Genomic DNA, 57,671 nt, shown 5'->3' with positions numbered 1-57,671 from the left:
GTGGCAATGCAGACGCTCGACCTCGAATAGCTTCTCCTTGAAGAGAGCAATCACCGTTTCCGCGCCGGCCGCATGGCCCCAGCGTTGACACGTGGCATCACGTGCCGATCCGAACACCAGAGCGCCATTTGGTGCAAGCATGCCCGACAGATTGCGGATGGCCGCGTGCATCTCGGCGACGTCCTTGAGGTAGTAGAGAACCTCGGCGACGACGATCAGATCGAACCGCTCAACAGTCGAGAACTGTTTAATGTCGCAGGTTCTCCACCTGATATGTGACCATCTCTTGGTCCGTTGCCGCGCCCGCTCAATCGCCTGTGGCATGACATCCACCACGGTGAGCTGTTGGCAGTGTGGCGCCAGCATTTCGGTGAATGCGCCGGCCGCACATCCGACCTCGAGTGCATGCGCAACATCGCCGTTGCAACGCGAGATCCGGAGCATTTGCGCATAGCGCTCCTGCTCGAACGAATTACTATCGAGACGCCATGGATCGTCGACAGCCAACTCGCGTTCCAGTAGCTGGTAGTTGTTGTTGTCCGGCGTCATGGAGCGTTCAACCTACTTGTAGGCACTCGATCGATCGTGACCACAAATCTCGGTCGCGGCCACGCTCGATGGAAGGTGCGAACGCTCGGACTTGCGAATTGCGCCGGAGCTCGCCCCGCTGCTTGCAGACCTTATTGCGGCGGTCGCGTGCGGGATGACAGCCTTCTTCTCTGCTTCGCTCGTCACGATGACCTTTCGCGACAGCCAGTCGCTATTGCTCAATGTACAAAGCGCATAAGCCTTCAGCGGCAGCAGGAGAAAGATGTTGATGGGTGTGTGGAGCGAGAAGCCGATAAAACGCAGATCGCGAGCACGGAATGCCGCCACGCTGCAACGGACCATCGTCATTGCCGCAATCGTCAGTACTGTCCACCAGGCCACCGACCCCGCGATGACAAACTGAGTGAATGCAGCCAGCGACGACAAGGCGAGAAGCAAGGGGCCTAGATTTTGTCCGACGACATCCAGCGTAAGATAGCCATCGAGCTCGGGCAGCAAACGCAATGCAAGGAACGTGTCCCGAAAGGTGCTGCGGGCCCAGCGAAGTTGCTGTCGCAGATATGGCCCGAGGCTGTCGGGCACCACGGTGGCCGCGATTGCGTCGGGAACATACTCGGTTCGAAATCCAGCCTTGAGCATCAGGATCGTCAGATGACGATCCTCGCCGAAATCGCTTGGCTTCCCACGGAAGAATTGCGTTTCGTATTGATCCAGCAGCATCGCGAGCGCCGAGCGACGATACATCGCACATGGGCCACAGCAACACATCACCGCGCCGAATCGAGCCTGGGCCGCTCGCTCCTCGTTGCAGGCCAGCCAGTATTCCATATCGATCAGCTTGGTCAGCCAGGTTTGGTTGCGATTGCTGGCTACCAACTGCCCCATGGCCGCGCCGACCTCGGGGTGCTGCATCTTCGATACAAGCTTCGTTACCACGTCGGCGGCAAGTATCGTATCCGAGTCAACGTTGAGCACCAGATCGCCGGAAGAACTGCGTATCGCTGCAATCTGCGCCTTGCGCTTTCCGACGTTCTTGGCGAGCAAAATAACGCGAAACCTCGAATCGTTCTCGTAGATTTTGTGTACAGGCGCCACAAGGTCGCGATTTGCGGATCCGTCGTCGACCACATGAACTTGCAGCATTCCAGCGTAATCCTGGCCTGCGAGCGACGCGAGGCATTCAGAGAGCGTATCTGGATCCTCGTTGAAACAGGGCACGATGACATCTACGCTGGGCAGAACCACCTCGGCTTGTCCTGGATCGTCCTGCAGCTGCGAGGTATTGACCGGCTGAGCGTAAAGCGCTTGCGCGCTCTTGTAGACGGTCGAGAGCAGCGCATAAGACGAAACGGCGACAGCGCTGGTTGTAGCGAGTAGATCCATGGGGTGCCAATTTTTTCAGTGAAGTTGAGGAAGCGGATGGATTTCGAACCCGCGCAGCTGCAGTGCCGGAATCAGATATGACAGCGCCCTCACCGTCTGATCACGCGACGTGGCATCCGTGCACGATATCGCCTCATCCGGAGGATATCCGTCGTGCAGGAGCACAATTGCGCCCGGGCGAACGGCCGCCAGCACCGAGTTCACGATGCGATCGACCCCGGGACGTGACCAATCTCTTGGATCGACCGACCAGTGCACAGCTGCGAGGCCTGCCTTGGCTGAGGTAGCAAGCACGTCTTGGGTCCATATGCCGTAGGGGGCCCGCACGTGCCTTGGCAACGCCTGCGGACATGCCGATCGAATGGCCCTGCTTGCGGTTAGCACCTCATCGTGTACCTCGGCCGGCTCGCATCTGGACAGATCCGGATGCGTCATCGTGTGGTTTGCAACCTCGTGCCCTTCGGCGATCATTCGCCGAATGAGTTCAGGCTGGTCGGCCGCATACATGCCGATCACGAAGAACGTCGCCGGCACCCGATGTTGGGTCAGCACATCGAGCACGTCCGGCGTGCAGAATGGGTTGGGCCCATCGTCGAAGGTCAAGTAGACCGAGCGACTTCCGCTGACGCCGCCGTAGTCGCACCGCGCAGCAGATTGGCGGATGAGTTCGTTCACAGCTCGGGCCCGTTGCGATCGATAATCGTTCCGGCCGGCCACTCGCCCATTGAGCGTCCAACCGGGAACACCACCACGAGCACATCTTCGACGCGGATCGGCGACAAATTGGGGTAGACATCTGGCTGGGTGGAACGGACACGAACCCCGGACAAGAGGGTTGCCGACCCCTGCCTTCCGACCAGCCTGGTAAGATGCTTCTCGAGCGCGGGCCGGACCGTGCCAAAACCGAACGGCACCCCAAGCTCCTGCAGCACAGGAAGCATCACCCGCATCGAGTGGCTGACTCCAAGCCCCTCAAGGTCCGGACGTACGGCATATAGTCCGAGTTCGGCCACGAGAAGGTCGACGCCATCTATCTTGATGAAGCGGCGTAATAGACCGACATGAGCCGCGACGCCGCGCGCGTCGTGACCGATTATCCGTATTTCGGGCCTTGCACCGGCCCAACTCCGATTGCCTTCGAATGGCTGCGCATTGAACGCGCCGGTCGGCCCGTAACTCCTACGGAAGAAGTCGGCAAGCTCGGCATGATCGGCGAGCTGCAACTCGTGTTCCCAGCGGCGGCTCCACTGGACTTGAGTGCGCGGGGAAGGCGATTCCGCAGTCCTGGATGCGGCAATATTCATGGCGGACTTCCCTGCGCCAGTGTGGGTGAGAGCGGAGATGGTCACTAGTCAACTCTCTATTTGCCGAGCCGGTGATCTGTCTGAACTTCGAAGGGATGCGACGTCCGCCCTCGGCTCTCCTCGCAGACCCCGCCGGAGCAGAGCGACTCGGAATGCCGCCTCATCACTGGCCATACGATCGCGCAGCTCACGCGCGTCGTTTCGGCCAGTCCGTCGTCGACATATGCCCGGACATCCCAATGAGGCGGCTGGATTGACCAGAGCCTATCTGCACGATGGAGAGGCTCCGCCGCGTCCAGGATCACGATCGGCGCTGCCGTATCGGAGGGCTGGCCATCGATGCGTGAGAGCTCATCGAGGGCGCGCCCGGCTGGCACCAGATCAACTTCGGTCTTATGCATCTTCGACACACCTTGAATTGCGATGGACAGGCGCGCCATTTGGCCAGTCGCCGGAAGTGTTTGGCATCCGCAATGTGCGCACGCCAATTGGTCGCGACACTAAGGTGAGGCTGAGCACGCCCTCAAGTGTACGCGGGTAAACCGCCGATATGGAAAGGGATGGAACACACATACGAAGGTTTAGCGGGACCTGCGTGGCGTCGCATCGTGTGCTCATCGCACAGGGAAACGGCGCAACTCGCATTCGGCAGCAACACCCACTGCTCGCACCGATTCGGTGGCCGCTCGCACGTCCAGGAGTTCGTCTTCGAGCTCGCGTGCGATCAGCAGCCATCGTGGTATGCCTAATTCATTTTCCAAACCCATGTTTGCTATCCAACATTCCGCAATTTGGTAAAATCGATTGTTTCGATAGGACACATCCACACGATGGATAGACTCACAACATGCGGTTCAAGGGACTTGATCTAAACCTTCTCGTTGCGCTCGATGCTCTGATGACCGAGCGCAACCTCACGGCGGCAGCGCGCAAAATTAACCTCAGCCAGCCCGCTATGAGCGCCGCAATCGCGCGGCTGCGCAGCTACTTTCGCGATGAATTGTTTACGATGAGAGGTCGCGAGCTCGTCCCGACGCCCGGCGCCGAGGGGCTTGCAGGCCCCGTTCGCGAGGCCCTGCTGCACATCCAACTCTCGATCATCTCTCGTGAAGCATTCGACCCGATTCAGTCGAGCCGACGCTTCAGGGTCATTCTCTCCGATTTCATGACCATTGTGTTTTTTCGGCGGATTGTCGATCGTATCGCGCAGGAGGCGCCCGCGGTGCGTTTCGAATTGCTGCCATTTTCCGATGAGCCTGGTGAGCTGCTCCGCCGCGGCGAGGTCGACTTCCTCATTCTGCCGGAATTGTTCATGTCGAGTGCGCATCCGAAGGCGACGCTATTCGAAGAGACCCTCGTGTGCGTGGGATGCCGCACGAACAAGCAGCTATCGCGGCCACTTACTTTCGAGAAATACAATTCTATGGGGCACGTTGCTGCCAAGTTCGGACGGGCGCTGAGGCCCAACCTCGAAGAATGGTTTTTGCTCGAGCACGGCTTGAAAAGACGGATCGAGGTCGTTGTGCAAGGCTTCAGCCTTATTCCGCCCATATTGCTGGATACGGGCCGTATAGGGACAATGCCGTTACGTCTTGCCAGACATTTCGAAAAACGAATGCCCTTGCGGATCGTGGAGCCACCGCTTCCCCTGCCTTCATTCACCGAGGCAGTGCAGTGGCCTGCATTCCACAATACCGATCCGGCCAGCATCTGGATGCGGCGAATCTTGCTGGAGGAGGCATCCAACATGGTATCTGGGCATTGGGAACCCACAGCGCGCAGGCGCAGCTAGCTTCACCACCAGCCGCCCCCCGCAGTTAAAACAATCATACCCGATCGTTCGGCGGGCTTGCCGGCTTTCTCATTTCAGCGTCATGTACAGCCATGCGGCAAAGTGCGCGCGCGCTGGCAATGGACATCCAGCTCGCGCACGTCATGATTCTCGCAAAATGTCGTCTAGTACGCGTGTACTGCCGGCACGATCCGGCACCGTCGCGGAAGGACCCGCTTCGTCGGGTACCATGATATTTGACGAGGCTAATTTAACTGCTTGAATCCGACACTGCGTCAGGTTGTAGTTTCGCCTCCTGACTAACGCTGCGCTGGTGGACGTCAATGGGTTGCATCGGGCGAACTCACGAATATACGCGATTGCCACTTCGGCTGGTCTGCCACTGATAACTCGACCAGGCCGAGTTGTCAGTGTGGCCCAGGATCGACGGAGCTCGATCAGGCTGCCGCCCGACGAGTCCAGAGGTAGGTCGGTGCCCCGGTCGCCCTGCCGGCCACTCTGCGATGATCCGCGAGCTTTCTTTGCGCGATCGCGCCAGACGAACGAAGTTGATTCGGGCGAACCAGTGCTGCCTCTTCAGATGCAGCCGTGGCCGCTCATTGTATGCACCGTAAAGACGATCGCGTCGGATAATTGGATATGCGCTTCAAAGGCCTGGATCTGAATCTTCTCGTTGCCCTCGATGCTCTTATGGCTGAGCGCAGCCTTACCGCAGCGGCACGCAAAATTAACCTCAGCCAGCCAGCCATGAGCGCAGCCGTGGCTCGGCTGCGCTCCTATTTCCGCGATGAGCTGTTTGCAATGAGGGGCCGGGAACTTGTCCCTACCGCACGCGCAGAAGAACTGGCGGCTCCCGTTCGCGAAGCTCTGATGCACATCCAACTCTCCATCATCGCCCGAGACGCGTTCGATCCGGCGCAATCGACCCGGCAATTCAGGATCGGCCTCTCTGACTTCATGACGGTCGTCTTCTTCCGACATGTCGTAGAGCGGGTCGCACGAGAGGCCCCTGCCGTCAGCTTCGAACTGGTGGCGCTCACCGATGAGCACGATGAGCTTCTTCGGCGCGGCGAGGTTGATTTCGTTATCCTGCCGGAACTATTCATGTCCAGCGCGCACCCACGGATAGCCCTGTTCGAGGAGAGGCTGGTGTGCGTTGGCTGCAGCACGAACGGCCTGCTGCAGCGACGGCTTACATTCGACCGATATATGTCAATGGGGCACGTTGCGGTTAAGGTCGGAGTTGCGCGCAAACCTCCCATCGAGGAGTGCTTTTTGCTCGATCGCGCCCTCAACCGACGCATCGACGTTTTCGTGCAGAGCTACGGTATGATCCCGCCCATGCTGGAGGGCACGAGCCGCATAGGGACCATGCCATTCAGGCTCGTTAAGCATTTCGAAAAGATGGCCCCCCTTCGGATTGCCGAGCTTCCGCAGTCATTCCCCACCTTCACCGAGGCGGTCCAATGGCCCGTCCTTCACAACAGCGATCCGGAGAGCATCTGGATGCGAGAGATATTGTTGCAGGAGGCGGCTCGCATGACATCTGTACCTGACGAGTGCTCCATGATCTCGGCCTCGGGACAAGCGGAAACCGACGGACGCTTGGCGAGAGCTGCCTCGCGGTTGTCGTAGGGACCTTTGCAGCCTACCGAGTTTACGCATGTTTCGGCAGCTGCGATTTGGACTTCTCTGCCGACATCCATTCTTTGCTCATGAAAGTCCCGCGGCTTCGCCGGCTGAGCCGCCATCACGACGCTGTCGTAGCCTGCACATGAGTATCGCAACCGACATGCGGGCGATGGATCAAGCCGCCCGTCGCATGTTTTCGAGAGGGACGCGCATCAGAGACGAAGCACCATACGCCTGACGCTCGCTCAAGCCAGGCGCAACACAACACTGTCTCGCCTCGCAGTTATATATAGATGACTGAGATCGGCTCGGAGTTCGCCGTCTACTCTCAAAGCTAGCAGCTCTCTTAACGCGCGCGGCCGATTTCGTTTTCGCCGAGCCGCAGAGCTCTCACACCGACCGGTTACGGAGGTGGCGAGATTCGCTCGTGCGATTCTGCAGAGCACCGCGCACCTGTGTTGCCCTGTCGCATCACCTTAAAGTGCATCGCATCTTCATCGCTCTGCGCCGCCGGTCTGACTTCTTTTGGCCCTACCGCGGCCAAACGTCTTGACGACGTGCGCTGCTCTGGCGCAATGACAACAAGGAGCTGAACGTTGGAACAGTGCAGCGGCGTATTCGATCCGGAAGAACTTTCCGTCTTGGGACACCTCTTTGACAGCGCAATCGCCGCGTTACCGCCATCGATGCGAACTTCTGAAAATCGCGCTGCGGTTGCCAGACTCATCTTGGAGCGTGCAGCGATCGGCGATTCTGGGCTGGCATGCCTGACGAACTTGTTGACCACCATTTCCCCTCAGGGTTGATCGCCGGCCATTCTAAGGATAGTCACCATCTCTTACGCTGGAATAGAAGACGATCCAGCTAGAGCTTTGAAATAGCTTGAATCACACGTGACGTCAGGTTGTAGGCTTTGAAATTGAACAACATGAGCAAAGCTACACCACGTAGGCGTCGATGGCGCATTGGCGAACTTGCAGAGGCGACCGGAGTGACGGTACGCACGCTGCATCATTATGAACATACGGGACTGCTAGCCGCATCAGAACGGACTGACGGCGGTCATCGGATGTACGATCGCGAAAGCGTTCAACGGGTTCATCAGATTCGAGCGCTACGTGAGCTTGGCTTCTCCCTTCATGAGATCCGCAAGGCTATGGAGGGCACGACTTCACTGATTGATCTGCTGCGCAAACATTTGGAGCGAATCGAACTTCAAGTCGCTCGAGCAACCCTGTTGCGAGATCGTTTACGTGACATGACGACGGACAGCGAAATCCAGGTCAGTGTAGACGAGCTGCCTGCCACCTTAGTCGCCATGTCGCGGGTTGAGACGCGTAGTCAAACCTCGCGATGCACCTGTAAGCTGGCCGCCGAGCGCGACGAGAGGTGGCGGCGGATTCGCGACGATCTGCGCGATTGCATGGATAGAGGCGAACACCCCTGCGGTGAGCGAGCAAAGGCTGTCGCAGTCGCGGCGCGGTTGCTAATCGGCGAAATCGCCGGGGCTGATTCACGCGTTTCCACGATCCTCAAGGTCCTTGCGCGGTTGAGCGCTCCGCGCAGTCTCGCGGGTTGGGATCCCAGTCTCATGCAGTATCTCGATCTCGCCCTTGCCGGCTTGGAAGATCAGCCGTACTGACGAGCCTGGCGCAGGCGCGCGCGCGGAATTGTCCCTCGGTCTTTGGCCTTCGGGATGAGAGCCGATGACGCCTCGTAGCATGAGTTCCAGGCGCGGCAGCCGAGTGCGCGGCTGAATCAGAAAACTCTTCGCGCCTGGCCCCAAGAGCCCCCATCGAGGCCATGGTCAGACGCATCCTCAAAAAGAGCTTGAACCGCACGTAACGTCACATTGTAGGCTCTGGTTGCGGTGTGGCCGAGCTGACGCGCACGACTTCGCTCGGCAGCAGCAACCGCATCGTCGTCCGGAGAAAAGTCGGACCGCCAACGCAGGCGGCTCACTTCAGGTGAACATTGGAGCTCTACAATGTTGGGTAGGCGCTACGCTTTGGCTGCAAGTGCAGCACTGCTCTTCAGCGCTCTCGGCCCGACCACGCGCGCCTCCGACGTCAATATCGCCGTGGCTGGTCCCATGAGCGGAAGCAGCGCCGCATTTGGCGCACAAATGCGCAATGGAGCGGCTGCCGCCGTCGAGGCCTTGAACGCATCGGGCCAACTTCCAGATAGCAAGCTGATATTGACGGTCGTCGACGACGCATGTGATCCCAAGCAAGCTGTCGCAGTCGCGAACAAGCTCGCAGCAGAGCGCGCACGGCTGGTCATTGGTCATTTTTGTTCTTCTTCGTCGATTCCAGCCTCCGATGTCTACGACGAAGCGGGCATCCTTCAAATGTCACCTGGTTCGACAAATCCTCAGCTGACGGAACGCGGTCTTAAGACGGTATTTCGGATCTGCGGCCGAGACGACCAACAGGGGCTCGTTGCAGCTGAGTACATTCACAAAAACTACCGTAACGAGACGATCGCAGTGCTCGATGACAAGAGCACGGCGGGCAAGGGCATTGCCGACGTGGTCGCGGCACAGCTTCAGAGGTCAGGTGAGTCCGTCATTCGACAAAGCTATGTGGCGGGTGAAAAGGACTATGCTGCACTAATCTCGAGAATGAAGAAGGACGGGGTACGGGTCGCCTATATCGGCGGATACCATGCCGAAATCGGACTGATCGTACGCCAGGCATCGGAAGCGGGTGCCGGCCTCACCATCATGGCGAACGATCCGCTGATGACCTCTGAATTCTGGGCCATTACCAGCAGTGCCGGAAATGGCACGTTGTTCACCTTCATGGACGACCCTACCAAGAAGGCCAACGCGGCAGGCATCGCGGCCACACTCAAAGCTGCCAACCTCTCGGCCGAGGGCTACACGCTTTACGCCTATGCCGCCGTCCAAGCATGGGCAGAGGCGGTGAAGCGGGCCGGCTCGTTCGATGCTCGACGGGTCGCGGACGCCCTTCGTTCGCGCCCGACCGATACCGTAGTCGGCCCAGTTCTGTTTGATTCCAAGGGAGATAACGCAGCCCCTGGCTTTCTCGTTTACCGTTGGCGCGACGGGCATGTTGAAGCCGTCGAACAGAACTGATCGGGGCGATGCGTAGCCTCCCACAATTCAACCCGGGACACAGATGATGAGACACCCTGACGACCTTGGCGCGGCGATACTCGGGTGCTCTCTTGTACTCGCGGCTTTCGGAGCATTTTTTGCGCTCGCTGCGGCGCTCGCACAGCTACCTGACGTCGATCCGCAGGCAGATGAGTTACGGCAGATGATAGACAAATAGTACCCGTGCCAGCCCTCGGTGTTGCTACTCGACCTTGCCAAGCGTGTTTCGATCAGTTCGATGCTTGCTCTCTTTGGTTCGCCGCATCTTCCTCAAACAAGCCTTCGATGGCTTCTGCGGCGGCTAGGCGAAAGACGGTTTAGTCGCAGAACCTAGCTATGAAATTCGCTTTGCAGGGACAATTTGCGCTATCGAGCGCGCACGCTGAGAAATGCACTTGCGCGCTGCAACCGATGGCCATTGCCGCGCCGCGCGAAACGGCGCGAACTGCGCACGACAAAACGACCAATTGGCCTTGCGGCCAACCCCCTCTTCACGCGACTTGCGTCAAACCTGTCGTCAATGAGACCCCATTGTCGCTAGCCGCCGCCTCAGTCGGAGGCCTGGTGTTGCCCTTGCACAGCAATGCCGGTCTGCAAGGAGCGGATCCACCTGGAGGCGAGCCGCCAAGCCGCCCGCAGCGAGCTGCAAATCGGCGAGATTCGCGCGGCCCGGAATATTTTCAGCGTCAATGTGATCCGCCAAGCCATCGGCGTCCGCATCTTTGGGCGCCGTTTCGTGTTCAAGGACAACCTTCGGCCTATCGGGCCTGAAAGACGGAAAGTTGCAGCAGACTTCATTGAGCTCGAGCCTTCTGGAGCACCTTCCGACCCAGGCTTCGCCCTGGTGCGCGGCAGGTGACCTCTCATTGGGCATTTGCTCCAGCTGGCGAGCAACTCCTGCCGCAAGAGGGGCGGACAAATGAAGCGATCAAGGTTCACGGAAGAGCAGATCATCGCGATATTGAAGGAGCATGAGGCTGGTGCGAAGGCGGCCGACGTCGCTCGCAGACACCGGACCTCTGAAGCGGCGATCTACAATTGGAAAGCCAGGTTTGGCGGAATGGACATTTCCGCGGCCAAGCGGTTGAACGCCCTGGAAGAGGAGAACGCGAAGCTAAAGATGCTTCTCGTCGAGCACATGCTCGGTGTGGCGGCGCTTCGCGAGCTTCTGCCAAAGTAGTGGTCAGGGCTCTGCAGATCCTCAGACCCAATCACCTCGTGCAAGCCCCGGGCCACCATACGACAGCGAGCAGATCAAGAGCCGTCAATTACCGGAGAAGCCATCCTTGAGCAAGATTGCATCGGGCAACCCGGGACTCCTGCTCTGAAAGCGGAGATGATCAAGTGAAGAGCAGCCCTCCTTCAAAACTGACGTGCGGAATCTTCGACCATTTGGACGACGACGGCCGCGATATCGCGCGACAATACGAAGATCGCCTCAAGTTGGCGGAGGTCTGCGATTCCCTGGGCTTCTACGCGTATCATCTGGCCGAGCACCATTGCACACCACATGCGAGAGGGCCGTCGCCAAATCTTTTTTTATCTAGCGTCGCGCAACGCACTCGGAGGCTCCGCGTCGGTCCGCTGGTCCTGTTGCTCAATCTCTATCATCCTTTGCGCGCTTTCGAAGAGATCTGCATGCTTGACCAATTGAGCGGCGGCAGGCTTGAACTCGGTATCGGACGCGGTTCGCTGCCGGCCGAATGGGGCTATTTCGGCATCAGCGCGGACGCGGCGCCAGAACGCTACGAGGAAGCCAGCAAAATCCTAAATGCCGCGCTGAAGGGGCACCGGCTATCCTATCACGGACGCTTCTTTGAGCTCAGCGAGATACCTTTGACGATGAGACCTCACCAGCATCCGCATCCGCCGACCTGGATCACGAGCAATCGGACGGAGTCGGCAGAGTGGGCTGCAGCAAATGGCGCCAATCTGGCGTGTCTGGGCCGCTCCTCAGCTGTCCGAAACATTACGGATGCGTTCCGTTCCGAGCGAGCGCGCATTGCGCCCCCGGGCGATCGGGAGCCGTTTCTTGGCCTACTCCGCATGGTCGTGATCGCGCAGTCCGACCGGGACGCCCATGCGGCGGCGGAAACGGCTTATCAACGATGGCTCGAGACCTTCAAATTCGCTTACGAGCTGAATGCCATTCCGACGCCATCTGCCCTACCGCTGACCTTCGATGCAGCGCTCGATAGCGAATTATGCGTCGTCGGAACGCCAGCTTCCGTCCGACGACTCCTTCTTAGCCAGATGGACGAAGCAGGTGCCAACTACCTACTTTGCCAGCTTGCCTTCGGGAACCTTCCATTGGAAGCTTCTCTATACACCGCAACCGCAATCAGATCTGAAATCATCGCTAGCTGTGGCTGACAATCACTATCCGAGCTTGGCAACCAGAGGAGCTGCGCTTCGCGACCTGCATCCATGATCGGCGGTCCTGCGGAACGAGCGAATTCAGAGCCTCTGCCTTGATCGGCAGGAAATCCACAGAGCGATGAGGACACGATCGCATCGATCAGCAGTCATAGCGGTCTGTCTACCGGTATCGTCGGAGGTGATGTTAACCGGCTTCGAGGAGCGACGGCATGACAAGCCGGCCCGATTCGCATGCGGTTGGCATTGTGCGTCATCGAAGAACAGATCCGCCACGATCGAGGGCGCTATCCGCGGGTTGGATGCATCCCATCAAAACTTTCGATTTTACCGGTTTTAACCAAATGTCCCATAGTCGGTCGCCGGTTTCCGGAAAGCTTCGCGAATCACGTGTGACAATGAAACCATTTTGCTTCGAGCATGGTTGCAGGGCGACTCCATCCGCCCATGTCTGCATCCCCAACGACACTCCCTCAGCTCGCAAATCCCGGCATCCGCCCACTTTCGGCTGGATGGCACATCGCAACCTCTCACACGCGATCTACCGCTTAGTCGCCGACCTCATTGTCATCATGCTAAAGGCGTCCCGCGACATTGGCTCTCATATACGCTTAAGGGCTGGGGTCCATGCGTGCGCCGGCTAGAATTCCGACAGGCGGCCTGCGCTCGCAGCCAAGGCGAACCGGACCTATCGCCCTGAGCCTCCTGCCCGCGCGATCAACCTGGCGCTGTGACGGCTCGCAGACGATACAGAGCCGTCAGCGATCTGACCGCCCAATTTGCGAGACACATATTCTCAGGCCACGACGAAGCATTGCACTCGATTTGTGTAGCAGGATCGGCCACACAGTATCACTGCGCGATCCACTAAGTCGCCGTTGGCGATCCTTACTGCGCTCGCCGGTTGAGTGCTGCTCGGCACCGGGATCCCTTACTCGCATCCTGCAGACTTGTACCGTGGTCATCTCATCTCATGCACCGCTCGCGCCTGAACGCTCGCATGGACACCTTCTGCTGGCGCAACCCGTTCTAGCCGCGCAGCTGCGGACCTTACGGGACAAACGACGTACCACTTTACTCAGCCTACCCTGCTTTTAATTACTCTGGAGCAACACCGTGAAACTTGACCCTTCCAATTCACGCATAGAAGACCTGACGAACCGCATCGACCTGCAACTGGACATCGTGACCGCCCTCGTCAGCGAGGACGGTAAGGAGTTAGAAGCGATCAGACTGCTTAATGCACACACAAACGAAATGATAAATGCGGAGCTCGCCCTCGGTCAGCTCGCCGATGCGAGGGCCAGCGGCTGCATTGGCGACGGGCAGGCAGCGCGGACACCCCGAGACCGCGGCGTCTATCATCCAGAGGACCTTCAGATTTTGGGACGCCTTTTCGATCAAGCGGTGGCGGCCTTGCCAGAAGCTCTGCGCACTCCTGCCAACCGGATAAAGATCGCCATCCTGATTCTCTCGCGTGCGGCGGAGTGAGGTTCTATTTCGACTTTTCCGTCGGTTGACGGCGCGCTCAGGGCCCGACGGGACAACAACGGCGTGCTGCGGTTCAACGTACCCAGCACCGCAGCAAGCCTCAGATTGGATTTACTTTTGGTCTCACGGAGCGAGGCGCCGCCAACGCTTTTTCCGTTTGCAGCCGTCAGGACCGTCGCCGGATTCGAACGGATGCCATCGCACTAAGCGATCTTGCTGGGGAAAGGACCCGGTTGCTCCTCGCGCTCAGCTGGGCTTTTCCTGCATCAAGTATTTCATAGCTATAATATTCTATATGCCGCAGCCAGCTCCACGGCGGATAACGAATGAACGCAACGCATGTGACGGCGTCTGTGGTTGAACAGAAGAACGACGGCTACATCGCCGACATATGTCGCAAAGCAACAAGTCCTGTCCAGAACGCATCCAGCACTTAGAAGATGACATCTTACAAAACGGCCATTGTACAAAACGGACAATACTCGGGTTCTAGCGCTTCTTAGCTCGAGGTTGCCGAAAAACATGTGGTGAACGGCCTTTTTTCAGCAACGACTGTTGCGTGGATCGGTCCGGGCCGATCTCTTGATTTCTTGGACGAGCCGCTACTGACAGCAGGTGATGCGGGCAATCGGCAGAGAAGCGAACGACAATAGCATGCTCGCCTTCAAATGAATCAGAATCATTCGAATTGAAGCGCACCACCGCGTTAGGTCATCCGCGCTTCACCAAGCATCTATATGAATTCCCTTGCGGCGCCGAGATCAGCTCGCACGCGAGCCCGCCTAGGGATCCAACCCTTGCCAGCGGGATAGATCACGGGCGCTCGGTGCTTTGAACAAGTTACTTCTTTATGTTCAGGATATCGCGGGAGTTTGAGATGACTCAGATCTCATCCGAGCAAGTGGAAGCGCCAGAGGTTCTCGCAAGCGCCGCATTTGATAAGGCGTGGCGCTTTGTCGAGAAGGACCCGCTCCTGGCGCATAATCACAAGGCAGTGCTTCATAGTCGCTTGCGAGCTTCCCTGGAGTGTTCGATAAGGAATGGCGAACGGAACGCCTTGCATTTGGCAAACGAGGCGATACGCAACTTGCGCGCAGAATTGGCATTTTCGACCAAACAGTAAGGTTGCTCCCACTCCACTAGGAACCGATCGGCAACGCTACAGTTCTCCCTGATCCCGAGCGGCATGTGAGCTATCTCGATATATATCGCGGTCGAGTCTTCCCAGACCATTCCGCTTCGCTGAACCGCGCCCTCGGCTAACGATTCCGGTACGAAGCTCCTGAGATACCAGTCAGCCAGAGCCATGATCGTAGACGGTCGCGAGACCGTCAACGGCAATGCGAGTTCGTCGCCAGACGGGCTGCGTCGCACCGCAGGCCATCATCAGCAAATCGTTTTCTGGAAAGGAGACGCTCGGCGATTCATCGCTTTCTGTTCATTGAGCGCTGCTTAGTCCGCAGATGACTTCGCCCACTGTTTGTACCTTTCCGTTCGAAGCATCTTCATCAGGTCTATGCATTGCGATGGTTCCGCAGCTCCACAATCTGACGCGGCGTTCGATTCAGCTCATTTCTTCCGAAATGATGTGGTGCCGCAGTTACAGCAATTCGCGATGATCTTGTTAAGACGCATCGCGCCGGGCGGCATCAAAAGGAACGACACTCGAATGAAGAATTTGCTGATTCTGACTGCAAGCATCGGCGCACTCACTGCTGCCGCTCCCGCATTTGGCGCGGACTTCGCCGCGCAGCCTGTTAACATCAAGGCGGCACCGGCGCCGCTCGTAGCCACAATCAATGACTGGTCCGGCTACTATATCGGCATCAATGGCGGCTGGGGATCGAGCCAGAATTGCTGGGACTTCAATGCCATCACTCCCGAGGGTTGCCATAATTCGACTGGTGCTACCGTCGGCGGCCAGATCGGTTATCGCTGGCAGATCTTCAAAACGGTCTACGGCATTGAAGGTCAAGGCAACTGGGCCGACTTCAGCGGCTCCAATGTCAGCACCGCCTTCCCGGCAGACATCATTGGCACCAAGACAGATGCTTTCGGCTTGCTGACCGGCCATGTCGGCTATGCGTTCGATGCCGTGCTGCTCTATGTCAAGGGCGGTGCTGCGGTGACCAGCAACACTTATCACGTCAACTCGGTGGCTACCGGGACCGAAATTGCCAGAAACAACGATGTGCGTTGGGGTGGCGCCCTCGGTGCCGGTATCGAAGTCAGCCTCACCCCGAGCTGGTCGGCTGGCGTCGAGTATGACCATTTGTTCATGCAGGGCAGCAACGTAACCTTTCCGACAGCGGTTGGCGGTGATCGCGTCCACCAGGACGTCGATCTCATCACAGCGCGGCTCAATTACAAATTCGGCCCGGCGTTTGGTCGATAGCGGCCTCCATGCGCTTGCGGTCAATCGAGAACCCCGACCGTCGGTCGGGGTTCTTTCTTCAAGCGCTCGTGTCGCATCCACCGATACCTCGTGAGCGGTCGGAACCAGATCATGCTGGAAGTCACAAGGTTACTGGAGCTCCAAGGCCGCCGGTCCAACTCACGATCCGACACGCCGATGGTTGTCGAGCTTCATAATCCGAAGCCGGGCCTGAACAGAGCGTCGTGTGCGTAATTTCGATAAATAATGCAGCTGAGGTTTGCCGGAAGCTGCGGCAACAATTCTTAAGCCGGCCGGTGCTTGCTCAAGCGAGTTGGGAATTCAAAGAACATTGAGGCGTGTTGCCAGGACGATCGCCTGGATCCGGTTGGTGGCGCCCAGCTTTCGTATCGCATTTTCTGATATGAAAATTGACCGTATTCTCGCTGATTTCCAGGATCATCCCGATTTCCCACGATGATTTTCCTTCCGCGACCCATCGCATGCAGCTGATCTCCCGCTGCGACAGTGCCACTTTCTTCTCACCGCCATCGTTGCAGGGACGCGCGATGTCGCCATAGGCGGTGTGAAAGTGCCAGGCCAATGCATTGAGATGACCGATGCGATCCTGAGGATCGGCGTCGTCCGACGGAGATGCAAACGACACCACAGATACTCGGCCAGCGGCCCAAACAACGGCACGCTCATGCCATGCTTCAGGCCCGCCTCTCTGGCTTCGTCCAGTACGCGTCTCTCGTCAGGTTGAAGGCGATAGTGGTCGGCCAGTTGATCCCATAAAAACGGCCTGGAAAGCATCGGCGTCCGCCGGACCACCGGATCGATGGTGTGGTACTTGCGTTTGAAGTATCGCTCGCACCAGTCTGACGGCCATTTCACGGCCACGGTCGGCGGTGGATACTCCGCCAGGCGAAGCGGCTCGACGAAATTGAGGGCGCCGTAAGCAACTTCACTGAAGCCCTCCTCGGTGGCGCAGCTGACAAGAAGCTCGAACAGCGCTCTGAGCGAATGCGTCTGGTTTGCGCATTCAGTAAAGCTAAACAGGTCCATAACGGGCGGCTCAGGACGCCGATCCAGGTCGCTGTCGCTGCTTTCAATTGTGGCTGTTTCAGGCGGAGTCAAGTTCCGTTCCATGACCTGAATTCCCCGGCTTGCTCTTCGTGAAGTCTGGAGCGCATGCTGCCTCAGATGCCATCCCGAATTCGGTGCGCTACGCCCACTTCGGTGACGTGATCGAACGCACGACGCAGACCATGGCGCTCACGTCATTCAATATGATCTGCCCGGCGCGCAGGCCACGCGCCGAGGGTTGAAAATCACGCCAGAGACGGCCATGTTGATAGTCTGCGTTCGCGATGCACAATTGACCTGCTGAACCGCCAGTGGCGGAAGGTCGGAGCGCCGGTTTGGCGGGCGTGCGGGCGCTACGGCTTGGGGGCGGTCGGGCGGCCCTCCTAACGGTTCAGTCGGCGGTACGAGCCACCAAGCCCGACCCGCTGCGACGTCAGCATAAATAAGATTCGATTGTGCAAGAGCTATGTCCGGCTCGAGTGAGGCTTCGCTGCGGCCTGACGGCGAGCGCGGGCAGACCCTAGATGCTGAACTTCGCGAGCCAAGCGAGCTAGAGCACGCGAGCCCGCTCGGCGGCTCTGGCTTCGACCTGCGTGGCGACACCTCGATGCTCTGCTTGCCGACGGAGATGACAAGGGCATCATTTCTCTTCCCCGTCTTGCGAATTGTTGGCATCGCTTTTCCTCGGCCGGTCCTTCGTTCGTCCACGACGTCGAGGGTGCGGGCGATGAGCAACACGCAGCAGCCGTCGCAAAAGGTGGTTTCCCAGCATCAGCGGACGGCCTCTGAGAGGCTCGGTCGCGTAGGTTCGGCGCGAATAGATCGAAGGGACAAATTGCAACCACGTCAGGGGCGCAACGGGAGATACGCTAAGCCACGAGAGCTGCTTGATGCAGCGGACACTTTGCATGCGCATCTCCATCGGAGAGGACCTGGGGCCGGACCAGCAAGTGCCATACCAACATTTGGATTTCAGAATCCAACCGCGGAATCACCGGCTTGAAAGAGCGGGCGGCTCTGCGTTATCTCGCATTGAAGCGATCATGACATCGGGAGGACATCCGACAGAGCATTTGCGCGAGCCCCGGCACCAGTTGATCTGGATCAAGAAAACTATAGCTCTCACCACAGCCGTCCCGAGACGCTTTTCGCTTTAAACTCGTCAATGCGCTCAGCGCAGCGTCAACACACCGGTAGGAAAACACGGCGAGTGGCCGATCAGCGATGACGAAAAAGCAGGTCAGACGACGTGACAGGTGCAGCGGCTCGGGATGCGACCGTTGACGTCAAGGATGGCCGAGAGCATTGCCCATCTGACCGACCTTGTCCGTCCACCGCCAACTACCAAGGTCTCGCCCTACCCAGTCAACTACAAGGCTTAGCAATTGATGGAGACGATCGCCACATGGCAATCGTGACCGACCATGGGTCCGGCCGCATGCACTCCGACTAAAACCCGGAATGCAAAGCCAACGTCCCGACAGATCGAACAATTGCGCCTCGCCCTAGCGGGCCGTCGCAACCAAGGCGAAGAGCTTTGCCGAGATCGGTGAGATGTTTTCTCTGCTTCTGGCGATCATCTCACTGCTCTATACGACCGTTGGTCAGGCGGGGGGTACTGCATTCCTGGCGCTGATGGCTTTTGCTGGTCTGCCATCGACAGAGATGCGCCCAACGGCGCTTGGTCTCAACATTGTTGTCGCGACTTATTCTACGTGGGTTTTCAACCGCAACAAGGTTGTTGACTGGATAATGCTGCGTCCGCTTCTGCTTTCATCGATGCCAACGGCGCTAGCCGGTGGTCTCATGGTGCTCGAGGAACACATTTACAAGACGCTTACCGGGTTTGTCCTTCTTCTGGCGGGCGGCGTGATGATCGTGCGGCACGGACGCACCGTCGAGCGCGGTTGCGGAACTCCGCTCTGGGGAACCTTGAGCATTGGAGCAGTCACGGGCCTCGTTTCCGGGCTGACCGGCGTGGGCGGCGGAGTGTTTCTCGCCCCCACGCTCATCGCACTGAATTGGGCATCACCTAAGCAGACCGCCGCGCTGTCGCCGCCTTTTATCCTGGCCAACTCCGCTCTCGGCTTCGCCGGAGTTCTTTTCACCGGTCAATTTCCGTCATCGAATCTCGGGCTTTATGCAGTCGCCGCACTGGCGGGCGCCGTGGCAGGAACAGTTATCGGCCTGAAGTGGATGAGCCAGACAACCGTAAGGTTCATCCTGGTGGCGGTTCTGCTCATCGCCGGCATCCAATTGGTTCGTGCTTGAAAATCTTGCGTCTCACTTTTCACAGCGGTCAGGTCGAGGTTCAACATGATGCAAACCGCGGCTCAAATCGAGCTTGAGAATCTGACGCCGTTTCAAAGCCTGCTAGTAGCGATCGAGCAGCATATCTCAAACCAGGAAAAGCTGCATGGCCGGGCAACGGCGGGGCACATCACCGTTCGGTACCCGGCTAATCGTCACGGACCGGAATGGTCAGTATCAGGTGAGCAGCCAGCTCGCGCTTCCCAATGGGCGGGAGGTCAATGTCGGGCGTGGCGCGCGGGTGAGATAGACGGCACGCCGACCTCGCCTCCGTCGTGCGCGACGGCTTCAATCAAACGCTCAGCCAGCTGCAAAACCGAGAGCACCTGATGGGCGCGGGTCAGGCACGCCCTCGTGAAGGAGAGCCATAGGTACGGTCGTGCGGATCGATCCAAGGGGGACATTCGGCGTTCTGAAGAGCGATGAGGGCCATGAGATGTACTTCAATTTAATCAGCGTCCTGGAGGGTCGGAACAATCTCGTTATTGGCTCGCGCGTCAACTATGTCGAGGTGCTGGGTGAAGACGGCCTGCAAGCGTTCGCAATCAAACATTTGAGCAGGCCGGCTTATGAGCCTGATGTGGTACCGGCGAGCCCAACCCCCGGCAAGTTATGCGAACGATCGATACGAGGCCATAAACGGCGGGATCGATGGTAGCCGAACGAGCCATCGAGTTCGGCGCGGGCGCGCCATTCCAATTTCCGAGATCCGAATTCAAGCTCGCATATCGGTCCGACTTGCCGGTCTCGATCCTGAAGGCATGCTCGGGAGGGATTTCTCTTCGGGCAAGTCGAGGAGCGCACGTAAATCCGGATCCTCTGCTGCATCAAAACGACGCCTCTCGCGGCAGCGAAGCACTCAATTAGCGATAAAGCTCTCAATATGCCAACCGTGATCGCCCGAAGACTTTTTCCTCGACAGGCGTAACAAGCGTCATCTGGCTAAATTTCGGTGTTGTGGCGATCGGCAACACAGCCGATGTATCATGGCGCGCCTTGGGATTTACATGAATAGGCGCTCAGCGAGAGGCTTCATTCGCTCTCGGCCAAACGGCGCCGGAATTTCCTCGGCTACTTGTCCTTGGAGTTGCCAGTCATGTCCCAGCTGTGCCCTACATAATACCGATCCCTCTTCAATTGCACGACGGGGTCGGAGCAGGTATCGGAAATAGCCCGGAGGAAGCGCTCACTGTTCTCGGAGCGAATAAAGCGGGTGCGGCGCAAGGGGATTCAAACCGGAAATGCCAAAAACCGTCCCAGCGTTCAAATGTCTCAGGTGTGTGCGGATCAGTCATCGGCCTTGGTGAGCGAGTAGCTCGTATCGCGCCCTCCCCGCTCGTCTTTCGTAAGGATGCCGCGATTAACGAGCTCATTGATATCGCGCAGCTACGAAGCCCGCCAGACAGGGGTGTCGGGTGATATTTCGGCGCCATCCGGACCCATCACGTGGCACTTGCCGGCGGCGCGCCGGCGACTATTCGAACGCGGGCCAGCAGCCGTCTTCCTCGAGCCGGCCGGTGCGCTGCGTGCAGGTGACTTCGAGCAGCTTTTGGCCGACGTCCTTCCAGACCGCATCCGGACCGTAGAGACGGGTCGCGTCGACCATTCGGATCTCGACGGTCCGGGCGCGGCGGCTGCAGCCGACCCGAAAAACGGTGCCTGTTGATGTCGCAGAGCCGCCGCTTCTGGATTGGATAGGCGGCAGGCCTGGTGTCGGCGCTGACATCGTCCAGGACGGCCTGCCAGTATTCGGGCGGCATCGGGTCGCCCGGACCGATAGCCGGCGATCCGGGTGCGTTTCCGCCGACGGGATGCCTTGCCGCCCATTTCTCGAATTCTTTTCGGCTCGGCATGCGCCAGCTCGCGGGTCGATCGGACATGCGCAAGACAAGAACACAACAAGAACAAGGAGTCGAGCCTGCGGAGTGAGCCGTTGGGCCAGCAGCGACGGAATCGTGATTAAAATATATTTCTTGTGGGTTTCTCTAGAGATAAAATCATATACATTCTAATCTTCGGGTTGCATATCTGGGAATGATTAGATTAGATTATACTCCATATTCGTCACATGAAAGCAGATATGCCATGAATTTTAATCTAAGGACGCTCGGCGCGGAAGAGGCCAAACTGGTACTATCGCTTTCGTCCCGCCATGCTTCGACCGTAACGGTCGCGGAGGCGGCCGATCTCCTCGGTGGGGAGAGTCGTGCGCGCGGTGTCCTGCGGCGGCTTCACGATCGGGGTTGGCTGCAGCGCGCGAGCGCCGGCCGATACGTGTTGCTGCCTGCGGAATGGGGCGCCGAGAAGGTCGAGGACTTCGACGTCTACGTGCTCGCTTCGGCGACGGTCGCGTCCGGATACATCGGTTGGTGGGCCGCCGCCGGCCGACACGGCTTCACGACCCAGGTGCCGTCGATCCTTCATGTCGCCACCGAGCGCCAACTCGCCCCGCGCGAGATACAGGGCACCGAGGTCCGCTACGTCAAGCTGACGGCGAAGAAGTTCTTCGGGTGGCAGGACATGGATTCGTTCGGCCGGACGTTCCGGATCTCGAACCCGGAGAAGACGATCGTCGACTGCGTCGATCGGCCGGATCTCTGCGGGGGCCTCGTCGAACTGACGCGCATCGTCGCGGCCGGCACGCATTCGGTGTCCGAGGACGCGTTGGTGGATTGCGCCCTGCGCGTCGGGTCGGTTTCGACCTGCCAGCGGCTGGGCTACCTGCTCGACCTCGTCGCGCCGTCCTACCTATCGAAGGCCGAACGCGAGCGGATGCGCGGCTTCATTCCGCCTTCCGCCCGATCGATCGTAGGCCGGGACCGGGCGCACGAGGACGACGTGGGTTACGTCCGCGACTGGGGATTGCTGGTCCATGCCAGCCAGTCCGACCTGCTCGCCGAAGTGCCGCAGTCTTCACGGAGTCCAGGACCATGAGGTCCTTCTTCGACAATCCCGCCTCGCTTCAGAAGGCCGCCGCTCTGCTCGGCGCGCGCCGCGTCGACTACGTCGAGATCGACGTCATCCTGACGCACCTGCTTCAGCGCATGAGCGAAGCCGGCCTGATGGATCATCTGGTGTTCAAGGGCGGCACCATGCTGAGGAAGATGATCTTCGGCCAGACCGGTCGTCTGTCGACGGACCTGGACTTCGTCGTCCGCTCCGTCGACGGCGTCGAGGCCGACGACATGGCGCTCGAGATCGCTTCCGTCTTCGCTGACGACTATCGAGGAATGAAATTCGGTCTGGAGCGACTCCGTCGGGCCACATCATCAAGATCGAGGTGAGCTATCGCGCAGATCCGATCCTGCGACCGGTCGCGATGCCGCACCTGAAGCAGCCGTATTTCTCCGAACTTGGCTTCGAACCGGTTGCTATCCCCTGCCTGCAGCTCGAAGAGGCCGCGGCTGAGAAGATCAGGGCCGCCTTCCAGCGGCCGAAGATCCGCGACCTCCACGACCTGCAGCAGCTGCGCAAGCAGAGGTTCGATCCCGAGTTGGTGCGCCGGATGGCCGTCCTGAAAATCTGGGAATCGCCGGAGGGGCGCTCGTTCGAGCCCTTCGCGTTCGACACCTTCGTGGCGCGCATGCAGCGGCGGATCGAGGAAGGCAGATACGAAGAGGGCGACCTCAAGGGTCTGCTTCGCCGGCAGGATAGCGTCGACCTCAAGCGGATGGTCGCCGACGTCTCCGATACGTACGCGTTCCTCCGCTTGCGGCCGACTCGTCGTTCGACACCGTTGTCCTCCTCGTTCACCTCGGATTCGGCGACGTCTCGGTGGATTGTCCGGCTCTCGCCGAGCCCCCTGGATCGTCCTCGGCGCAAATCCGACCGAGAGCATCATCTCTCTTGCGGACAGCGGCACCATGACGCTCGAGGCATTTCTGCTGCAGATGGCCAGGAACGGCGTCGAAAGCCATCTGCCCAAGGGCACCGTCCGGTTCGAAGGAAAGCGGTGCGGGAAATCGTCGTGCAGGCGGCCGAAGGCACGCCGATTCCCGCCACCTTCGACATGGATACGATCGTTCGGCATCCGCATCTCGCAGGTAATCCTGTCGTACGAGGACCTGAACGACTTTCTGTTCAGGGTCGCGGTCGAGGATTGCGTTTCCAATTCCGTCTACAGGGCCGCCCGGAAGAAGGATGCGCCGGCGACGTCGTTCGAGAGGCTGGACGCCTCTGCGGTCGAACCGAGATTTCAGGGCAAGATTCTCGCTCTGACGATGGGCACGTTTTTGCCGTTCTCGGAATTCGACGGCCTCGCACCCGGCGGCCCGTCGAGGCTCGACGGACGTTCGGCCCGCGATTCCGAGACCATCGCTTCCGTCAGGGAGATACTCGCCGGCCGGCGGCTCTGACCGCTACGGAAGAACCGCTCGACGGCTTCGTAGGTGCGCACGCGCTTCAGGTACGTGACCAGAGAGGTGCGGGTCTACTGATCCGCCCTCCCGCACGATCTCGAACACATCATCCAATGAATCACGCTCGCCGGTTGGCGGCGAGTACCTCTTTCAACAGCCTGCTAGAAGGAGCAGAAAAGGCCCGCTTCCGCCAGGCCTACAATCAGAGTTCGCGGAGAACGAGGCCTTCCTCCTGAGCGACACAAACGCCCGCGCGCTGTGCGCCGACGCCCATGAGCGCAGCAGGGCACTCTACCACGCTGCAAGCCAATCGTTGTTGGTCGATGATGTCGGCGAGCCTGGATGAGCGCATCGTTCCTAACCTCGTCGCACACCAATGCTGGAGACATCCTGCGCTCGATGCCGGTTGGCACCGAGACCGACGCGATGATCGATGCTTCCTTGGCGGACTACGTCAAGCAGTGAGAGCCGCAGGGGCGTCGGATTGATGCGGGACATTGCTGACGAGACCCGAATTGCACAATTGCGCGGCTCTTGCGAGAATCGATAACCGCAAGCGATCGCAAGAAACAGGCGAAATGAAGTGCAAAACCGCAGCAGAAATATATCGGAGATAGTGTCGAGCTCGCCTTCGCGGTCACCAGCGCCTGAAACCTGGTTGTGGAGAGCCACTTGTCTTCGAGGAGACGCCTACGAGCCAAGGCGCCCCGACGCACTTGCCGGGCTTGGAAGTGCGCCGGGCCCGCCCCAACATCATCAGTACATCCGTGACGATGCTCGCGGCAATGAGACAACCAGCGTGGCGGAATTGAGGCCCATCCATTCTTTTGCAGTGAAGTCCAAAATGGTTTCATGTGCGGCTCCAAAGGTCTTGAATCTCACGTAGCGTCAAGTTCTATGATCTCGCACTTGTGTCGGCGTCATCCAACAGCAACTTGCTGTCGCATGGCATCGCCAGCCGGACGCATCCTGCTCGCGGCATTTCATCCGCCTGGCAAGGAAAAGGAGCGACACGCCTCTCGGCCCATCGACCCCACTGAATAGTCCGAAGCCTTGCGAAGTTCTTGCGCGCAGGTTGGTCGGAAGAGCGTCTGGCGGCTATTGATCATGGGCATGCGAGACGTTCATCCTTCCGAGGAGCATTCAAATGATTGCCCGTGGATGTCTCTCACGCCAACCTCCGTCCCTGACAGCGGCGGCAATGATATCGAGAACGTGATTGGGATTTCACGACCAGATTTTGGGCGAGTTGACATAACGCAAAGACACAAGAGAGCGCATAGTTCAGTTCAGCTTCAGATCGGAATGAGCATGGGAACGTCAAGCCTTGCAGACCGCACTTCTGAACAAGTATTGCGATGCTCGCCTGCCCTGGTACACCATCTACCCAACTGTACCTGATTTCTCCACGGCGATCGGCGCCAATACTTGTGAGACATGGTTGAGGCGGCTGCCGCCCGATGAACCCGTATCGCTCTATCTCCACGTTCCTTTCTGCCAGTCGATCTGCTGGTACTGCGGCTTTCCCACGAGCGTTGTTCGCAGCGAGCGGCCGGTTCGCAATTATTTGGCGGCGCTGCGGGAGGAGATTCGTTTGGTTGCAGACCAACTGCCGCGCGCCCTGCCCGTCTGCGACGTGCATTTCGGCGGCGGGACGCCGACCAGCATTGCGGCGGTCGATTTTCTGGCTCTGATGGAGCTGCTACGCCGCTATTTTGCCTTCAGTAAGTCGCTTGCTGTCGCCATCGAAATCGACCCGCGCGCGTTCACGACCGAGATGGCGGAAGCCTTGGGGGCGGCCGGCGTGAACCGCGCGAGCATCGGCGTGCAAAGCTTCGATCCCGTGGTCCAAAAGGCGGTCAACCGGTTGCAAAGCGAGGCCCATGTGGCTTTTGCGGTCGAAAGCCTTCGCCAGCATGGAATAAGCCGCATCAACCTCGACCTGCTCTTCGGACTGCCACATCAGACGGTGCAGTCCTGTGTGGACTCGGCGAGGACGGCCGTGGCCATGCGGCCCGACCGGCTCGCGGTTTTCGGCTACGCCCACGTTCCCTCCTATATGAAACGTCAGCGCCAGATCGATGAGGCGGCGCTGCCTGACAATATTGCCCGCGCCGAGCAAGCCGCGGCCATGGCAGATACGCTGGTCTTCGCCGGCTACCACCAAATCGGGCTCGACCATTTCGCGTTGCCGGACGACGAGCTGGCGCTGGCCCAGAAAGCCGGTCGGCTGCGCCGCAACTCGTTGGGCTATTCGGCCGATACCCGTAAAACGGTGATCGGCTTTGGTCCGTCAGCCATCGGCCGTCTCCGTGAGGGCTACGTCCAGAACGAGGTCGAGACTGATGCTTATAACCAGCACATTAGAGCAGGTCGTCTGGCTATGTCGAAAGGCCACTTTCTCACTAAGGAAGATCGGCTACGGGCTGCAATCATCGAGCGCTTGATGTGCGATCTGGAGGCCGACGTGCCGGCACTGTGTGCTGCCCACGGATTTGATCCGATCACTTTTCTTGATTCAGCTGGCCGCTTGAAAGTGCTTACTGAAGACGGGATAGTAGAGATCCAGGACGGTTTCATCCGCGTCAAGCAGGAGCACCGTTTTGTCATCCGCGCTGTGGCTGCCGCATTCGATGCTCATCTCGACCGCACACCCTATTAGCAAAGCCATCCATGTGAGCAGATCGAAAGCATGGCAATCCTCACGAACGAGAGTGATCTGAAGAAGCGCCGCAGGCAGACGGTTGAAGGGAAGATCTAAATTCGGTTCATGCCGAGAGATGCGGATCGAAATAAGGGAGGCATCTTTGCCTGGCTCGGAGATATTGAGAAAACTTGCTCGCACGCCGACTAATGCGGCACCGTTTTTTTATCGCCAAGTTGAGGCGTAGACGTGCCCACGGGAAGATCAGCCGCTCGCGCCTCCAAGGTCGGCAGCCGCGAACAATGCGATTAGTTCACGATACCAATCGTCGGGTAAAATATTTACAAATCCGACATTTTGTATCGAACGTGGCAGGCTGTCCGCGCAGGAGCTGAGGCTTCAAGGCCTGCCCGTCTTCTGTCCTGCGATCACTGGCGCACCTCCGACGGAAACAGACCCCTGTGGTTTGGACCTCTCGACGCGCTTCCGGGCCCGACTCGAAGCAGCTTGTGCCGGCGAAGAAGAAATAACGGAGGGGTTGGAAGGGACAGGTGCTGGAATCTGCAAGGAATCAATCCGCGAAGTCAGCACCGTGATGTGATCCGAGATCCCTTTAAGGTCCCTCCGCTGAGCATCGATGAGGCGGCTGAGTTCTGCAATATCCTCGCTCGCCTTCTGCTGCGCCCAACGTATCTCGATCATGGATGTCCTGTCCTCCGGTGATAGGCCCGCCGCCGAATCGGCGAACCCGGCTGGCGGCGTCTCGACAAACCCTGCGAGGCTCCCTCCAAAATGGGCTGCGGCTGAACACAAGCCGACGAGGACAACCAGAAACATCAAACCCCAGCGAATGCGTCCTGACGTGCCGTATAATAACGGCCGCAACTCCGAAGCGGCCGCCTGATCAATCATCTCCATTGTCCCCTACCCGACCGCCCCCGTTTCGACTGGCTTGTTTCCTTGACGCGAGAGCTGGCTGAACTCACTGCTCCCAGCAAACCGCGACCGCGACAACGTCATTCTTCGCAAATCGCTGGCTCCGAGGAAGCGATCATGTGCGAACACATTACGCGAGCTCCTGCGTCACGGTGGCCAGCGGTAGACATACTTCTCTTCTTCATCGGTTATGGTGCAGCATTTTCGCATCATTCAAGAGAACCTTGCAGGCTTTCTCACCTTGCCGGCCGTTGATGTGAACCGACCGCTATTTCCCTTCCAGATCTGCCTCTCGCCTTTCCGTGCTGCAAAGACCGGCAACTTCACGGCCGACCGCTGCACAAGGCGCACCAGCTGGCGCTCAAGCTATCTCGCCATTGGAGCGGCAAGCGTTGGACATGGCCAACTACCAATTCCAGCAGGTTGATCGAGACGACGGACACATGGCAAGCGTGGCCTACCAACGCCGCGCGTCAGAGGTCTAGGGAGTCGGAATGCATCACAGATTTTCCGCGCCGACGGAGCGGGCGGGCTCATCAACTGTTTGCCCACAGCCACCAAGGTAACTCGAAACCGGATCGCTCCGATCTCCTGGCCTAAATCATGGACGTTGGGACACGATCTCTGCGCACACGGATTAGAGATGACCTCGCCGGGATTACGAACCTCCTGCCCGTGCGGCGGCGTGACGCGCCTCAGAGGCCAGTTCTTGAGATGCCGCTCTGGCCATCGAGGCCGGCTTTCAATCCGTTCATGGCTCGCAAGAGAGGACACGAAGCACACTGTGGGTGATTGCATTGTTGCGGCGACGACGCCTCAAACATCTTTGGCTACCGCCGCACTTTCCTGCAGCTTGCGATCAAGCGAGACGCAGCGGCGCCTTACCGCCGCACTTTCGCTCGTGGCTTGTCTGGCTGGCACGCCTGTCTTGGCACAAACTGCCGACGAGCCTGATGCCAAGTGCAACTCCGCGGCACAAGCTATCAGGAGGAGAACGCCGACAGTCCACGACATGGGCACAAAGCTCCGGATCGGCGCGGTCAATGAGCCAGTTCAACTTCGCGCCTCGGCGCTGGCATCAGCTCCCAACCCGCCTCTCGTCAAGCGCGGCGGCTCCGATCGGGGTGCCCAAACGCGAACGCAAAAAAGGATTGGTCCCTTCGCACGCTTCGATACTTTCCGGGAAAAAGGGATCTGGCTCAACATACCCGGCCCTGCCGACACGGTTGATCAGGACAAGAGCGGCGTTAGATCCGCGCTGGCAGACGTTGGCATCGGCTATATCGGCTGGACGCACAACATCTTTGCAAACAACCAGCTGCCGAATGCGGCTAGAACCAGCATCGCCAACCAGCTCTACACGGGGCAGAATCCGACGTTTGCTACGGCGAATTTCCTGATCGTCACCTATGATCTCAGCCGGCTTGGCATTCCCGATGGCCAGATTGTCGTGGGTGCCGAGCAGCAATACTGGACATGGAAGCGCCCGGGGCCGGATCGAGTGGGATTGAATACACTCGCCTATTATCAAACCTTCCTCGACAGGACGTTCGAACTCAAACTTGGCTATCTCCGAAATGCGAACGAGTTCACCGGCACGTTGTTCGCAGGCATTTCAGGATCGAATATGTTCACCTTATTCCAAGCCGGGATGAGCACCAACGCCGCGCCGACGCCCGCCGTCAACCTGAAGTACAATCTTGATGACTACCTGTACAACAAAGTCTCCGTGCAGCGCTCCATCAGTCCAGATGGTCCTTATGCCGAAATAACGGAGAATCCGACCGGCCTGAACTGGAGCACGGCCAATGCAGGCATTCTTTTCGTTGATGAATTTGGTTACAAGCGCAAGGCCGCTCCGGGGGTTCCTGACACGTGGCTGCGGGCGGGCGTCGGTTTCAACAACAGCCGTTACAAGAATTTAGCAGATCCGGATCAACAAAGGCAGATCGGGAATAACTTTCATTACATCGCCGCTGACAGGCAGCTCTGGCAGAGTGATGTCGAGGGGACGCCATCTCGCGGCATCTATGGCGGATTCTCGATCATGGGAGCCCCGCCTGATCTCAACAGGATCAGCCAATATTACGAGCTTCGTCTGTATGCGAAAGGACCTTTTGATAGCCGGCCTACTGATCTGATTGGTCTCGTCGCCAGCAACACCGCCTGGAGCAAGTTTGCAGTGGATGCTGCTTTAGCAAAAGGACAGCTTGCGCATCGCGACACCACTGCAGTTACGGGAACATACACCGCCCATCTCGCTTCAGGTATATATGCAACGCTCGGACTGTCATACGTGCATAACCCGACGAGCGTCACGCACACGCCCCAAACGGAACACGCCCTCAATCTGTTGGTGTCCACGCTGATATTCTTCTAGTTCACCGAGGACGCACACCAGTTCGGCTTGCCGCCCCGGGCTCGTTAAAATTATGTGCTACTTCTGTCAGCCGCCGGCTGGAGGTTGCCAGGGAGCCGACCAGAAGCTAGCTTTCCAATGACGGGGCACCTCCTGACCAATTTCGGCGAGCTTTACCTACGCGCGGGCTGACTCGCGAGGGCGCGAGGTGAAGTTCCTAGAATGAACTGAGACAGATAGGGAATGTCGCGCACTGTTCGGCGCACCACTAGCGTGACGAGAACAATCGCGCCGCCTAGAAGTCCCGCCTCGGCCAACCTGGTTGCGAGATTCGGCAGTTCCGCGTACTGCATCAAATCCATGAGGCGAAATATCGTCCCCTGAATTAAGTACAGCAGCAGCGTGCTCTGTCCCATTTCCATGGCGATAAAGCGGACCACTCGATTTGAGCGGCCAAGTCTCCAGCACTGCAGGAATAACTCAATCATGATCGCCGAGGCAGCTGCAGAGCCGGAAAACATCAGAAGCACGTTCTTCGCCGACTGCACATCCTGGACTAGGGCGAGATTGTTGTAGACGTAAGTGTCTTTGCGCCAGGCCAGAAAACACACCAGCGCCACTATGGACAGAGACAGGATCAAGAGCACCTTGTAAGAGCGCGTTATGCTCATCCACCAGTCTCTCGACCGCGTAACCGAGAAGCCGAGGCAGAAGAACGGGTAAGTATATTTTATAAGGGGAAATATCGAGAATGTCAGAGGCGCAAGCACGACCGGTACGACTGATACGAACAGGATCCAGGGCGTGCAACGATCGAAGATCGAAAGGATCTTTACGAGAAGAAAGCAAACGAACGCTGCCCAGATAAACCAGTATGCGCCGGCGGCATCATTTAGAAACAGCAGAATCTCGCTTTTTAGGTCGGGTGCGGGCGGAAGCAAGGCAAGCTTTGCTATCTCCAGGAGAGCGCACCAAAACAGCATGGGCAGCAAGAGCTGCATCGCCCGATCGCCAACCGCTTGCGTCAACGACTTTCGCGACAATGCGCCGCAAGAAAGATATCCGCTTATCGCCATGAAGAGAGGCATGTGGAACATGTAGATCCATTTGAAGCATGGCGAATCCCAGAAGCCTTCATCTCGGTAGAGGATGTACTGGATCAGGTGACCGACGATCACCAAAACGATCAGCACTCCCTTGGCGAAATCCAAAGCAAGATCGCGATCGTTGACCTCTGGCGTACGAGGCACAGCCGATCCGGTTACATTTGGCGATGCATCAATCATTTGCTGCTGCGGCTTGGCTCCAGGGAGTTCGATCCAAGCGATGATCGTGGAGGCAATTGCCACCTGGAGAGCGCCCGAATAGCGGGCTGGATACAAATGTTCAATTATATGCAGGTGGGTGATCCGTATAAAGAAAGAGGGAGCGAGCTATACGAGAGTTTGCTGGTTCAAGCCCACCTCACTTCTGTCGGCTCGCCGGACCGAGCGTCACCTTAAATGGAGGCGTCGAGCGAAAGAGGTGATTGCAACGCACTGCAAGGCCCCTCAATTGCGGCAAGCTCGGCTCCAGCATGAAGTCAAAGTCTCAGCGAAATTCGGCGTTGCCATCGCGGATAGCCGGCGTCGGCGAACTCGTATTGTTGGCGAGCTCGCACGCATACTTCTTGCGCTTGCAATCGTCTGCACTCCGGGCTGTTGGACGCACGAGCACGAATAGGTTCGAACTGTTGCGCTTTTTGAGCAACGGCTTCATTGGCGGGCGATTTGTGAAAGCCTGAGAGGTGGAGCACAGGATCCACCGAGCTGGATGGTTCTGCAAGAGGCGGCTGGACTGCTCTGGCCATGCCCTTACCTCAACTTGAAATGGATACATCCTTCCGCAGGGCGGGCGGTTGAACGCGCGGAGCCGGCCAGGCCCGAGATTGCAGCCGACCTACGTCCCTCAGGCAAGCTCAGGATGAATGCGAACGCGCCGGCGCCCCTCGCTTTCGACCAACTCGCCCCTGTAGGGCACGCCGCGGATGTTGAAATAGGTCGGGCGTCCGGCCTCCGGCATGATGCGCTGGCCCTCGAGGACGCGCACAAGGTAGGGCGGAAGGAACCGTTCGCGGTGCTCCCATCCGCCGCGGATCAGATACCCAAGGTCCACCGCACCTTCACGAGACTGACTGGCTCCGGCTATCTGCGGGGGCTGATGGAGCGGTTCCGACGGCCCAGGTTGATTTAGCTGGCTTGCGCGCGGGTGATGGATCAGGCGGACATCCCCGCGCCCTCCCGGTCCGAATGTGGCTGAGTAGCGCTCATCGTTGATCATAAACTGACTTGGCCCGAACTGGTTTGGCAACAGATTGATGTTGCCCAGGACGTCGACCAGGACGTCCTCGGCCACCTGGGAGCCGTGGCGCCAGTCCGGCCCGACGATGGCCCCAATGTCCCGCAGTCCCTGCACGGCCCCCGAAGGTCGGGCGAACGATGACGTTGCACCAAATTCAGGAGCCGGCATTGAATGTGCATCGTCTCGCAAGTCTTGCGGTGTGGGTGGATCCAGATCAATCAAGGGATCTAGACCGCTGTAGATGTTTGATGACCGTGGCCTGACGGACGACGGTGACCCACCTTCTTGCATATGTTGCCCGAGCCAGTCCCAAGCGCCCTGGCTCAAACTGGCTGGAGTTGCAGGAAGCTCGAGCGGTAGATTCGGCTGTGGCGCCCAGCGAGGCGCCGATGAGGCTGGCCCGTGGGCCTGCTCGCTTGTCCAATCCCAGCCTCCACCGATGGGGATCGATGGCATTACTGGACGCTGCTGCGAGGAGCCGGGTTGTGAAATGTGGTACGGCGCCGGCAGTGATGAGCTCGGTCCGTGGATCTGCTCGCCGAGCCAATCCCAGGCTCCCGCGCTCGGCGTGGCAGGCGTCGCCGGCAGTTGCTGCGGCGAGTGCGCGTGTGCACCGCCTTCGCCAGCAGGTTGCCCACCATCCTCAGGATCCAATCCGAGCGCCCTGTTCGCCTCGAGGATTTGCTGGTAGCGCCCAAGCCTGAGCAAATCGGGGTTGATTTTGCTGTCCTGGGTTTCTTGCTTGTACGCCTCGACATCCTGGGCGAGCTCCGGGGTGAAGAGCCGGTCAGCCATCGCGGGCCGGTGGTGCGATCGCAGCCAGTCACTCAACCTCGAAAGGCGGCGCGCCTGACGGTCGGCCGTCTCCGGCTCGACCCTGCCGGTCGCCCTTTCCGCTGCGGCCCACATGCGGATGAGTGTCGCGTCCGCAGGATAAGGTACCAGACGGCGGATGTCGGCGAACAAGGTGTTTCCGGCACCGACCTCCCGGAGCTTTTTCAAGGCCGCCTTGATGCGCCTGCCGCGGTCATTTGCATACGTCTCCACATCCGCATCGAGCTCAGCTTCGAGCTGATAGTTTTCCACCTCCGGATTTTCCAGTTGCGCGTTTTCCAATTCGCGGCGAATTCGATCGGCAATCGATGGCCTGCCGTTCGCACTCAGGCGCGCGCTCAAATGGCGCAGATCGGCTGCCGCATTCTTGATGGTGCCATCGCTCAGGTTGCCGGCGGCCCTGTTTCTGAAATCCGTTATGAGCGTCTCGTCCGCCGCAGGGACTGGCCCGCCGCGAGCACGGCCCGGCTGCCTGGCATGATCCACGCGAAAACTGGTCGAATAGACCTCAGGCTGCGCCTCTTCACGCGACGGCCTTTCGCTGCCGCTCCCTCGGAAGGCTTTGCCCACTCCCGACTTGAAGCGCGACCACAGTCCACGGCTTTTGCCGCTCTTGGCCTGAGCTGCGCGCTCTGAGTCCGGCACGGTGTAGCGCGCGCTGCTGAACAGATCATCCTGCAGACTGGACTGCGGCAGTTGCGCCGAAGCTCCGATTTGAATGCGGGGAATGTCGACGCTGCGACGAGTCCCGCCGAGCGCGCTGTCCCCAAGAGCGGCATGCGGCGGCATCCGCATCGAGCCGCCGAAATCGTCCCGCCGGACCGCTCGACCGCCTCTTGCAGGAGCCTGATCCGGTGAAGCCGACGGCACATAGCTCGCGTCAGTTGAATCGAGCTGCAAATCCGCCATCTGCCGCTCAAAGCTGCCCTGCTGGGTTGCGTTGCCCCTTCGTTGCCCCGCCCGCTCCTGTTGGGCGGCGTACTGCTCCATCCAGGCTCCTGAATCGAAGAATGGGTCGACTGGATCCATCCTGCTTCCTTCCAACGGTAGAGGTCCTGCACAAGCCGGCCGAAGTTTGAACTCCGGTCAGGCGGCGGTTTCGGCGACAATCAGGCCCGCGATTGTGCGGCCGCAAGCTTTCGACAAGCTGACGAGATCAAGATTTCGCCGCAAGCCGCGGCGAGCGCGTGATTTCTTTGGAAAGACGCAACATGAAGCTTGCCTGCTGTGGCATCGCACCCTGCCTGCAGCTGAGCTGGCACGGATAGTCCGCTCGACGCCAACAAAGGCTCACCTCGCCGTCGTCCATATACGGACGGGGTCATGGCATCAAAAACACCTTCTTCGCGAACGCTTCTCTAAGTCCTATCTTGGTCGTACGCCGGACAGCCAATCTGGGGCATCTCCGAAGAACGCTCTGAGCGACCATTTCGCGGCTTCGCTATCCGTCAGTTGATGAGAGTGAGGCTCACGGTCTGCGGGATTGGCTCCGATGCCGGAGGATTTGTATTCGGCATAGTTGGCGGTCCTCAGTTTATTGGTTTGGCCCGGAGTCCATTCGCGCCAGCCTTCCGCGATGACCGGTGCATCCATCTTCGTCGACAGGAAAACCACCGTGGAATACGGGCGCCAAGGCCGGCCAAGCGCCACATAGCCCGCGGCGGGATCGGCAGTCAGCCTGCAATGGTCGAAGACAAAGGCGCTGTCCTCGTCCGGCGTGCCTTTGCTCTGTGCGGTATACACGACCGCTTGATTGGCTAAGCCGTGTAACTCACACTGCCGGAAATAGGCCTTGGCGTCGCCAAATACGAAATCGACATGTCCCTCGATGTAGCAGCCAGAGAAGTATTGCCGCGACATTCGGCCGTTCGGCCCCTTTCCGGCAAACAGCGTGTCCTGGGCGCCGAGCAGGCGGACCCGGGTGATAACGTCCCTGTCTCCGGTAACCGACAGCGCGACCGCCTGCGAAGGTGAATTGGCCGGATTGAGCGCGTAGTCGTTTTGGATCGTCAGGTTATCGAGCCGGAAATCATCGCCGGAGGCGTCCAGCGTCGCTGAACGAGCCGTTCCTCCGGCATTGATCGCCGCATCGCCATACACAATGACCGTATCATCCGGGCTCCTGCCGGTGCCCTTGATATGAACACCAGATTTAGAAACCTTGACCTTCTCGCGGTAAATGCCGGGCGCGACCTGGATGTCCCCACCCTGGGCCGGTAGTGCCTCGATCGCTGCCTGAACGGAGTGATAGGCTGCCCCTTCGGCGTGCGAGACAAAAAGTGGCCCTGCGTGGGCTACCGAGACGCAGAGACGTGCGATCAGGACCGCAGCGAACAGCGCGAACAACCGCATATGATATCTCACTCCGGTCGAACGCGTTGCGCGTTCGATTCAATCGGTACAAAGGGCCGCGGCGATACGGCAGCTGAGTCTGGTCGATACGTTTCCTCACCGAGCCGCAACTCGCGCGCAACTGACGGAACTCCGACCGCGCCGACCCCGTCGGTGGTCCGCAATGAGGCGCCAGCGTCGAGCCGCTTGTTCGCAACGCCAAGAACTCAAAGCCGCATCAAAGGGGGATCTGACCGGCCTGAGGTTCGGCATCGAATTGCACTTACTCAATACGGTCGCGGAATGCTCTGGCACATCCCTCCCATCCGCGCGACAGCTGTCCTGTGGCTCGCCCGGGCAGAGGCGGCGACACGTCAGAATGCTCGGCCGTCACATTGGCATGCTCGAGCTGCCAGGTCGCGGTGTCGGCAAACCGAACATCCTCGAGCGCCACATCAAGGGCGTGCCGCTCGTCGACCCCGCGCATCAGCAGCGCACCATTTTCGCCATGCACATGGCGCAGAACGATCTGGCGATAGACCGGAATTCTCATGCCTTGGGCACGTGGATCGTATTTCGTGTCGAATGCGACCGGCCATCGGTTGCCCCGCAGACACACGTTCTCATAAGTTACTCGCTCGACCGGGCCGCCTCGACTGACATCGCTCTTGATGCGCAGGCCAGATGTCGTTCCGTCCAGGGTCAGGTTGCGCACCAGTATGTCGCTGGCACCGGAATTCACTTCGCTGCCGATCGACATTCCGTGCCCCCAGCCGAAATAGTTGTCGGTGATGGAGATATGGCGGGTTGCGCCATTGTCGCCCGCTTTGATGGCCACGTTATCGTCGCCGGTGCGGATGAAGCTGCGGGTGATGGTCACATCCTCGCTGGCGCCGGGGTCGATGCCGTCGGTATTGCGGGCATCAGCCGGCGCATCGATCGTGATGCCCCAGAAGGTGGCACCTTCGACCCTGTTCATCGCGACATGGAAATTGGGCGCATTGCGCAAGGTGACGCGAGACACCGTGATGTCCTGCGCATGATCGATCTGGATCAAACGCGGGGCGTTCTGGTTGCCACCCTCGGCTTGCGCGCGTCGCGCGAGCTGCCACCAGGATTCAGAGCTGCCGACCATGGCTGCACCGCCCTGGCCATCGATGATGCCGTCGCCATAGATGCCGCCGCCGCGCGTCTTGGAGAAACTAATGAACGGCCGGCAACCATCGCCCTTAGCCGCGATGCGACCACACTGCCCGCGGCCCTTGTCGTAAGCAGCCGGTTCGGCGATCGCGAAAAGCGATGCACCGCGTCCAATCCATAAGGTCACGCCTGATTTCATCTCGAGCGGGCCCGACCGGAACTCACCACGACCCAGATAAACCGCAGCACCGGCGGGGCAATTGTCGATGGCATCTTGCAGCCTGACCGTGTCGTTCTTGCCGGATGGCACTGGGCGGTCGCAGACCGCATGGGGTGCAACAGGCTCGGTGACAATCCGGCGATCTTGCGCTTTTGCGGCGGAGCAGAGAACCATGAAGGCGACGGTGGACAACAGGACCCATTCACGAAAACGCTTTGTCATCGACCTCGTCTCTTTGCCTCTTCGCGTGATTGTTTGACCGGGGTTCAGCGCCGGTCGATCGGCCGGCCGCTTGCTCTCACTGGCCCGCGCAAGATGACATTTATAAGACCGCAAAGGAGAGCGTGGTCCTCACCATTGTCAGCAGGGACTGCACGCCCTTGATGCACCGAGGTCGAGTCGAAGCACCATGTCAGGTGTCGCTTCGCGAGCGAGGGTGCCAATAAGAAACCAAGGGAGGCGGCGCAGTGAGCTCGGAGAACTCGGGGATCCCTGGACGGAGTGCGAAGCAAGATCAGGCCGCTCAATGGCTATGCTCATGAAAACCGAATATCCCGGCCTCGGCGCTGCATTTGTCTGTGATTGGTCGGCAACACCTCGAAAAGAGAAAATTTCAGGCAATCACCGTCGCTAGAACCCGAAACACAAGACTGTCTGTTGCGCGTTGTGATCGACATCAGTGAACTGGATGCCGGGTCAAAGAACTATCAATGATTCAGATCAGAGAGAAGTTGCCTTCAGGTGCGAGAAACCGAGAATGCCAACCGCTGAGCGGAGCTGAAACGCACGCTGCCGTGTGGCGGCCGCCCCTGAGGTGTGTACGCTTTGTACAGATGATCTTTTGCACCGTTAGCCGCACTAGCCGAATTTTGGATAGCGCTTTGGCTGCGGTGTGATATTGCGACTACGATGATAGAGCCAATGCAAGTTCGTGATTCCGTGCGGAATAATGCTACGAGCTTAAACCTTCCAATCGAGTCAATTCGTACTGTTGTAGCCATTTCCGAGACAGGCAGTTTGACCAAAGCCGCAAGCAAACTCGGGCTTAGTCAGCCTGCGGTGACAGCTCAAGTAAAACGATTGCAGGGACTGATTGGCGGGCAACTGTTCGTCAAAACGCCCAACGGCACGACCGCCACCAGCCTTGGCGAACTCGTCCTCCGACAGGCCCGTATAATACTCGAGGCCAACGATCAGATGCTCAGGCTCGCCGGTCATGGCAACGCGACCGTACATCGCGTTGGCCTCAGCAATTTCCTTGCTCAAAGACTTTTGGAACGCGCCGCCAGCGATGAGTTTTCGGATCTCTTTATTTGCGCGGATCATTCCAGAACGATCCGCAAGGGCTTGATCGAGGGTTACATAGACGTAGGTTGCATTTTCGCTACAGACGTGGATTCCGATCTTTCAAAAACCGTCATTGAACAACGGGCATTCGCGGCCACCTGGGTTCGCTCGCGCGAATTCGTCCTCCGTCCGGGCACTCCTATTCCGATCGTAACGCTTCCTGACCACGATTGGATGATCGGTCCACTGGACAGGATGGGATCGGCTTACAGCATTGTTCTTCACACCACTGACCATTTGGTGAGATTGTCAGCCGTGCGCGTTGGCCTGGGCTTGACTGCATTGCCTACGTTCTGCGTGCCGGACGATTTGGTTCAATCGGCAGAATACCACTTACCGGCACTGCCCGATCTCAGGGCTGTCATTTGTGCGAGGCCGGGGCTGCGAAAGGAAGTTGCGGCCAAGCTTGTGCAGAGGGTGAAGCGAATATTCGACGACCGATAGTATCAACCTACTATGTCGACTCGGTAACGACCTTGCCGATCGCTGGAGATCCCTGCCCACGGGCCGACCTCAGGTCGGAATCGGACATCGTTCCCGGTACGCGCGGACGAACCGTCGGGTCCATTGCATACTTTGCTTGACAGGTCGGCGGCCGCAGCATGCTCCGAACGTGGTCATGGTGCTCTAGCTATCGCCTGGCAACCGGCGCGGCACATCATGAGCCTCCAAATCGGCCGGATCGTCACGGAGCAAGCGTTGAAATTCCAGTGAGGGAAACGGCTCTGGATCGGAAGCGAGATCCCCTCGATCGATAGAGGTGACCACTTGGCCGTCTGGCGGATCTGCCTGCAATTGCGTGGATTCATCATCCAGCAGTTGCCGGAGTTCCCCTGGAGGGAACTGTTCGGGATCGAAGATGAACTCCTCTGAATGCACCGGGGCTGGGGGCAATTGGCGGGTGACCTGATCCGCCCCTGACGAGATCGGTTCATCGTCCAGCAGTCGTCGAAGCTCCCCAGGAGGAAACTGCTTCGGATCGAAAGTGAACTCCCATGGATCGATGAAGATGGGCGGGTTGGTGATTTGATCGTCGCGACGATCCTGAATCTCCTGATGCAATCGTTGAAGCTCCTCTCGGCTTGCGGACACCGGCGAGTGCGTTGATTCATCAATCAGCAGTCGCCTGAGCTTCGCCGGACGGCCAGTGAAGTCCTCAGGATCGGAGTTCAACTCGCCCGGATCGCGAGAGACCGACAGCGGAGACTGTTGATCTCCAATCACCTGGCGAAGTTCCTGTTGCCGCCGCAAAAGCTCCGGATGGTCCGCCGTGATAAGCGCCTCGTCCGCTTCATCATCCAGCCAGTGTCGAAGCTCCTCTGGAACGACATCTAATGCCGGCGACGCGCTAGCCTCACCCCCAGGCTGTTGAAGTCCGGTTGCCGCTGAAGATTCCTGCCCCGAAGCTCCTGAGGCATTCGCCTCACGATACTCACGAAGTGCACCCAGCGAAGCAGTCATTCTTTTCCAATTTTTCGGGAACGCTTCCTGAACGTAATCGAACAGCGCACTATCACTGGTCCCGGCAAGCGTCATGTCCCGGGTCCCGAGGCTGTTCGACAACTTTCGAAGAATCGTATCATGGTGTTGGACAGTGGTCGAAGCCCAATGCTTGCTCTTGATGCCATCCGCTATGATGCTTTCAATGAGCGGCCTGTCAGCCTCGGTCGAAGCAGTAGGTATGCGCCCAGTAACAATCGAACCATCTGGGGCGTCCGGGGCACGTCTGCTCGCAGATGAACCGCCACGATGTTCTTGAAGGGCCCGCAACGCAATACCCACATGCTTGTTCGTCTTGAAGACCGAACCGGAGAGCTCGTTCAAGACAAGATCGTCACTCCCTTTGAGCGACTGGCCGCGCTCCCCGAGATAATTCGCGGCCTTGTAGAGCATTTGGGTATATTTCTCGGCCGTCTCCGATGACAGGTTCCGGCGTTTGGCAGTGCCCTTGACCACCGTGTAAATGTAGTCGCGATCCTCGATAGACACATTGGGAGGAGGTTTACGGCCGGGCCGCCGATCGAGCATCGCCGTCACGGCCGATCCCGCCGCTTGCAATTGCCGTTCAAAGTCCTCTTGTTCCGGCCGCAGATCTCCCGAGACGTCTTGCTGTACCGGCGAAGACGCTGCCACGCTGGATAGGTCATGATCGTGCGAGTCCACGCTTGCCTCACGTTCACAGTCACTTGAGCTCGCGTCTAATCGGACAAGCTTTCGAGAACCTGACGAAGCGGAGGTTTGGGCCAAGTGGCATTCGTCGCCCGCTCTATCGTTGGTCGCCGCAAGCCTTTCAATGGCCGCGATCAGGACGCGGGCAATGGCGACCAAACTCGCCAGCCCGCTGCCGGAGATCGTTGCGAGTGGTACGTTTTTTTCAGGCGTTTCAGCACCGCGGCATTCCGAGCCGATTTTCCCAGCCTGCAACCCGGTCGTCCGCTTGGAAATGGATCCCTTGCCTGGCAGGGGCGCGGTGAGGTCTTCCTCGGCAGCCCCCTACCCGACGTCGGCATCCGCTTGCACGGGCTGGGTGTCCTCTATCGCACAGTGGACAGGCTGCTGGCTTTACGTGACCTTCGTGTCTCGATTTGTCAGATGGCGGGCTTCCGGCCCAAGTGCTGCGCGACATGTTGCGCTTTCCACCGGAGTGCAGGAAAGGCTTCGATGCGTTTTTTCACATCGTCGTTTACAGGAAGCGTATCGACTTCGATGCTTCCGCGGTCGTAGAGCGCATCGAGGAAGGCCAGCTCTCTGTCATTGTGCCTGAAGAGCGGCGCCAGCCTTTCTTGACATTCCGCTAAGATCCGGTCGCACCATTTCTTCGCGCCGCCCTCCGCATCGAACATGCCGTTCTTCACCACGGACAGCAGCTTGTTGTTCAGGTCGTTGAGATCGTATTTGTAGTCCTTCAGCGACACCGTGCGCCAATCCAGATCTCTGGAGGCGGCGCCGATCGCAAGCGCTCCGACCTTAACTTGCGCCCAATCGATCTTATCGCTCTGCAGTAGCCTCCAGGCGTCGTACAGATCGCGCGATGCCCTCCGGGCCACCAGGGCGACGATCTTCCCGGCGGCGATTTCGTGGAGGTCGACCACGCCGACATTCTTCGCTTCGTAGTCGCCAAGCTTTGCGGAATCCATTCTGTCCCAGCCGAAGAACGGCGTCCGGAAGAGATAATTCACGTCCACTTCCAGCGTGCCTGGCCGGTGATAGGCCGAGACGTACCTGAAGCGCCATTTGCCGCCGGCGTGTTCACCGGAAGGATCACGGCCGATTTCGTAACCCTTGCTCTGCAGGAGCGCGGGAAGGCGCGTGTTGATGATCTTGGAATCCCGCAGCATGACTTCTCTGTCCGCGTCGCCGACGTAGTTCAAATCGATGTCGACGGAAAACCGGTCGAGTGCGAGATAGAACAGGTTGAGCGCGGTGCCCCCTTTGAGTGCAAGTAGCTTCCCGAGCTCGCGGTCGTTCGCGATCTGGTGGAGCACGTCAATCAACCGGATGACGCGCTCGACCGAGGCCGGTTGGAACGAGACCTCGGTGGCAATCTTTTCGAGGCGTTCGATCGAGATCACGGCATCATCTCCGGTGACATCCCTTCGAAGGACGGGTTGAGGAAATCCGAAGGGAGGACGACGTTCCAGCCTTCCATCGCATGGCCTTGGGCGTCGCTTCCCAGCGCGGGCCGTGGTGCCGGCGGGGCCGCACGCTTCAGTTCGTCTAGTACCTGCTCGTCGACGAAAAGATCGTCTTTCCGACTCTCAAGCCAGGCACCGCAGACGCCGACGAGCGTCTGGTTGTCGCGAGCGAGCGCGAACTTCGCGAATTTGCCAGCGTCGATCGCCTTGACGCTGTGGAGCGCGTTTGCGAGTTCCTCGACGCCGCCGGTCAGGTCGGGGCGATCAATGCAGTCGACGAGCGTTCGCTCGACGCCGGTCGCGATGACGTCGAGACCGCGGCGATCCATCTTAATCGTGCCAGACATTTCCTCGGAACGACGGCGCAGCGAGGCGGGTTGCGCGACGAACCTAACGGGACCAACCAGCGTTTTTATCTCGCCCGGGCGACCTCCGCTGAGGAGTTGGGTCTGAGAGCTTTCCGAATAGGCGAGGCCGTGCAATTCGAGTGCGGTGTGGTACGCGACGACACCATCGGCGCGTATGCGCGATGCGACCAGAATCCGGTCGGGATGGAAGTTTGCTGGATTCAGGTGCGGCGGGACGAAAGCATACACACCGGGCGCGACGTGGCGTATTCGTCCGGAGGCGGCGTGGTACTTAAGCAAGGAGTCGGACGACGAGAGCGGTTGGCCAGGAGATACGGTTTCGCGGAACTCGGTCCGGGTGAAAACCGGATGTGAGGATAGAAATCTGTCAACCTTCCCTTTCGGTCCGACCATCGGTGCGCTCCTTAGGGTATATTATACCCTAAACCTTACATCATGCAAGGAACTCCGAATTTAAATACGCTATCTGGGGTATATAATACCCTAAATTCTACAACGAATACGAGCGCCGAACCGGACCTCCCAGCCGAAGGCGAACCTGGCCGGCGCTGTTCCCGATCCGCACGAGGTCCGGATGGTCAGTGTCGTCATGCTCCCCCAAACTCGCCAGCCCGCTGCCGGAGAGATCGTTGCGAGTGGTACGTTCTTTCAGGCGTTCCAGCACACGGCATCCAGAGGCGATTTTCACAGCCTGCAAGGACGGCGTTCGGTGATTGTGGCGCCGAACGAGCACCGCGTGTCGCGCATACATCAGCGATATGAACCGCAGCCCAGCCGCTCGGCGAGGCCACCACCGCTGCCCCATGCCCGCGGTTGTGGACGGCTCGGGCTGTTTAAGGCCCGACCCGCCGACAGGGCCGATCGACATCAAGCGCCACGCCCGACTGGCCGGTGCTGCGCTCAAACTGCGGGAGCGCAGCGTGCTTGGACTGGAACGGGGCAGGCTGGCGCCTTGGAAGCCTTGGTCGTCATGTGCCCAAAAGATCCGCCCCGGGGTAGGGCGTCATCCTCACTGCAACGGCGGCGACGCAAACGGCGCCGGCGACGAAAACCATCGTTCATCCCATATCCGTAGTGGAAGCCACAGGCCTGCTTTGCGCTGTTGCTAACTGCAAAACCGACAATGTCGACACCACTCCGCCAGGGACTGGACTAAGTGCAGGGATCAAGACCATGTGCGTCGGGAAGCCTACAAGATCAACACAAAGACGTTGCGAACTGTTGAGTATTAGCTGGCACGAAGCATGCAGACCCTTGACCTGCCTGGGGGCCCTCCCTCCTTCAGGCATGGCTACCATCGCAAGCTGAGGCCGTGGCTGGCCACTGAGGTTAGCGGCGCGTGACATGAGGCAAGACGGCGTCTGCTCGGCCGATACCGACGGGCACGTTGTCACGTCGCCGCTAACTTTCCGCGCTGCGAGCAGCGTATTTGTGGTTCGCTTCGGGATTGACGCGTCGCGAGCGAACAGATGGATCCGGGTAGCAGGTGAAAAATGGCTAGAAGACGCGCGCAGTGGTTCCGTCTTGGCCTCTTGCTGGCCTGCTGCGCCGGCGTGGCCGTTACAACGAGCAGTGTACGCGCCAACGATAGCGCTCTCGTGCATAAGGTCAAATCAACCTGGCGATCGCAAGACGGCGAGACCGTTGAACAGATTATCTGCAGGGTCTCGCAAGTGGCGCACTTGGCTCCCCGAACGTGGGGCGTTGCTGGGAGAGCCGGCCGAAACGAATATGTTTTCTTTTCGTGGACCAGACACGGCGACAACAGATCGAACGAAACGTATGTCATCACGTGGAAGTTTTCGCCTGATGGGACGCCCGAGATCGCCTCGACATATGCAAAGCCGATGGAGCTGGGCTGGCGCGCCTTCGCGCTCTCACTGATCGCAGCTGAGGTCACGGACGGTGAAAAGGACGTGAATCGTCGCTTTCTGCATGATCCGGTCAATTTCAACTTCGTGACGACCCGACAAGGCAAATTGGGCGATCTGCTCGGCCGCGGCCGTTGCACGATCGTTGGACCCGTCGGCGTGGATTACCTGCCGAAGATGGACGACGCGAATCAGACCACGAAAGGCGATCTGTGGCGCGTACTGCTTTTGGTGAACTGCAATATTCCCGGGCCGGATTACTTCACTCGCAAAGGCGTCATCACCTTCGAAAAGCGCGAGCGACAGGATTGGGAGCCGCAATCCCTTTTTGCCAGGCGGATCGCGACATTTCCCCCAGGCTTCTGGTTTGATCATATAGAGCAGAATGAGCGGGACGCTCTGGAGAGCGCGCGATAGGTCTTGAAAAATGAACGTAGAGAACAACTTCGCGGCGCGGCTCCTTGACGCCGGACGTCTTGCGGCAATCGCACGTACATGCGGCCTGGAGGCCGATGTTTCGTACTACGTCGATGAGGCGCTCAAGGAGCTTTGGCGCACCAGGCCGCCCGAGGAAGCAAAAGCGATCGCAGAGCGCTGGGTCCTGTGGGACGCAAAAGGGAGACCGTGGCCGCGCATGCCCCCGCTGGAAAACGTCATTCGGCTTCATCGGGCAGGCTCGACAGAGACATCAGTCGTCAACCGGCCGACGACGCCTTTGCAGGCAATCCGCGACTGGTTCGAAAAACAGGATGAACAGGTTCGATACGAAATCGCCGGCATGGCGGCACTCTTGATCTTTGAAGGCAGCAATCTTCTCGACCTCAGCAGCCGAGAGTGGTGTGACTGTTTGCGGAAGTGGCTAAACGAGGCGGGACTGCCAAACAATGCCGTTATCGGCCGTACTTTGACGTTCCGCACCTGCTTTGAGTATTTCGGCGAGAGCAGGTTCACTGAAGCAGGGTGGACGCGGTCCGAAGAGGCCGCTTGCAAAATTCTTGAGGATGCGAAGCTCGACCCGAACTCCGAAACCGCGCATCTCGCATCAATTGCCCGGAAAGTGCTGGATACCTCACCCTCGTGGAAAGGCAGTTGGATCGAAGCGGGAAGGTCCTGGAGAAAACTGACCGAAACAAGCCTCACACCCCGGGCTCTCAGAGTTTGGAGCGCCTCGCAGATGGAAAAGAGGAATCTTGAGCCCTGATCGAAAACCGCGGCGGCTCCGCGGCTATCGGTGCAGATTGTTTCTATCGCGCACCTGTGTGCCTCCGATCACGTCGCAGCGATGTCGATAGCCGAGGCTGTGCAACTCTTCTCTTTTCCCGGCCCGCACCGGCGCGTCCGTCCGGGCCTGGTTGCACCGTCCTCGGTCTGGCGACGCAAGCGCGTGGCGCTCGTCGGCTTCGCTACCGCAAAAGGTGCGCCCCGCCTCCTCGGTCGCAAGGGCCGCGACGAGCTCTGCAGCCTCGATAGCGACACGCCCGGCAGCATCGAACGCGGCGATATTCTCTGCAGTTTCGACATCATCCGCCCCAGTACCCAATTTGGGGTGCATAGTACCCAAAATGGGATCGATATGACGAAAGAGCTAAGCTTGGCGAGTGCGCTTTTTTCCAACGTACAGCAACGCGTGCTGGGGCTCATCTTTGGCAATCCTGAACGCAGCTTCTATACCTCGGAAATCTTGCGAAGCGTTCATTCGGGTAGAGTCATCCTCGCGACGTAGTTCTCGTCGATCGCGATGGTGATCAGCGCCAGTGCACCGGCCAATCAATTAAAACTAAGCATTATTTCTTGCTGATCCGGGATGAACGACCAGTCGTTCGGATGATTGCCCTACTTGGCGCGACCGATTTTCTTCGCAGCCGTAGCCAACAAATTTGCCTTCTCTCCGAATCTGTTCGAAATTTCTCGAAGTTCCCGGCTGGGTACACCATAACTTTCGATACGTATCCAAGAAGGCCCACCAGTGACTTCAAAACTCAGAGGCGGAGCGGCGAGCAGATTCAATCCACCGTTGCCGAAGTGATCCACTTGATACGTGTGCAGGCGGCTGCGGCCGATATCCTTTAACTGGATAACGACGACAACGGCCTCGAGATTGCGCCTCGCCCGTTACGGGTCACTCACTTCGGGCGGTGATCGCAAAAAGCATTACATGTCACGGCGCCGGCGCAGCGGTCGCTCCGTATTGTTTTGCGATTGCCTCGCAGCGTGCCGAAATGCCGTCCAGCATCGCATCAAGCACCGGTTCCTTCAATCCGCCGCTCCGCGCTTCCTTCACGACGCTGCTCAGCGCGTCCGGTATCTTTCCGGCGAGCGCGACCAACCGCGCGATCATCTCGTCGGGATCCATCTGCATAAGCTTGGCCTGGCGCTCCCAATGCCGCGGCTGGATTTCGGAAAACTTGTAGTAGCCACCGATCTTCATCGCCATCCGCAGCCTGCGCCGCTCATGTTCGTCGTCGTCATAGGGTACGAAGCTCAGGACGTCGTACAGCGGCGCGAGATACATCCTCCGTCCCGGAAGATGGACGACCGAAAAGTTCTTCGCGTGCGCGTCGGTGCCGAGCACGAGGAAGTTGAACGCGACCATCTCGGCGAACTTCGCCTTGTCCGCCTCAGGGTCGGTGGCATAACGCAGCACTTCGTTGGAGATCTGCTCGATCGAGGGACCGCCTTCGCTTTGATACTTTGTGGCGGGATGCACCCCCAGCGCCTGGCACATGTCCTCCTGATGAAAGCGTCGGACGACTCCGTCGGTCCCGATCTCGCGGTCGTATCTGGTGACGACGATCGCGATCTCTTCACCGAACTTTCCGACCTTCACTTCGGCTGACGTGATTCCTACGCGGCTCGCCAGACGCAGGCATGCGTATTCGTTCTCGATCGTGCCCCGGAGATGAGGCATGGGCGGCTTGAGGATGTGCGTGGTCGCGCGGCGACCGCTTGGTACGCCCCATCTCTTTCCGTCGAACAGCAAGGCCATTTTTGGCTGCGCGCCGGCGAGACTGAAATGCCCCCGGTCGCTGTCGCGACGCCCCGTCCACGTCCTCTCCTCGCGCAGGCGCTTGAGGCGACTTCCGACCTCCGCGTCGTCGATCCACTGGACCTCACCGGGCGAGCCGGCACTGGCGGCCATCCATTCGTCGGTAACAATCTGGATCGCGCCCGCGCAGTCCTCTCCGACCTTCGACAACAGAGCGAACGCACTGTTCGGCGATACGCCGTAGATCTGCCCCCACTTCTGCAAAGTCTGGTCATTGTCCGGAAGCAGATTCCAGAGATAGTTGGCCACCTTGGCGCCTGACTGCTTCCTCGCGGCGAGAGGCAGAGACATAGAGAGCGGAATCTGGATCCTGTCCGCCGCGAGCCAGCGGTCGGCATACTGGAGGCCGAGTACGCCACTATTCATCTGCTCGAGGCGGCCAATCGGGACGCCGCCCATCAAGACATTCAGGAATTTGCTCATCGGGCTGGACCTTTAAGGAAGCTTGGCTCGTCGAGCGCAAGGTCACCACTGTCCAAGGGCTCATCTCGAAGGGACTTTGGAAAGTTTTCGATGCTCAGATTCAGCCCCAGAATGGCCATCGCCTTGAGCACTGTTCCGAGGCTTGGATTCTCTAGGCGGCCCGTCTCGAACTGGGAGATCCATTCCTGGTTGGTTCCGAGCTTGGTGGCGAGCTGCTTCTGGGTCAGGTTCCGCTCCTGACGGGCCTGTCTCATGGCCAGTCCGAAATCATTGATGGTTTTCAAAATCATGGGATGCCTCTTATGAGTTTTAGCCAATATATACGAGATATGAGCTATACACAATATTGCGTAAGTATTAGTTTTATCTCATAACTCCAAAATATGCCTTAAAACTAATACTGAAAACGTTTCTTACCGGCATATTGAAAAAGCTGGAGGACCGGCCGGCAGGAGATGTTTGGGTTGTGACTTCAGCCGTATTCCCCAGCCGCCGAACAAACGCTTCGCACCGAAGACCTTGCCGGAAATACATCCTCGATCCTAAGCGCGACGACCGGCCGTGACACATTGCGGAATAGGCGATCGCAGCCGCGGCCGGCCAAGTGCCGTACCGATATGCCGATGTCGCGGGAGGCAAGATATTCTACCGTAAGGCCAAGCGCGTTCAGGCCGGCGCACGCTGGCCTCCCCCTGCAGCGTCGATGCGGTAGCGGCCGGTCGAGGTCTGGTAGTACTGCGCGCGGATGGCCGCCATGGCCTCGATCAACGGTCCCCACGGCGCGGGAAAGCGTTCTTCCGCCATCACCCGGTGCAGCATGCGCGTATGGCCGGCCAGCTCGTCGTTGAGGAACTCCATCACAGGCATAGCCGGATAGCGCTGCAGCAGCAGGATCGCCGCGTTGTCGGCCTCGCCGCCCGACCTGTCCTTGTCGTGTCCATGCAGATCGTTCTGCAGGCGCCCTATCGCGGAGATGAGCCGCAGGACTTCGCGAAACGCCGGACGCGCGCGCAAGGTCGCCATATCCAACCCCCACAGCAGCGACAGGCAACAGAACACGTTCGCGTAGGCGATCGAATCGATGCCGTTATGCAGATACTCAGCGTAGGACCAGCGTTCCGCCCCTGCCGCCTGCGCGTGTCCGGCGCGCAGCGCCGCGCAGTAGCGGCGGGTATCGTCGAGAAGCTGAGCATAGTCGCGAGGATCGTAGGCGAGCGCGGCCAGCGAGGCGCGCAGCACGGCGCAGCCCTCGAATCCGGGGAGCGCGCACGGCACGCCCTGCCCCAGCGCCTGCTCTACCGCGGTGAGCTGCTGGGGCGATATCAGGCCAAGGTCGTTGCAATCGTCGAGCCAGAACAGCAGCGCCAGTTCGCGATAGAACGCCACGATCAGCGTTTCGTCCTGCGGATCGCGGCCGGTGCGGGCGCTGGTGTCGCGCAGGCTCGCCTGGATGCGCAGCAGGATATACTGGCCACCTCTGACCGCTTCAACGGCATGCTCGTCGGCGAAGGCGGTCAGGGAACGCCCCCACTCCAGCACCTGCTGCAGCGCGTGGTCGGTCTTCATCATGGCGCCGCTCCTGCTTCCTCGGCCGGTACACGCTGCCCCAAACGAAGCGCCAGCAACAAGCCGGCGAGTTCGGCCACGCGCACGACCCGGGTGGGGCAATACAGTTCCTTGCCGATCCAAAGCGGCGTCTGCGGCAATGCATGCGCCGTATAGCGGGCGAGCATCCACTCCAGCGCGCGCGCCACCGCCTGCGCGATGCGGCGGCGCCCTGTGGGCTCTTCGCTCCCGTCGATCACGGACAACGCGAACAACGCGTAGGCGGTTTCCTCGAATGTGGAGGCGCGACCGGCGCCCCAGCCGCCGTCGTGACTCTGCGCCTGCAGCAGCGCCGTCAGCGCGCGCTCGTCCCGCCACCGGGACTTGCCTTGCGCCAGCGCGGCGACTGCATGTGCGGTGGGATACAGCCACGAAACGTGCCATTTTTCGTTGTCCCACAGACCGTGCCGGTTGCGATTGGCTTCGACGTAGGCGCTGGTGCCGACGGCGGGCTTTCCCGACAGTCGCAACGCGTGCAGGGCATGGATGTTGGTCGACACGGAGGTATTGCGCTCGCCGGGGAAGGTGACGAACAGCTCGCTGGTTTCGAAATGGCGCAACGGATCGACGGCTGGGTCGCGGCCTGCAAGGCGCAGGACGCACAACGCAACGGCGGTGTCGTCCGCATCGGCCGCGAAGTGCAGGGCCGGGCCCAGACCGCGCGCCCCCAGGCGGGCGTCGAGCTGCGCGACGATGATGCGCACCGCCTCGGCGAGCGCCGGATGCGCGAACAACCCGGCCAGATGCAGGGTATACAGCGACCAGCATGGCTCGAAAATATTGATCGGCCAGACGTTGGGAACGACACCTTCGATGCCGCTGCGCGTCGCCCGCGATGCCGCCTGCAGATACGCGTCGGCGCGCCCGAGTTGCAGCGCGCTCCCGGGTGTCGCGGCGTGAGCACGCCACGCGGCGGTGGCCGCCGGACTGATGCCGATGCTGCCGTCCTCATCCGGGCATGCGGTGATCGCCGACGTTCCCCAGGCTTCCCAGGAGTGCAGCAACGGATGGCCGCTCGGCAACCTCGCCATCGCGCCGAGCTTGTCCAGGCGCGCTTGCCGCAACGGCAACAGCGCCGGGTGGCGGGGAAACGCCACGCTGCCCGGCAGGGATGCGGCCTCGTTGCATAACTGCGGCAGGATCAGCTCCGCGCCGATCGGCGCATCTTCCGGCACCGCATGCGCGTAAGGATCGGACTGGCGCTGAAGGAAGCGGGTTGCGGCCTTGACTGCGTCGGCAGCGCCGGGAAGGTGATCCGCGCGCTGCAATGCCAGCAACGCCGCCCAGGTGGGCGCATGGCGGAATAGCGGAAAGTCCACGCTTCCCCATCCGCCATCGCCCTGTTGCTGAGCGATGAGCCACGCGTATGCGTGCTGCCGACAGGAGACGTTGCCCTGGAACTGCAGAGCTCGCGCCGTGTCGTAGACGGACGGGCCAATGCTGCCGCCATCGCTCATCTCGCCCAGCAGGTGGCGCAATTCGGAAACGATCTGTTCGGACAGCGCGTTCACGCAGGATGTTCCTTCTGCAGACGGTCGACGAGAGCCGGAATCGGGCAGATGCGGCGCCGTCGCCGCAGGTCCGCCGCCAAACTTGCGCATCGCCCCGTGGGCGCGGCACTGGGCGAACAACAGCGATCCCGGACGTGGGACACGGTGCAGCATGCACCGCTGCCGCCGGCCGATCGCAGCGGCAAAGGCGCTGCTGCATGCGAGCGGCGCTTATGCGCATGGCGCATGCTTGAACAGATACGCGTCAGCCCGCTGCAGCATCTGCGCCAGCCGTTCCGAACGCGGTCCCAGTGGGGCGATGGCCTCCCCGGCATCGCGCAACAGATCCGGTACGAACTGGCGCGCTGCCTCCAACCCCATGATCGAGGCGCAGGTCGGCTTCTGCGCCGCCGCATCCTTGCCAGGGGTCTTGCCCAGCGTCGCGACATCCGCTGTCGCGTCGAGAATGTCGTCGATCACCTGCAAGGCCAGCCCGAAACAGGCGCTGTAGCGATCGAGCGCATGGTACAGCGCAGCGTGCGCGGCATCCTCCGCTACGACGCAGAGCGCGCCCATGCGAATCGAGGCGCGCACCAGCGCTCCGCTCTTCATCCGGTGCATCGCCAGGATCGTGTCCAGCTCGACATGCTTTCCAACCAGCGACAGATCAATGGCCTGGCCCCCTGCGGCCCCCTCGGCGGACACGGCCTGCGCCAGTTCGCGCACGAGCGCGATGCGCTTGTCGGGCGGCGCATCCAGACTCGCCAGGGTCAGGAAGGCGTGCGCCTGCAGCGCATCACCGACCAGGATTGCAGTGGCTTCGCCGTACTTGACGTGCACGGTCGGAAGGCCGCGGCGAAGCACGTCATCGTCCATCGCGGGCAGGTCATCGTGGACCAGGGTACAGGCGTGCATCATCTCGATGGCGGCACCGACGTCGTCCAGCGCGCGCGCCGGCGTGTCGGCCAGTGCGCCGGCAGCCAGACAGAGCAAGGCGCGGATGCGCTTGCCGCCTTGCAAGGTGGCGTAGCGCATCGCCGCCATCAGCTCGGTCTCACCGTCGTTGTCGGCGCAGAGAAGACGGGCCAGCACCTGTTCGACCCGCTTTGCGCCGTCCTGCATCCAGATCTCCGGCAGCAGTTTGCCGGATGAACCGGGCGCCTGCGCCTCCAACGCGCCGAGGGCGGAAACGCGAGCTCCGCGATCCTGTAGCGTGGAATCGGTCTGCTTGTTGTTCATGTCCTCGTACCTGACAGGAGAGGGCCACGCGCGAGCCGCGGCGGTATTGCCGGCATCGCACCGCGCGCGCGCTGGTTCAACAATGCCGCGCCTCGCTGGCGCTGCTCCCGGGTCAATGCCAGCTCATGAGAATGCGATGCGGCTAGTCATGGACGGATGCGCGGTCGGGTAATAGCGCCGGCCTTTTTCGGCGTCGCTCAGCAACCGCGGCCGCACTCCGGCCTTGTGCATGGTCAGCGCCAAGGCAATGGAGAACTGCACCAGTTCCAGCCATGCCAAATGGTAGCCCATGCAGACGTGTGGGCCGGTACCGAACTGCAGCATGTCTATCGGCCGGATCGGCTCGGAGCGTTGCAGCCACCGCGCCAGGCGGAACTGATCAGGCGCATCGTGCAGCAGCGCGGAGGTCGAGAAATACAGCAGCGGGATGCATAGATCGGTGCCCGCGGGAATGCGCCGTTGACCGAGTCGCAATTCACGCAGTGCGCGACGCACCAGGAGCGGCGTCGGCGGATGCAGGCGCAGCGTCTCGCGGAACAGCGCCTCGGCGACCGGACACTGGGCCAGGTCCGCGTGCCGGGTCGGTACCGCGCCCACACGTTGCGCCTCCTCGACCAGGGCGTCCCACAGGAGAGGCTGCCGCGCCAGCTCGATCACCATCCAGGCCATCGTCGAGGCGGTGGTGTCGTGACCACCAAGCAGCAGCAAGCGGATATTGGCGACCAGGACGTCATCGGAGAGCGCATCGTCGCTGCGATCGAAGGCGCTCACCATGTCGTTGATCAACCCGGTGCGCGCGGCATGTTCGCGCGCGGTGCGGACGAACTCGCGCAACCGCGCGTCGATCCAGTCGCGGGCGGCGCGGCCGCGCCGCAGGGGCAGTCCGGGCAGGTCGACCGGGGGCGCTATGATCAATTGCAGCAGTTGCTGGTACTTGCGATGCCATCCCGGCAGCTCCTGCGTGGGGATCCCCACAAGGCTGAAGATGAGCTTGAGCATCAGGTCGCCGGTTTCGCGCAGGATGGCTACCTCGCCGCGGTCGCGCCACGCCTGCACCCGCGCCTCGATGATGGGCGCTAACAGGTCGCCGATGCTGGCCTCGGTCAGCCCCGTTGGCAGGAACGCCGCCTGGATCGCATCGCGCGCCTTTCGGTGCGTGCCGCCGTCCTGCGTGACCAACGTTCCGCGGAACAATTCGGGCGCGATCTCTTCAATCAGCGCCGAGGTCACGTCCTTGTGCCGAAGCAGTGCGAACGCATCCGGATCCAACCAGGTCATCAGCTGTCCGACAGGGCCGAAATCCAACCAGAAGTGGCTGCCCAGCGTCCGTTCCGCGTGCCGCAGCAGGCGCGGCAGGCTGCAGACGACGGCGGGAAGATGCCCGACCATGGGGAAAGCGCCGGGCAAGATGGGGATGTCGTTCCGCAGCCGGTGCCGACGATTTAGCGGGTTGAGCAGCATGTTCATCAACCGCGCGGTGCCGCGGCCGCTTCGGTGGTCTCACCGGCAGGCCGCGCGGCGCGGCTGTTGCCACCGTCGGCGTAAGTCGGCACATGTGCCAGCATGCCGCCGTCGATGCACACGACCTGGCCGGTGATGAACGCAGCATCGTCGGAGAGCAGGAACGTCACCAACGCGGCCACGTCCTCGGGGCGTCCGACGCGCGGCAGGAGCTGGTGCCGGCGCAGATGCCGTTGCATGCAATCGTCCAGCTTGGCATGGAGACGCTCGGTCATGATGAGACCCGGCGCAACCGCGTTGCAGCGGATCTGCGCATGACCGTACTGGGTGGCAAGCGAGGCCGACAGCATGTTCATCGCCGCTTTTGACGCGGCGTAGGCTGTCAGCGCGGTGTCACCGCTGAGCCCTTGACACGACGACATGTTGATGATCGCGCCACCGCCACGGGCAATCATCCGCGGGATGGCCTGCCGGCAGCAGAGCAGCGTGCCGCGCAGATTGGTCGCCATGGTCTGGTCCCAGACCGCCAGGTCCAGGTCGAGGATCGCGCGGTCGCGCGGGGTCAGATCCATGGCGCTCGCGTTGTTCACCAGCAGGTCGACCCCACCGAAGCGCCGCTCCGTCGTCGCGAACAGCGCTGCCACCGCCTGCGGATCGGCAATGTCCATGGCAAAGGCCAGCGCGTGGCCCGCTTCGGTCGCGATCTTCGCGGTGCAGGCGATGGCCGCCGAGCCATCAATGTCGGCCACCACCACGCTGCCGCCCTCGCGCGCGATAGCGATGGCACATGCCTTGCCGATACCGGCGCCGGCGCCGGTCACCACCGCCACCTTGCCTTCAAACCGTCCCATCGTCTCTTCCTGGATTGCATTGATCTTTGCCGGCATGCCGCTCGGCCTCGGCCGGAGAAGGCGCCGGGTCGGCGTTAGCGCGCTCGTCGTCACCAGCGTCGCGTTCGATGACCCGAATGGCGGCGACCGGGCACTGGCTAGCCGCGAGCCGCACGGCGGCGTGCAGCGCCTGCGGGACCGTCGTCACGCACACTTCGGCCACGCCGTCCGGTTCGCGCTGGCGAAAGGTGCCCGGCAGCGTCAGTGCGCACTGCCCGGTGGTTCCGCACAGATCCTGGTCGACCACGACGCGCATCTCAGTCCGCCTGCGCATGGAGCCGCACCGGCAGCGCACGGAACGTCCTAAGAAACGCAGAGGGCTCCCGGGTCGGCCGCCCGGCCAATGCCAGCGTGGGGAAGCGCGCCAGGATCCGCGGCAGGCTCTCGGCCAACTGCACCCGGGCCAGTTGCGCACCGAGACAGAAGTGAATGCCGTGACCGAAGCTCAGCATGATCTTCCCGTCGGTCGATATGCCAGGACTGGTGCCGTAGAACCGCGCCGGGTCGAAGCGGTCGGGATCGGGGAAGGCGTCGGGGTCGCGATTGCCGGCCGCGATCAGCACGCGCACGTCCGCGTTCTTCGGGAGCACCACGCCGCGCAATTCGATTTCGCGCTGGGCGATACGCGGAATGGAGCTGAACATGGCGGGTGCGTCCAAGCGAAGGACTTCCTCGACGAAGGCCTTCACCGCCGCGGCGTCTTTCTGCAGCCAGTGCCGCTGTTCGGGATATGCCAGCATCGCCAGGACCGCATGGTCGATGGTCGCAGCCGTGGTGGCGAAGCCACCCAGCAGCATGCCCCACAGCATGCTGATCAACTCCGCATCCGACAACGTGTCGGCATCGTCGTCGTGTGCGCCGACCAGCATCGACACGATGTCGTGGCGGGGATCGGTGCGCTTGCGCTGAATGAGGTCATCAAAGTAGGCCTGCACCCTGGCGCTGGCCGCGTCCGCCGCGGCGAGCTGGGGATCGCTGGCGTGCGGGCTCAGGCCTTCCAGAATGGCGCCGATGCCGGCGGCGAGGGCGAACATGTCGTCCTGGGGCATGCCGAACAGTTCGGCGAAGACCAGCATGGGCAAGGCCAGCGCGAATTCTCGATGCAGGTCCACCGCCTCCCCGCGCTCCAGCGCGCCCGCCATGCCGTCAAGGCGCGCAGCGACGATGCGCGCGATGCTCGGCCGCAGCTTGTCGATCTGGCCCATCGTGAAGTCGCGCGAGATCAGCCTGCGCAGACGCGTATGCGTAGGTGGGTCCTGCATCGCCAGCGTGGACGCCAGCAGATTGAGCGACAGGCTGGTCGCCGCACGCGGGAAATAGCGCGCCAGTTCGCCCGGCGCAGGTCCCCGAAACGCATCGCCCGTGGCCTCGAGCGCCCAGCAGATGTCGGCATGGCAACTCAACAGAAAGAGGCCCGACGCCGCGCGATGCACCGGATCGTGTTCGCGCAACCACCGCATGAACGGATACGGGTCGTGGATGCACGCTGGCGAGGCCAGTTCGGCGAAGGCGTCGCGGCATGCTGCCGTGGTTTCTTGCACGTCCATCTTGATTACCTTTTGGCTGGCTGATCCGACCGGCGCGTGCCAGGCGCGCCGTCAAATTGCGAAACAAGATCGCGATCCCCGGCGACCTCGCTGCATCACCAGAGCACCGGCAACGCCTCGAACCCGCCAGTGATGATCTCCTTGCGCAACTTCAGTTCTTCGGGCGCCACGGCCAGGCGCAGGCCGGGAAAACGCTGGAAGATCGAACCGAACACCACCTTCAGTTCAAGCCTGGCCAGCGCCGCGCCGATGCAGACGTGCGGCCCGCAGGAGAACGCGAGGTGCGGCTGCTCGTCGCGTCCGATGTCGAAGTTTTCCGGGTCGTCGAAATGGCGCGGATCGAACGACGTCGACGGCAGGCCGACCAGCACCTTGCTCTCCGCGGGAATATGCACGCCCGCGATGGTCACGTCGGTCCTCGGATAGCGCATGATGCCGTCCCAGCCTGCGCCCGGCGGGTACATGCGCAGGATTTCCTCCACTGCCTTGTCCACCAGGAATGGATCGCCGACTAGGCGCTCGCGCTGTTGCGGATGGCGGAACATGGCCAGCAGGCCGAATTCGATCTGCGCTGCGGTGCTCTCGTGTCCCGCCACCAGCATGCCGGCCGCCAAGCCTAACGCCTCTTCCTCGCTCGCCTTGCCTTCTTCGACTGCCGCGAGCAGATCCGTCAGCAGGTTGTCGCCTGGATTCTGGCGCTTGTCCCGCATCTTGCCGCGAATGTAGGCGCGCAGTTCTTCCCAGGCCAGGCGCGACGCGCTGCGCGGGCCGCTTTCATGCTGGTGCGTCATCACCTCGTCGGACAGGTTGGCGAAAAAGGCGTGATCCTCGTAGGGCACGCCCATCAGCGCGCTGATGACCATGGCCGGAAGTGGAAAGGAAAGGTGGCGCCGCAGGTCGGCGGGCTGGGGCTGGACCGCGAGCGTTTCGAACAAGTGCGCGGCGAACGCCTCGACCCGTTGTGCGAGCAGCGTCAGTCTCCGGTTGCTGAAGGCCGGCGCCACGATCCTGCGTAACCGGGCATGCTCGTCGCCCTCGTGCGAGACCAGCCACCCCGGCGAACCGAGCATCACCGAATCCGGGGTGAATGCCGCCGGCGGCATTCCCGCGGGCCGGAACGCCGCGTCGGCCAGCACCGCCCTCGCCTCGTCGTAGCCTGTCACCCACCAGCCTTCGTGCCCGGAGGGGAAGCGCACGCGGTGGATCGGACCGTTGGCGCGTAGCGCCAACATCTCGCGCGATGGCTCAATATGATCGACACGCCACATCGGCAGCGTCGGCAAATGTTGTTCGGACATGGTGGCACTTCATTCTCTAAGCGATGGAAGGCGGAAGGTGACCGACACGCGCTGCGGGCAGCGGATGACGTAAGACGTCATGTAGACGACGTCCGCCGCGGCGACGGTCAGCGCCAGATCCTCCAGCCGCACGAACAGCACGGGCAAGCCGCATCGCAATTGCGGGCGCGCCAGCGCAGCGCCCAGACGGATATGCGGCCCCTGGCCGAACGACGGGCGCGGATTGTGCCGGCCGGTGACATCGAACCTGTCGGCATCGCCACAGATCGATTGACCGCATAGGGATGCGATGAAGGAGGTTCGACCGCACCCACCCCGACGTGTCCGCCAATATGTCCTTCGGTCCGGTGTCACAACGCCGGTGGCGGCGTCACTGCTGGCTCAGCTCAAGGTCTGCCGGTTTGGTTGCATCGCTCGCGACGAGCGCAATTGTTGTGGCTACCAAAAAAAGAACTCCAGATCGCATCCAACTCTTTCCTGCATTTTCTCGGTTCGGAACCGAGCGCCAAGTCATTGCCAGAAGGCATTGCCACAGCAAGCCATCGGAATGGACCGGACGCGAACAGCGACGCGCGGGTGTCCGTCACGAAGACCACCACACTGCGGTTAGTGATGCCTTGAACAGAGCAAATCGCGTGCCGAAGTGAATTCGTTAGACTCAGCAGCCATTTCGTAGCGGCGCTCGTGTCATGTTTCTGGCATTGAGTCTCAATGGCGACAACCGGCGCACACGTTCCCGACAAAGGCCTGCTCTCGCGCTTACTCTGCGGGCAACCTGCCCGAGATTTGAAGCATCCGGATTGGCTGCGGCAGGTGTGCTTTGCGGGAAACCACTCAGATGCCGGCGGTAGCTACCGGATAGACGAAG

At 60.3% G+C, this 57,671-nt stretch carries 48 protein-coding genes and 2 pseudogenes (1 of these 50 only partly in view); 22 read left to right on the top strand and 28 right to left on the bottom strand.

Annotation, left to right across the window (positions count from 1 at the left end):
* The 5 genes in view from nodS to ACVINW_RS19805 are tightly spaced (at most 56 nt apart) and all read right to left on the bottom strand, a layout consistent with a single transcriptional unit that may run on beyond the window.
* Positions 1 to 549, bottom strand: the 5' portion of a protein-coding gene (nodS, locus tag ACVINW_RS19825; RefSeq protein ID WP_456752839.1) for a nodulation methyltransferase NodS. It extends 84 nt beyond the left edge of the window; 549 of the gene's 633 nt are visible here — the first part of the coding sequence; it begins with the start codon at positions 547 to 549; its stop codon lies off the left edge, out of view.
* 12 nt (positions 550 to 561) lie between these two features.
* On the bottom strand, positions 562 to 1,932 hold the full coding sequence (gene nodC / locus ACVINW_RS19820) for a chitooligosaccharide synthase NodC (protein ID WP_456752838.1): 1,371 nt from the start codon (positions 1,930 to 1,932) through the stop codon (positions 562 to 564).
* A gap of 15 nt (positions 1,933 to 1,947) precedes the next feature.
* The gene (nodB, locus tag ACVINW_RS19815; RefSeq protein WP_456752837.1) at positions 1,948 to 2,607 is read right to left on the bottom strand and encodes a chitooligosaccharide deacetylase NodB; all 660 of its coding nucleotides are present in this window, start codon (positions 2,605 to 2,607) and stop codon (positions 1,948 to 1,950) included.
* Complete coding sequence (locus tag ACVINW_RS19810) at positions 2,604 to 3,236, bottom strand: NodA family N-acyltransferase (protein WP_456752836.1); 633 nt, start codon at positions 3,234 to 3,236, stop codon at positions 2,604 to 2,606. The genes nodB and ACVINW_RS19810 overlap by 4 nt, the downstream gene beginning before the upstream one ends.
* A gap of 56 nt (positions 3,237 to 3,292) precedes the next feature.
* The gene (locus tag ACVINW_RS19805; RefSeq protein WP_456752835.1) at positions 3,293 to 3,676 is read right to left on the bottom strand and encodes a hypothetical protein; all 384 of its coding nucleotides are present in this window, start codon (positions 3,674 to 3,676) and stop codon (positions 3,293 to 3,295) included.
* A gap of 407 nt (positions 3,677 to 4,083) precedes the next feature.
* Between ACVINW_RS19805 and nodD1 the strand changes: the two genes are divergently transcribed.
* Both nodD1 and nodD2 read left to right on the top strand, forming a co-directional pair.
* Positions 4,084 to 5,028, top strand: a complete 945-nt coding sequence (nodD1, locus tag ACVINW_RS19800; protein WP_456752834.1) for a transcriptional regulator NodD1 — start codon at positions 4,084 to 4,086, stop codon at positions 5,026 to 5,028.
* A gap of 639 nt (positions 5,029 to 5,667) precedes the next feature.
* Positions 5,668 to 6,663, top strand: coding sequence for a transcriptional regulator NodD2 (nodD2, locus tag ACVINW_RS19795; RefSeq protein WP_456752833.1), 996 nt, complete (start codon positions 5,668 to 5,670; stop codon positions 6,661 to 6,663).
* Positions 6,664 to 7,063: 400 nt separating this feature from the next.
* On the opposite strand, the gene ACVINW_RS19790 is transcribed toward nodD2, so the two are convergent.
* Positions 7,064 to 7,450, bottom strand: a complete 387-nt coding sequence (locus ACVINW_RS19790) for a hypothetical protein (RefSeq protein ID WP_456752832.1) — start codon at positions 7,448 to 7,450, stop codon at positions 7,064 to 7,066.
* Between the two features lie 138 nt (positions 7,451 to 7,588).
* Between ACVINW_RS19790 and ACVINW_RS19785 the strand changes: the two genes are divergently transcribed.
* From ACVINW_RS19785 to ACVINW_RS19750, 8 genes and pseudogenes are all read left to right on the top strand, one after another.
* The gene (locus tag ACVINW_RS19785) at positions 7,589 to 8,302 is read left to right on the top strand and encodes a MerR family transcriptional regulator (protein WP_456752831.1); all 714 of its coding nucleotides are present in this window, start codon (positions 7,589 to 7,591) and stop codon (positions 8,300 to 8,302) included.
* Positions 8,303 to 8,647: 345 nt separating this feature from the next.
* A complete protein-coding gene (locus ACVINW_RS19780; protein ID WP_456752830.1) occupies positions 8,648 to 9,760 on the top strand; it encodes a branched-chain amino acid ABC transporter substrate-binding protein in 1,113 nt (370 codons plus the stop codon).
* A 604-nt stretch (positions 9,761 to 10,364) separates the two neighbouring features.
* Positions 10,365 to 10,640, top strand: coding sequence for a hypothetical protein (locus tag ACVINW_RS19775; RefSeq protein ID WP_456752829.1), 276 nt, complete (start codon positions 10,365 to 10,367; stop codon positions 10,638 to 10,640).
* 60 nt (positions 10,641 to 10,700) lie between these two features.
* A pseudogene (locus ACVINW_RS19770) lies at positions 10,701 to 10,958 on the top strand (transposase); the annotation flags it as partial.
* Positions 10,959 to 11,125: 167 nt separating this feature from the next.
* Positions 11,126 to 12,154 (top strand): LLM class flavin-dependent oxidoreductase, encoded by a 1,029-nt coding sequence (locus tag ACVINW_RS19765; protein ID WP_456752828.1) that lies wholly within the window; start codon positions 11,126 to 11,128, stop codon positions 12,152 to 12,154.
* 1,119 nt (positions 12,155 to 13,273) lie between these two features.
* Entirely contained in the window at positions 13,274 to 13,648 is a 375-nt protein-coding gene (locus ACVINW_RS19760; protein ID WP_456752827.1) for a NolY, read from the top strand.
* Positions 13,649 to 14,525: 877 nt separating this feature from the next.
* Positions 14,526 to 14,771 (top strand): hypothetical protein, encoded by a 246-nt coding sequence (locus ACVINW_RS19755; RefSeq protein WP_456752826.1) that lies wholly within the window; start codon positions 14,526 to 14,528, stop codon positions 14,769 to 14,771.
* 546 nt (positions 14,772 to 15,317) lie between these two features.
* On the top strand, positions 15,318 to 16,043 hold the full coding sequence (locus ACVINW_RS19750) for an outer membrane protein (RefSeq protein ID WP_456752825.1): 726 nt from the start codon (positions 15,318 to 15,320) through the stop codon (positions 16,041 to 16,043).
* A gap of 304 nt (positions 16,044 to 16,347) precedes the next feature.
* Here the strand turns inward: ACVINW_RS19750 and ACVINW_RS19745 are convergent, their stop codons facing one another.
* Both ACVINW_RS19745 and ACVINW_RS19740 read right to left on the bottom strand, forming a co-directional pair.
* The gene (locus tag ACVINW_RS19745; RefSeq protein ID WP_456752824.1) at positions 16,348 to 16,527 is read right to left on the bottom strand and encodes a LuxR C-terminal-related transcriptional regulator; all 180 of its coding nucleotides are present in this window, start codon (positions 16,525 to 16,527) and stop codon (positions 16,348 to 16,350) included.
* Positions 16,482 to 17,174: an autoinducer binding domain-containing protein gene (locus ACVINW_RS19740; RefSeq protein ID WP_456752823.1), complete on the bottom strand. Its 693-nt coding sequence runs from the start codon at positions 17,172 to 17,174 to the stop codon at positions 16,482 to 16,484. The genes ACVINW_RS19745 and ACVINW_RS19740 overlap by 46 nt, the downstream gene beginning before the upstream one ends.
* A gap of 1,491 nt (positions 17,175 to 18,665) precedes the next feature.
* Between ACVINW_RS19740 and ACVINW_RS19735 the strand changes: the two genes are divergently transcribed.
* Positions 18,666 to 19,382, top strand: coding sequence for a sulfite exporter TauE/SafE family protein (locus tag ACVINW_RS19735; RefSeq protein ID WP_456752822.1), 717 nt, complete (start codon positions 18,666 to 18,668; stop codon positions 19,380 to 19,382).
* Positions 19,383 to 20,895: 1,513 nt separating this feature from the next.
* Here ACVINW_RS19735 and ACVINW_RS19730 read toward each other — a convergent pair.
* A complete protein-coding gene (locus ACVINW_RS19730) occupies positions 20,896 to 21,027 on the bottom strand; it encodes a hypothetical protein (RefSeq protein ID WP_456752821.1) in 132 nt (43 codons plus the stop codon).
* A gap of 479 nt (positions 21,028 to 21,506) precedes the next feature.
* Here ACVINW_RS19730 and ACVINW_RS19725 point away from each other — a divergent pair, with 479 nt between their 5' ends.
* From ACVINW_RS19725 to hemN, 6 genes and pseudogenes are all read left to right on the top strand, one after another.
* The gene (locus ACVINW_RS19725) at positions 21,507 to 22,355 is read left to right on the top strand and encodes a type IV toxin-antitoxin system AbiEi family antitoxin domain-containing protein (protein WP_456752820.1); all 849 of its coding nucleotides are present in this window, start codon (positions 21,507 to 21,509) and stop codon (positions 22,353 to 22,355) included.
* Complete coding sequence (locus ACVINW_RS19720; RefSeq protein WP_456752819.1) at positions 22,352 to 22,705, top strand: nucleotidyl transferase AbiEii/AbiGii toxin family protein; 354 nt, start codon at positions 22,352 to 22,354, stop codon at positions 22,703 to 22,705. Before ACVINW_RS19725 ends, ACVINW_RS19720 begins: the two co-directional genes overlap by 4 nt.
* Positions 22,702 to 22,968, top strand: a pseudogene (locus ACVINW_RS19715) (nucleotidyl transferase AbiEii/AbiGii toxin family protein); the annotation flags it as partial. The gene ACVINW_RS19720 and the pseudogene ACVINW_RS19715, both read left to right, overlap by 4 nt.
* A gap of 316 nt (positions 22,969 to 23,284) precedes the next feature.
* A complete protein-coding gene (locus tag ACVINW_RS19710) occupies positions 23,285 to 23,776 on the top strand; it encodes a hypothetical protein (protein WP_456756608.1) in 492 nt (163 codons plus the stop codon).
* A gap of 345 nt (positions 23,777 to 24,121) precedes the next feature.
* A complete protein-coding gene (locus tag ACVINW_RS19705; protein WP_456752818.1) occupies positions 24,122 to 24,244 on the top strand; it encodes a hypothetical protein in 123 nt (40 codons plus the stop codon).
* A gap of 862 nt (positions 24,245 to 25,106) precedes the next feature.
* Complete coding sequence (gene hemN / locus ACVINW_RS19700) at positions 25,107 to 26,441, top strand: oxygen-independent coproporphyrinogen III oxidase (protein ID WP_456752817.1); 1,335 nt, start codon at positions 25,107 to 25,109, stop codon at positions 26,439 to 26,441.
* Positions 26,442 to 26,822: 381 nt separating this feature from the next.
* Here the strand turns inward: hemN and ACVINW_RS19695 are convergent, their stop codons facing one another.
* The gene (locus tag ACVINW_RS19695) at positions 26,823 to 27,335 is read right to left on the bottom strand and encodes a hypothetical protein (protein ID WP_456752816.1); all 513 of its coding nucleotides are present in this window, start codon (positions 27,333 to 27,335) and stop codon (positions 26,823 to 26,825) included.
* A 1,036-nt stretch (positions 27,336 to 28,371) separates the two neighbouring features.
* Here ACVINW_RS19695 and ACVINW_RS19690 point away from each other — a divergent pair.
* Positions 28,372 to 29,739 (top strand): carbohydrate porin, encoded by a 1,368-nt coding sequence (locus ACVINW_RS19690; RefSeq protein ID WP_456752815.1) that lies wholly within the window; start codon positions 28,372 to 28,374, stop codon positions 29,737 to 29,739.
* A gap of 152 nt (positions 29,740 to 29,891) precedes the next feature.
* Here the strand turns inward: ACVINW_RS19690 and nolL are convergent, their stop codons facing one another.
* The 4 genes from nolL to ACVINW_RS19670 form a co-directional block, all read right to left on the bottom strand.
* Positions 29,892 to 31,004 (bottom strand): nodulation factor fucose acetyltransferase NolL, encoded by a 1,113-nt coding sequence (nolL, locus tag ACVINW_RS19685; RefSeq protein WP_456756445.1) that lies wholly within the window; start codon positions 31,002 to 31,004, stop codon positions 29,892 to 29,894.
* Positions 31,005 to 31,665: 661 nt separating this feature from the next.
* The gene (locus ACVINW_RS19680; RefSeq protein ID WP_456752814.1) at positions 31,666 to 33,882 is read right to left on the bottom strand and encodes a hypothetical protein; all 2,217 of its coding nucleotides are present in this window, start codon (positions 33,880 to 33,882) and stop codon (positions 31,666 to 31,668) included.
* Positions 33,883 to 34,257: 375 nt separating this feature from the next.
* Positions 34,258 to 35,244: a pectinesterase family protein gene (locus ACVINW_RS19675; RefSeq protein ID WP_456752813.1), complete on the bottom strand. Its 987-nt coding sequence runs from the start codon at positions 35,242 to 35,244 to the stop codon at positions 34,258 to 34,260.
* Between the two features lie 262 nt (positions 35,245 to 35,506).
* Entirely contained in the window at positions 35,507 to 36,805 is a 1,299-nt protein-coding gene (locus tag ACVINW_RS19670; protein WP_456752812.1) for a glycoside hydrolase family 28 protein, read from the bottom strand.
* Between the two features lie 699 nt (positions 36,806 to 37,504).
* Between ACVINW_RS19670 and ACVINW_RS19665 the strand changes: the two genes are divergently transcribed.
* Positions 37,505 to 38,374, top strand: coding sequence for a LysR family transcriptional regulator (locus ACVINW_RS19665; protein WP_456752811.1), 870 nt, complete (start codon positions 37,505 to 37,507; stop codon positions 38,372 to 38,374).
* A gap of 183 nt (positions 38,375 to 38,557) precedes the next feature.
* On the opposite strand, the gene ACVINW_RS19660 is transcribed toward ACVINW_RS19665, so the two are convergent.
* From ACVINW_RS19660 to ACVINW_RS19650, 3 genes are all read right to left on the bottom strand, one after another.
* Complete coding sequence (locus ACVINW_RS19660) at positions 38,558 to 40,354, bottom strand: hypothetical protein (RefSeq protein ID WP_456752810.1); 1,797 nt, start codon at positions 40,352 to 40,354, stop codon at positions 38,558 to 38,560.
* Between the two features lie 164 nt (positions 40,355 to 40,518).
* Positions 40,519 to 41,502 (bottom strand): nucleotidyl transferase AbiEii/AbiGii toxin family protein, encoded by a 984-nt coding sequence (locus ACVINW_RS19655; protein WP_456752809.1) that lies wholly within the window; start codon positions 41,500 to 41,502, stop codon positions 40,519 to 40,521.
* On the bottom strand, positions 41,499 to 42,326 hold the full coding sequence (locus ACVINW_RS19650; protein ID WP_456752808.1) for a type IV toxin-antitoxin system AbiEi family antitoxin domain-containing protein: 828 nt from the start codon (positions 42,324 to 42,326) through the stop codon (positions 41,499 to 41,501). The genes ACVINW_RS19655 and ACVINW_RS19650 overlap by 4 nt, the downstream gene beginning before the upstream one ends.
* A gap of 1,100 nt (positions 42,327 to 43,426) precedes the next feature.
* On the opposite strand from ACVINW_RS19650, the gene ACVINW_RS19645 reads away from it, so the two are divergent.
* Genes ACVINW_RS19645 through ACVINW_RS19635 form a run of 3 tightly spaced genes read left to right on the top strand, consistent with a single transcriptional unit; the run spans position 43,427 to position 45,527 of the window.
* Positions 43,427 to 44,221: a nodulate formation efficiency C protein gene (locus ACVINW_RS19645; RefSeq protein WP_456752807.1), complete on the top strand. Its 795-nt coding sequence runs from the start codon at positions 43,427 to 43,429 to the stop codon at positions 44,219 to 44,221.
* 10 nt (positions 44,222 to 44,231) lie between these two features.
* Positions 44,232 to 45,005 carry a hypothetical protein gene (locus ACVINW_RS19640; protein ID WP_456752806.1) on the top strand — a complete coding sequence of 258 codons (774 nt, stop codon included), beginning with the start codon at positions 44,232 to 44,234 and terminating at the stop codon, positions 45,003 to 45,005.
* 30 nt (positions 45,006 to 45,035) lie between these two features.
* Positions 45,036 to 45,527 carry a hypothetical protein gene (locus ACVINW_RS19635; protein ID WP_456752805.1) on the top strand — a complete coding sequence of 164 codons (492 nt, stop codon included), beginning with the start codon at positions 45,036 to 45,038 and terminating at the stop codon, positions 45,525 to 45,527.
* A 435-nt stretch (positions 45,528 to 45,962) separates the two neighbouring features.
* Here ACVINW_RS19635 and ACVINW_RS19630 read toward each other — a convergent pair whose 3' ends face one another.
* The 11 genes from ACVINW_RS19630 to ACVINW_RS19580 form a co-directional block, all read right to left on the bottom strand.
* Positions 45,963 to 47,273 carry a type II toxin-antitoxin system HipA family toxin gene (locus tag ACVINW_RS19630; protein ID WP_456752804.1) on the bottom strand — a complete coding sequence of 437 codons (1,311 nt, stop codon included), beginning with the start codon at positions 47,271 to 47,273 and terminating at the stop codon, positions 45,963 to 45,965.
* Positions 47,270 to 47,563 carry a helix-turn-helix domain-containing protein gene (locus ACVINW_RS19625; RefSeq protein WP_456752803.1) on the bottom strand — a complete coding sequence of 98 codons (294 nt, stop codon included), beginning with the start codon at positions 47,561 to 47,563 and terminating at the stop codon, positions 47,270 to 47,272. Before ACVINW_RS19625 ends, ACVINW_RS19630 begins: the two co-directional genes overlap by 4 nt.
* Before the next feature lie 376 nt (positions 47,564 to 47,939).
* Complete coding sequence (locus ACVINW_RS19620) at positions 47,940 to 48,842, bottom strand: terpene synthase family protein (protein ID WP_456752802.1); 903 nt, start codon at positions 48,840 to 48,842, stop codon at positions 47,940 to 47,942.
* A complete protein-coding gene (locus tag ACVINW_RS19615; protein WP_456752801.1) occupies positions 48,839 to 50,389 on the bottom strand; it encodes a hypothetical protein in 1,551 nt (516 codons plus the stop codon). The genes ACVINW_RS19620 and ACVINW_RS19615 overlap by 4 nt, the downstream gene beginning before the upstream one ends.
* 210 nt (positions 50,390 to 50,599) lie before the next feature.
* Complete coding sequence (locus ACVINW_RS19610; RefSeq protein WP_456752800.1) at positions 50,600 to 51,607, bottom strand: polyprenyl synthetase family protein; 1,008 nt, start codon at positions 51,605 to 51,607, stop codon at positions 50,600 to 50,602.
* 123 nt (positions 51,608 to 51,730) lie between these two features.
* Positions 51,731 to 53,074 carry a cytochrome P450 gene (locus tag ACVINW_RS19605; protein WP_456752799.1) on the bottom strand — a complete coding sequence of 448 codons (1,344 nt, stop codon included), beginning with the start codon at positions 53,072 to 53,074 and terminating at the stop codon, positions 51,731 to 51,733.
* Positions 53,074 to 53,919 carry an SDR family oxidoreductase gene (locus ACVINW_RS19600; RefSeq protein WP_456756444.1) on the bottom strand — a complete coding sequence of 282 codons (846 nt, stop codon included), beginning with the start codon at positions 53,917 to 53,919 and terminating at the stop codon, positions 53,074 to 53,076. Before ACVINW_RS19600 ends, ACVINW_RS19605 begins: the two co-directional genes overlap by 1 nt.
* Positions 53,906 to 54,214 (bottom strand): ferredoxin, encoded by a 309-nt coding sequence (locus tag ACVINW_RS19595; RefSeq protein ID WP_456752798.1) that lies wholly within the window; start codon positions 54,212 to 54,214, stop codon positions 53,906 to 53,908. The genes ACVINW_RS19600 and ACVINW_RS19595 overlap by 14 nt, the downstream gene beginning before the upstream one ends.
* Position 54,215: 1 nt before the next feature.
* Complete coding sequence (locus ACVINW_RS19590; RefSeq protein ID WP_456752797.1) at positions 54,216 to 55,505, bottom strand: cytochrome P450; 1,290 nt, start codon at positions 55,503 to 55,505, stop codon at positions 54,216 to 54,218.
* Between the two features lie 95 nt (positions 55,506 to 55,600).
* Positions 55,601 to 56,803 carry a cytochrome P450 gene (locus ACVINW_RS19585; RefSeq protein WP_456752796.1) on the bottom strand — a complete coding sequence of 401 codons (1,203 nt, stop codon included), beginning with the start codon at positions 56,801 to 56,803 and terminating at the stop codon, positions 55,601 to 55,603.
* A gap of 9 nt (positions 56,804 to 56,812) precedes the next feature.
* The gene (locus tag ACVINW_RS19580) at positions 56,813 to 56,950 is read right to left on the bottom strand and encodes a hypothetical protein (protein ID WP_456752795.1); all 138 of its coding nucleotides are present in this window, start codon (positions 56,948 to 56,950) and stop codon (positions 56,813 to 56,815) included.
* Positions 56,951 to 57,671 lie beyond the last annotated feature (721 nt).

Source organism: Bradyrhizobium sp. USDA 4461 (assembly GCF_054055655.1).
This window is presented reverse-complemented; position numbering and strand designations above follow the sequence as displayed.

What these genes read in the sequence shown, in the direction of transcription:
- nodC (WP_456752838.1), bottom strand. Translation starts at nt 1,932, where the DNA reads ATGGATCTACTCGCTACAACCAGCGCTGTCGCCGTTTCGTCTTATGCG.
- ACVINW_RS19810 (WP_456752836.1), bottom strand. Translation starts at nt 3,236, where the DNA reads ATGAATATTGCCGCATCCAGGACTGCGGAATCGCCTTCCCCGCGCACT.
- ACVINW_RS19805 (WP_456752835.1), bottom strand. Translation starts at nt 3,676, where the DNA reads ATGGCGCGCCTGTCCATCGCAATTCAAGGTGTGTCGAAGATGCATAAG.
- nodD1 (WP_456752834.1), top strand. Translation starts at nt 4,084, where the DNA reads ATGCGGTTCAAGGGACTTGATCTAAACCTTCTCGTTGCGCTCGATGCT.
- nodD2 (WP_456752833.1), top strand. Translation starts at nt 5,668, where the DNA reads ATGCGCTTCAAAGGCCTGGATCTGAATCTTCTCGTTGCCCTCGATGCT.
- ACVINW_RS19790 (WP_456752832.1), bottom strand. Translation starts at nt 7,450, where the DNA reads ATGGTGGTCAACAAGTTCGTCAGGCATGCCAGCCCAGAATCGCCGATC.
- ACVINW_RS19785 (WP_456752831.1), top strand. Translation starts at nt 7,589, where the DNA reads ATGAGCAAAGCTACACCACGTAGGCGTCGATGGCGCATTGGCGAACTT.
- ACVINW_RS19780 (WP_456752830.1), top strand. Translation starts at nt 8,648, where the DNA reads ATGTTGGGTAGGCGCTACGCTTTGGCTGCAAGTGCAGCACTGCTCTTC.
- ACVINW_RS19775 (WP_456752829.1), top strand. Translation starts at nt 10,365, where the DNA reads ATGCCGGTCTGCAAGGAGCGGATCCACCTGGAGGCGAGCCGCCAAGCC.
- ACVINW_RS19755 (WP_456752826.1), top strand. Translation starts at nt 14,526, where the DNA reads ATGACTCAGATCTCATCCGAGCAAGTGGAAGCGCCAGAGGTTCTCGCA.
- ACVINW_RS19750 (WP_456752825.1), top strand. Translation starts at nt 15,318, where the DNA reads ATGAAGAATTTGCTGATTCTGACTGCAAGCATCGGCGCACTCACTGCT.
- ACVINW_RS19745 (WP_456752824.1), bottom strand. Translation starts at nt 16,527, where the DNA reads ATGCGATGGGTCGCGGAAGGAAAATCATCGTGGGAAATCGGGATGATC.
- ACVINW_RS19740 (WP_456752823.1), bottom strand. Translation starts at nt 17,174, where the DNA reads ATGGAACGGAACTTGACTCCGCCTGAAACAGCCACAATTGAAAGCAGC.
- ACVINW_RS19735 (WP_456752822.1), top strand. Translation starts at nt 18,666, where the DNA reads ATGTTTTCTCTGCTTCTGGCGATCATCTCACTGCTCTATACGACCGTT.
- ACVINW_RS19730 (WP_456752821.1), bottom strand. Translation starts at nt 21,027, where the DNA reads ATGGTCGACGCGACCCGTCTCTACGGTCCGGATGCGGTCTGGAAGGAC.
- ACVINW_RS19725 (WP_456752820.1), top strand. Translation starts at nt 21,507, where the DNA reads ATGAATTTTAATCTAAGGACGCTCGGCGCGGAAGAGGCCAAACTGGTA.
- ACVINW_RS19720 (WP_456752819.1), top strand. Translation starts at nt 22,352, where the DNA reads ATGAGGTCCTTCTTCGACAATCCCGCCTCGCTTCAGAAGGCCGCCGCT.
- ACVINW_RS19710 (WP_456756608.1), top strand. Translation starts at nt 23,285, where the DNA reads ATGACGCTCGAGGCATTTCTGCTGCAGATGGCCAGGAACGGCGTCGAA.
- ACVINW_RS19705 (WP_456752818.1), top strand. Translation starts at nt 24,122, where the DNA reads ATGAGCGCATCGTTCCTAACCTCGTCGCACACCAATGCTGGAGACATC.
- ACVINW_RS19695 (WP_456752816.1), bottom strand. Translation starts at nt 27,335, where the DNA reads ATGATTGATCAGGCGGCCGCTTCGGAGTTGCGGCCGTTATTATACGGC.
- ACVINW_RS19690 (WP_456752815.1), top strand. Translation starts at nt 28,372, where the DNA reads ATGGGCACAAAGCTCCGGATCGGCGCGGTCAATGAGCCAGTTCAACTT.
- nolL (WP_456756445.1), bottom strand. Translation starts at nt 31,004, where the DNA reads ATGATTGATGCATCGCCAAATGTAACCGGATCGGCTGTGCCTCGTACG.
- ACVINW_RS19680 (WP_456752814.1), bottom strand. Translation starts at nt 33,882, where the DNA reads ATGGAGCAGTACGCCGCCCAACAGGAGCGGGCGGGGCAACGAAGGGGC.
- ACVINW_RS19675 (WP_456752813.1), bottom strand. Translation starts at nt 35,244, where the DNA reads ATGCGGTTGTTCGCGCTGTTCGCTGCGGTCCTGATCGCACGTCTCTGC.
- ACVINW_RS19670 (WP_456752812.1), bottom strand. Translation starts at nt 36,805, where the DNA reads ATGACAAAGCGTTTTCGTGAATGGGTCCTGTTGTCCACCGTCGCCTTC.
- ACVINW_RS19665 (WP_456752811.1), top strand. Translation starts at nt 37,505, where the DNA reads ATGCAAGTTCGTGATTCCGTGCGGAATAATGCTACGAGCTTAAACCTT.
- ACVINW_RS19650 (WP_456752808.1), bottom strand. Translation starts at nt 42,326, where the DNA reads ATGGTCGGACCGAAAGGGAAGGTTGACAGATTTCTATCCTCACATCCG.
- ACVINW_RS19645 (WP_456752807.1), top strand. Translation starts at nt 43,427, where the DNA reads ATGGCTAGAAGACGCGCGCAGTGGTTCCGTCTTGGCCTCTTGCTGGCC.
- ACVINW_RS19640 (WP_456752806.1), top strand. Translation starts at nt 44,232, where the DNA reads ATGAACGTAGAGAACAACTTCGCGGCGCGGCTCCTTGACGCCGGACGT.
- ACVINW_RS19630 (WP_456752804.1), bottom strand. Translation starts at nt 47,273, where the DNA reads ATGAGCAAATTCCTGAATGTCTTGATGGGCGGCGTCCCGATTGGCCGC.
- ACVINW_RS19625 (WP_456752803.1), bottom strand. Translation starts at nt 47,563, where the DNA reads ATGATTTTGAAAACCATCAATGATTTCGGACTGGCCATGAGACAGGCC.
- ACVINW_RS19620 (WP_456752802.1), bottom strand. Translation starts at nt 48,842, where the DNA reads ATGATGAAGACCGACCACGCGCTGCAGCAGGTGCTGGAGTGGGGGCGT.
- ACVINW_RS19610 (WP_456752800.1), bottom strand. Translation starts at nt 51,607, where the DNA reads ATGAACAACAAGCAGACCGATTCCACGCTACAGGATCGCGGAGCTCGC.
- ACVINW_RS19605 (WP_456752799.1), bottom strand. Translation starts at nt 53,074, where the DNA reads ATGAACATGCTGCTCAACCCGCTAAATCGTCGGCACCGGCTGCGGAAC.
- ACVINW_RS19600 (WP_456756444.1), bottom strand. Translation starts at nt 53,919, where the DNA reads ATGGGACGGTTTGAAGGCAAGGTGGCGGTGGTGACCGGCGCCGGCGCC.
- ACVINW_RS19595 (WP_456752798.1), bottom strand. Translation starts at nt 54,214, where the DNA reads ATGCGCGTCGTGGTCGACCAGGATCTGTGCGGAACCACCGGGCAGTGC.
- ACVINW_RS19590 (WP_456752797.1), bottom strand. Translation starts at nt 55,505, where the DNA reads ATGGACGTGCAAGAAACCACGGCAGCATGCCGCGACGCCTTCGCCGAA.
- ACVINW_RS19585 (WP_456752796.1), bottom strand. Translation starts at nt 56,803, where the DNA reads ATGTCCGAACAACATTTGCCGACGCTGCCGATGTGGCGTGTCGATCAT.